This is a genomic window from Methanoculleus chikugoensis, assembly GCF_900095385.1.
GTDB classification, from domain to species: Archaea; Halobacteriota; Methanomicrobia; order Methanomicrobiales; family Methanoculleaceae; genus Methanoculleus; species Methanoculleus chikugoensis_A.
Genome location: NZ_FMID01000019.1, coordinates 1 through 54,178, shown reverse-complemented (window position 1 = coordinate 54,178; position 54,178 = coordinate 1). Strand labels below are relative to the sequence as shown.

The following is a 54,178-nucleotide window of genomic DNA, read 5'->3' as shown; positions in this document are numbered from 1 at the left end:
TTCAAACTTGCCCGCGAGAACGCCGTCCCCCTCTCCGGCGACCGCGACCTGCCGCTCCTCGAGACCCGGACCGGGGAGGAGCGGGTCGCCCGTGCGGGAGGGTCGGCCCGCGAGACCGGGATGCTGGACGCCTACATCGGAGCGGTGGCCGGGTTCGTCCGGGCGCCGAAACGCCTCACGATCGTCGTGGACGCCGGGAACGGGATGGTCGGGCCGGAAGTCCCCCGGCTCTTCGAGCGGATCCCGGCATGGCGGCTCGTCCCGATGTATACCGAGCCCGACGGCCGGTTCCCCCACCACCACGCAAACCCGCTCGACCCCGCAACCACCCGGGAACTGCAGGAGCGGGTGGTGGCCGAGGGCGCGGATATGGGGGTGGCGTTCGACGGCGACGGCGACCGGTGCGGGCTCATCGACGAACGGGGCGAGCGCGTCCGGGAAGATCTGGTGACCGGGCTTATCGCGGAGTACCTGCTCGAAGAGAACCCGGGGGCGACGATCCTCTACGACCTGCGGTCGAGCCGGGCGGTCCGCGAGGCGATCGAGCGGGCCGGGGGCCGGGGCGTGCGCTCAAGGGTCGGCCACGCCTTCATCAAGGCTGCAATGCGCGAGGAGGACGCCCTCTTTGCCGGGGAACTCTCCGGGCACTACTACTACCGGGATATGGGGTTCACCGACAACGGCCTTCTCACGCTGGTCATGGTTGCAAACATCCTCGCCGCGAGCGGCCGGATGCTCTCCGACCTCGTCAAACCCCTTGACCGTTACCCCTCGACGGGGGAGATCAACCTCGTGGTGCGCGACCCCGCGGCGGTGTTCGCGGTGCTTGCGGCACGCTACCGCGACGCGGAGCTTGACAGGCTCGACGGGCTGACGGCGACCTATCCCGACTGGTGGTTCAACATCCGCCGCTCCCACACCGAGCCGGTGGTGCGGCTGAACATCGAGGCAGATACGAGGAGCCTCCTTGATGAGAAGGAGCGGGAGGTGCTCGCGGCCATCCGGGAGGCCGAGGGTGCGTAAGGGCCGGATCTGCACGGATTCGGGGGGCGGTGCGAACTGCCTGCTCACGCGAAGGCGCGAAATCTGAATGGATATCAACAGTCTCTTTCGCACCTCCGGTGTTCGAGATCCTGCCCGAAATCCCCGGATTTCTTGAGCCCGGGCCTTCGTGCTTCGCGTTCTTCGCGGCTCGCACCTTCGCCGCCATGCAGCATGCCCCACGCGGAAGAGCCATTCAATTCTTCGCCGCCCGAGAAGGCGCCGTTAATCCATTGCTTCCGCGGGAAGAAGACGATGGCCGGCAGCCGCAACTTATAAGTATCCGATACCCCACTGTTGGCCGGCAGGCTGCAGCTTGCAACCGAAACGGGGCCGGGTTGAGCTCCCGGAAAGAAGCCGGGATGCAACGGGCACCCGAGCCTCGAGCCGGGAAGAGAGAACTGATAATTGATGTGGTGATGAGAATGGCGGCACAGCAGATGGAGTCCCTGTCCTGGCAGGAGACGATGGTCCGGAAGTCGAACAACCAGGAGGAGCAGTTCAACCCCGACAAGATCAGGAGGTCGGTGCAGAACGCCGGAGCAAGCCAGCAACTGGCGGACGAGATCACCCAGCAGATCCAGGGGAGCACGCACAGCGGGATGACAACCTCCGAGATCGACAGCAACATCCAGGAGACCCTCAGGCAGAAGGATATGAACGCCTACAACAACTGGATGCAGTGGAAGGAGCAGCACCAGAGTTCGCAGTAAGAACGTCTCAGAGCTTCCCGCAGGCGGTCTTTCACACCAGGCGCCGGACGTCCGCCGGCAGGTCTGCACGGCGGATTTCCGGGCGCTGCGCCTGCCGGGATGCGTGCGCCCGCAAGAGCGCGCACAATGTTTTTATGATTAAAGAACAATATTTATATGCAGTAGTATTCCGGGATCTCCCGGACGTCTGAGATATGTGCATCATCTCCGAATTCAGGCCGGCTGCATACCAATTCTCGGGCCCGTAGCTTAGTCCGGTCAGAGCGCCCGGCTCATAACCGGGCGGTCGTGGGTTCGAATCCCTCCGGGCCCATGTTTTCCAGGATACCGTCGCCTGTAGCGTTGCGTTTTGACTGCGTGCCGTTGTTCTCTCGGGGACGATATGATGCAACGATCGCTTATCCGGAGCATCGAGGTCATCGGGGGAGCAGCGAAAGATCTTTCCGGGAACAACTATTCGGCGCTACCCCGAGAAGAGGAAACCGGTGAAGGCGACCGTCGAACCCGGACGTAAGATCGCAGGGGGTACCAACGGGACGTTCTTTCGCAGTAACCGCCATCCACCGGGGGACTCGAATCCCTGCGCGCCCATAGATCAGCCGGAATACCGGATCGAGATCTATCTGGTTTATTACCCGGCACGCCAACCGCTCAAACGTCATTACCATGTCGCCCATTCGCCAGATCCTCATCCTCGCCGTCGTAACGGCAGCGATCCTCACCGCCGGGTGTATGCAATCCACAACGGAACCGCAACCGGCGCCCGCGGCTCCGCCGGTGAACGTGACCGTTCCGTTTGCGCCCATCCCGGTCTCCAGCCAGAACGGCGTCAACCTCGCCTACGAACTTGAACTCTCACCGACAGGAGACGAGACGTTCGTACCGGAAAATGTCGAAGTCATCGATCCGGCCACGGGAGACGTACTCTGGTCGGTTGACGGGGAGTTGCTGGCCGTGCTCTACCACCCGGCCACAAGCCCGCCGCCGACCGCAGAGGAACTCGAGGACGGCACCGGCAAGCTGCCCCTGCCGCGAATCTCCCTCTGGTTCAAGGTCGCTCCCGACGCCGTACCGGACCGGCTCGTCCACCGGCTCACCCTGAACCCGGCCGGAAGCGGGCTCCCGCCGGTTACGCTCACCGGCGGCAACGTCACGGTGCGTAAGGATCTTGCGCCGGTGGTCATCGGTTCGCCGGTGCGCGGCCCGGGCTGGACGGCGGCGGAGACCACGGATCCCATGACCCATCACTTCCTCGGCCAGATCACGATGAACGGGGTGACCCGCGTTCCCCAGCGCTACGCACAGGACTGGATATACCTGGACCCGGCCACCGGGCAGGCGGCCGCCGGGAACGTGACCCTGGCGAAGAACTTCTTCGGATACGGCAGGGAGATCTACTCGGTCGCCAACGGGACGGTGGTGGACGCCATGGACGGCCTTCCGGACCATGAGTGCATCTATTCCGCCCCACCGGCGACTGTTGCAACCGCAGCCGGCAACTACGTCATCGTCGATATCGGGAACCAGAAGTTCGCCTGCTACGCCCATATGATCCCCGGCTCGCTCCGGGTCGGGATCGGCGACAGCGTCACCGAGGGGCAGGTTCTCGGCCTGATGGGCAACAGCGGGAACTCCGATCTTCCGCATCTCCACTTCCAGGTCGTGACGGATACCCCCTCCTTCCTCGGGGCCGAGGGCTATCCCCACGTGTACCGGTCGTTCGACGTGATCGGCGGGGTCAATCAGACCCTTGTGGAAGAGAGATCATCCGGGTCCGATTACCCGATAACCCGGATATATTCGGAGTTCGGGGATTACGTCACGTTCTCAGCGCAACCGGTGCCTCAGCAGAACAACCTCACGGAGAACTGGGCTGTTGTCCGGTTCCCCTGACCATATTCTATCTTCGCTGCACCCGGGACGACGACTTCGTGCCGAACGAACAACAGTCGCCCGCAGGCCGGGTGAACCTCTCATGCTCCGGCTCCAGCGGACCGTCGCGCGTTGCGGCAGTCGTTTTCCGCGTGGCGATAGGCGGTGCGTGCCCCGAAGGACGCAAGCGGCCGGAGCATGAGCACCGTCAGGAACGACCTTCCTATGGAACGGAGTCCGAGCACTATGGGGTTCCAGAAATGAGCATCTATCCAATACATTGCAGGAAAACCCGTTAGAAAGGCCTATCTACCGGGGCGTGAGAGAATTCTGGGAGACTATGATCGAATGGGCCGTCATCCTTTTACTGTTTCTTGCGCTCTTAGCACTCTTTTACAAATACTCCAGGATTCAGGGTCGGGTCGAGCAGAAAGCACGTGAGCTATTTGAATCCTGGCGCCGGGGAGAGCAGGAGGATATTGAGGCCTGGAAAGAGCGGGAACTCAGGCGCCTCTCGGATGAGAAGGCAAAGATCCTCTTTGAGAAGTGGAGACTTGACGAAGAAGGGAATATCCGCACCGATGCGGTCAGGCGCAGCCAGTCGGTGACTCGGGGGAAGGTCACGGAGTGCCTCATCCCGTACTTCCCGGACTTCCCCTACAATCCGAAGGATGCACGATTTTTAGGGACCCCGGTCGATCTCATCGTCTTCGACGGGTTGTCCGACGCCGACGAGGTGCAGAAGGTGGTGTTCGTCGAGATAAAGACGGGTAAAGCCGCCAACCTGAGCAAACGGGAGCGTGCCGTCAGGGAGTGCATCAAAGCCGGGCGGGTGCAGTACTCCACCATCCACCAGTCGTTTGACGAAGAGACCAACCGGTTGCGCGATATGGGGATGAACTAGCCGTACGGCCGTATCGGGTTTTGAACCGTCTTCGGGTCAACGCCCTTCGCAAAAAAAAGTTCGGAACGGATACCCTCAGATCCGGTCACCCGGACGCCGGATCGAAGGAGGGATCCTCGTCCTCCGGGCACCCCTCCTCCCGCTCGCGGCCGCACCCGACGATCCGGATCGTCTTCCCGTGCACCAGGGCATCGGCGACCTTCGCCCGCGCCTCGTGGAGGTCGCGCCAGAGGGTCTTTCGGGAGACGCCGAGAGCGGCGGCCGCCTCTTCCTGCTCAAGCCCCTGGAGATCGACGAGCCGCAGCGCCTCCACCTCCTCGGGCAGGACGACGACGAACTCGTCGGGCGCCCCGCAGAGCGGGCCGAAACAGCGGAACGCCCCCTGGTTCCCGATCCTCCGGCGGACCCGGGGGCGCCCCCGCCCGCGGCGGCCGCGTCCCTCGCCGGGCTCTCTCTCGTTCATACTACCGATCTCCTGGAGTAGAGATCGGACCCCGGTACAGATAGTGCCTTCGCTCCGGGCCGGCGGTTATGACCGGCAGCAAAACGGCGAGGGGATGACACCCACCTGCCGCGGCCGGATGAAACAGGAAGAATATCAGTCCCGCTTCCGCACACAGATGAGATGGGCTGCCCATGGTCTAGTGGTATAACTCCGCCTTGTCAGGGCGACGTCATAACCAGCTAGACCACGAGCCCCGGGACGTTCGCCCGCCCTCCATCAACTATCCGGAGATCCCGGATACTCGGCCGTCAGGGCAACCTATATCCCGCGGTTCGTTCCCTCCTTATGTATGCCCGCGGGTGAGACGAACTGGAGGAAGAGCCTCCCCGCCGACCTCGCCGCCGGGACGACCACCGCCCTCGTCGGCATCCCGCAGGCGATGGGGTTCGCCCTCGTCGCCGGGATCAACCCGATCTACGGCCTCTACACCGCCGCGTTCTCGACGGCGATCGGGGCGTTCCTCACCGGCTCCACCTACCTCAAGGTGATGCTCTCAAACGTCCTCGCGGTCTCGATCTTCTCTGTCCTCGCCCCGGTCCCGGAGGCCGACGTCCCGGCAACCCTCTTTGTGCTGACCATCCTCGTCGGGGCCTTCCAGCTTGGGTTCGGGCTTCTCCGGGCAGGCAGCCTGACCCGGTTCATCTCCAACGCCGTCCTCACCGGGTTCGTCACGGGAGCAGCGCTCCTCATCGTCCTCGGCCAGCTCGGGAACCTCACCGGCCACCAGCTCCCGCGGGACGCAATCCAGATCCTCGCCATCCCCGACCTCCTCCTCCACGCAGGCGATATCCAGCCCGAGGCGCTCGCCGTCGGGCTCGTGACCATCGTCCTCGTCCTCGCCTTCCGGCGGGTGCCGCACCTCCGTTCCGTCGCCCTCCTCCTCCCGATCGTCGTCGCAACCCTCCTCGTTCCGGCCGTATTCCCGGACGTCGCGCTCGTCGGCGACATCAGCACCATCCCTGCCGGGCTCCCGGCCCCGGTCATCCCCGATCTCGCCCTCATTCCCGGCCTCCTCGTCCCGGCGCTCGCCCTCGCCATCATCGGGCTCGTGATGGCCGTCGGGGTCACCGAGGCGATCCCCGAGCCCGACGGCACCATCGCCGACGTGAACCGGGACTTCACCGGGCAGGGGGTGACGAACATCCTCGCGAGCTTCCTCCAGTGCGCACCGGCAAGCGGGTCGCTCTCGGCGACGGCGCTCAACGTCGCCGCAGGGGCAGAGACGCGGGCGGCAAACCTCATCTCGGGCGCCCTCGTCGGGGTGGTCGTCGTCCTCGCGGGACCGCTCGCGGAACAGATCCCGCTCCCGGCCCTCGCCGGCATCCTGATCCTCATCGGGGCCGAACTCATCTACCAGCCTCACGAGATCGCCTGCATCTGGAAGTACTCCCGCCCGGGACGCTGGGCGATGCTCGCCACTTTCATCTCCACCCAGGTCCTCCCGCTCCAGTACAGCATCTACGTCGGGGTCCTCCTCTCGCTTGCGATCTACCTCGTCACCTCCACCCGGGAGGCCTCCGTCGTCCGCCTCGTCCCGGTCGGAGGAGGCATGTTCCGGGAAGAACCGGCGCCCGGACGGCTTGTGGACGACACCCTCACCGTGCTCTCGATCTCCGGGAGCGTCTACTTCGCAACCCTCAGGGCGATCGAGCGGTCGCTCCCATCCCCCGAGGGATCAGAGGGCGCCGTCGTGATCCTCGCTCTCCGGGGAAGGGTCGAGGCCGGAACCGGGCTTTTCCGGATGCTGGAGCGCTACGCCCGGCGGGTCGCGGTCGGGGGGAACCGGCTCATCCTCGCCGAGGTCGATCCCCAGTTCCTTGCAGGGCTTGTAGAGACCGGAGCGGCGGCGGAGATCGGCCGCGACAATATATTCTTCGCAACACCGGTCGTCTGGGAGTCGCTCATGGAGGCGATCCGGGCGGCGGAGGCCGGAACGTGAGAGCCCTGCCGGAAAACTCTTCTCTGTGAAGCACCCATACCGTTCCTGTGAACATCGCCGGGAACCTCCCTCCCCCTGCCCGCATCGCGATCGTCGGGGCCGCGGTCGTCATCGTGCTCGCGGGGGTGAGAGCAGCAACGCCGATCCTCGCCCCGCTCCTCGTTGCCGTCTTCTTCGCGATGATCACCGCGCCCGTCATGGTGTGGCTAACCCGGCGTAGGGTGCCGCGGATCCTCGCCGCCATACTGGTGGTAGCGGGGCTCATCGGGCTCTTCGCCGGCGCAATCGCCTTCCTCGGAGTGGCCCTCACCGGGTTTATCCGTTCCCTGCCGGGCTACCAGGCGAGCCTTGAAGAGGAGATCGCCGTCCTTGCCGATTACGGCATCGACCCCGGCACCTTCACGATATGGGACTACATCGACCAGGGGTTCGTCCTCCAGCAGGTTGCCGGGATAGCCCGCGAGGTCGGGAGCATCGCCGTCGATGCCTTCCTGGTCCTCGTCGGGATCGGGTTCCTGCTCCTGGAGGCACCCCGCCTTACGACCGTTCTCGCGCGCTACCTGGGAGCAGAGAGCGCTCCCTACCGGCACCTCGCGCAGTCGGGCCGGCTCCTCATCGAGTACGTCATCGTCAGGACGAAGGTGAACCTGATCACCGGCGTCGGGACCGGGCTCTTTCTCACCCTCCTCGGGGTCGACTTCGCGGTGCTCTGGGGGTTCATCGCCTTCGTCCTGAGTTACGTCCCCTACATCGGCCTCGTCGTGGCCGCAATCCCGCCCACCCTCCTCGCGCTCATCGAGTTCGGGCCGGCCGGAGCCGTGGCCGTCATCGCCGCCGTCGCCCTCATCGACGCCGCCGCAGAGAACCTCGTCCTCCCCCGGATGGCCGGACGGGATCTCAACCTCTCGCCGTTCGTCGTCCTCTTCTCCGTCGTCTTCTGGGGATTCATCCTCGGTGCGGTCGGGATCTTCCTCGCCATACCGCTGACGATCGCGGTGAAACTCTTCCTCGAGAGCTGGAAAGAGACCCGGTGGATCGGGGAGATTATGGGCAGCGGAGAGCGGGAGAGGTAGGCCACGGCGCAAGATGTTTACAGGACGCCGCCCAACCCATGATCCATGAAGAGACCAGCCGGCCTCTACCTCGCCTACCTCTTTCAGTTCCTCATCGCCGCAAACATCCTCATCGCGCTCTCGCTCGGCGAATACTCGCAGGTCTTCACCGGCGTCATCGGGCTTTTCCTGACCCTGGTTCCCGCCATCGCCACCCGCAGGTGGAGCATCACGCTCCCCTGGCAGGTCAATCTTCTCATCGCCTTCTTGCTCTACCTCCATGTCGCCGGCGAGATCCAGGGATACTACCTGCTCTACTACCCCTACTACGACAAGATCGCCCACCTCATCGCCGGGATAACCGTCTCGATACTCGCCTTCGCCATCGTCCTGCTGCTCGACCGGTTCAGCAGGCTCAACCTCTCAAGGGGGATGATCGTCGGGTTCATCATCATCACCGCGATGGCGATGGAGGGGTTCTGGGAGATCTACGAGTGGATCTTCGACACCTTCCTCGGAACAAACCTCCAGCACGGGCTCGACGATACCATGCTCGATATGATCTTCGTTCTGGTCGGGTCGGTCATCGTCGCGCTTGCCGGGAACCGTTATCTCTCCCGGTTCTCGAAGGAGGAGATCACCGACACACTGGTGATCCCGAAAGAGCCCCCGGCCGAATGACGGCCGGAACCTTTTTTAAATCCGCCCCGGAGAGGGGGCGCCATGCTCGAGCGGATGGCAACCGGTGCGGGAAACGTCGTCGGATTCCGGTTCGACGGCGAGATGACGGCAAACGACTACGTTGGGACACTGATCCCGGCGCTTGAGGCGGCGGAGAGGAGCCACCCGGTTCTCCGGATACTCTTTCATATCGTGAACTTCCACGGCTGGAAACCGCACGGCTACTGGGAGAGGCTCAAGGACCGGCCGGGAATGGAGAAGGTCGACCGGATCGCGATCGTCGGCGGGGAGAAGTGGGAGGAGTGGATGAACTACCTGCCGGGGCTCTTCACCGGCTTTACGGGCATCGACGTGCGCTATTTCACCGAAGGCCACCTGGACGTCGCCATCGGCTGGTTGCGGGAGCCGATACCGGTTGTTCCGGAAGCGCGATAGGTGCCGATCACGCCTGTTTCCGGAGAACAGGCAACCTTTTTTCATCCCGGGCAACCTACCGGTGATCAGACAGACACCCCATGCTATACTATAAAGACATCGTTTTCCAGAAACCCCTGCCTGAAGAGATCCGGCGTCTCGGGCTGCTCCCGGCGGACCTTCACTTCCATACCCGGCACTCCGACTCCCCCACCCGCGTGCGCGATGCATTGAAACTCGCGGCACGGCGGGGGATCGGGCTTGCGATCACCGACCACAACCAGGCAAGCGGCGTGGCCGAGGCGGAGCGACAGGGGATCCGGGTCCCCCTCATCCCCGGGATCGAGGTCAGCGCCAACGACGGCCCGCACATCCTGCTCTACTTCTACTCGGCATCCGACCTCCTGGACTTCTACCGGCGTCACGTCGAGAAGAACCGGAGGGACGGTCCGTACACCGCGATACTCCTCGATACCCCCGAGATCCTCGACCGCCGGGAAGGCTACGCCTGCATCGCCGTCGAGGCGCACCCCTGCGGCTACGCCTTCCTGAACCGGGGTGTCCAGCGCTGCGTCGCCGGCAGGTGCATCGGCGAAGATATCTTCTCCCGCCTGGACGGGCTCGAGGTGATCTGCGGCGGGATGGCCCGGAGCCACAACCTGAAGGCGGCCGGGCTCGCCGTCGCCCACGGTCTCGGGCGGACCGGCGGAACCGACGGCCACCTCCTCTACGAGCTCGGGGGGGTCGTCACCTGCGCCGAGGCCGATACCGTCGAAGAGTTCCTGGACGCCATCCAGGCGAAAAAGACCGCCGTCATCGGGCGCGAGCGGCCGTTCTTCGAGAAGGCGGTGATGGGGACGGCGGTCCTCCCGCACCACCTCCCCTACACCGTCCCCATCCTCCAGGCCCGCTGGGAGCAGGACCTCCCCCGGATCAGGAAGTTTGTTGCGGGCCGGCTGAACCGGTGAAGGCTCTCACCCGAGCGGCGAGAAGAGGCGGGAGACCGACTCCTTCACCCGGATTCTCCGAGACCGCGTTCGGTAATCCTCCGGCGTGATCTCGGTCGAGACCGCGAGATCCTCCTCGAACGCCCGCACGAGTTCGGCACCGACGGCCGCGTCGTAGAAGAACGCGTTCGCCTCGAAGTTCAGCCGGAAACTCCGGACGTCCCAGTTCGCGCTCCCGACCGAACCCGCCTTACCGTCGACGACGATCGTCTTTGCGTGGAGGAACCCGTCGTCGTAGGTGTAGGCCCGCACCCCGGCATCCAGCAGGTCGCCGATGAACGAGAGCGTCGCCCAGTAGACGAACGGGTGGTCGGGCTTGCAGGGGATCATGATCCGGACGTCGACCCCGGAGAGCGCCGCGAGTCGCAGGGCGTCAGCGATGCTCTCGTCCGGTATGAAGTAGGGCGTCTGGATGGAGACCGACTCCCGGGCGGAGTTGATCAGTTTGAGGTACCCCTCCTTTATCGGGCTCCACCGGGTATCCGGGCCGCCGGAGACGATCTGGACGGGCGTTGTGCCGGGAGCGTCCTCCTCGGGGAAGTAGCAGGTCTCGAGGCCCGGGTACTCGCCGGTCACGTAATGCCAGTCGAGGAAGAACCGGAGCTGGAGCATCCGGACGGCTTCTCCCGTGATCCGAACGGCGGTATCGCGCCAGCGGCCGAGCGGCCCCTTCCCGAGATACTCGTTTCCAATGTTAAACCCGCCGATGAACCCGACCTCCCCGTCGATGACGGCGATTTTGCGGTGGTTACGGTAGTTTATCCGGTAGATCGAGGGGAAGAAGACGCCGATCTGCCCGCCCGCCTCCTCCAGTTCGGAGAACGCCTCCCGCGACCCGCCCCCTGCCCGGGAGCCCATCGCATCGAAGAGGAGACGGACCTCGACGCCCTCCCGGGCCTTCTCGGTAAGGGCGCGGACGACCGCCCGCCCGAGTTCATCGTTATTGATGACGAAGTACTCCAGGTGGATGTTATGGCGTGCCATGCGGATCACGGCAAAGAGCGCGTCGAAGATATCCTCGCCCCGGGTGTAGACGTCGACCCGGTTCCCCTCGGTCAGGTAGGCCCGGTTGTTCCGGAGGAGGAGGAAGATTGCGTCGCGGAACTCCTCCGCCGCCGGGGTGGCGAACCGATGATGGTTGCCGGCGAGCGCCCGATGCTGCTCCTCGAAAGTCTCCTGGAGAAAACAGCGGTCTTCGTGCTCCTTGACGACGAACATCCTCTGCCGGGTATAGTTCTGCCCGAAGAAGAGGTAGAGGGCGAACCCGACGGGGGGCAGAAGGAAGAGAACGACCAACCAGGCCGTCGTCGCCGTCGGGTTTCTCCGCTCGAAGAAGACGATCGTAACGGCAAACACGACGTTGAGCGCCAGGACGAACCCTATCAAGAGCAGCAGTTCCAATCGAGAGACCCCCTGCCGGAGCAGGGCGTTCCCGTCTATCTCCCCGCAGGGGTATATACGTACCCGCCGGGAGATCACCACCGGTCAGCCATACCTTTTTTTCTTCAGAGCGCTATAGGGGCACCCATGCTTGACCGGATGAAGGAAAGTTCAGGAAGTATTCTCGGGTTCAGGTTCGACGGAAAGCTGAGCGAGAGCGATTACGCCACCATCCTGATCCCTGAGCTCGAACGAGCAATGGGAGAGAACCGGAACGTCAGGCTTCTTTTGAAGATCGAGGGATTCCGCAGCTGGAGGCCGGGGGAGGGGTGGGAAGCCTTCAAACAGTGGCCCGGGTTGGAGGAGGTCGACCGGATCGCCGTCGTCGGCGGAGAGCGGTGGCGGGAATGGATGAACCGCCTGCCGGGGCTCTTTGTCGGATTTAACGGGGTCGACGTGCGCTACTTCCCGGAGAGCCGTCTCCGGGACGCATGGGGCTGGCTCCGAGAAGGGCTCGTGATAACGACGCCGCGGGCGGCGTGAAACGCCTATATACCGTGGGCTCCAACGCATCGGTATGCATTGTCCGGTCTGCGGGCACGACTGCGTCACGGACGCCCGCACGATCTTCGCGGAACTTCCCGGGCGGTTCGCCCCGTGCCCCGACTGCATGGGGCTCGTCTACGACAAGAGGAGCGCTCCCCCCGATATCGATACGGCCGAGCCCTGCCCCTCCTGCGGGAAGCGGTTCATCGACGAGGTCTTCGCCCACATCTACCGGGTGATGGCCGCCGAAGGGGATCTCGCCGGGACCGAACCCCTCGCCGCGGCCGGAATGCCGCTTGTCCATCCCGGGTTTGCCATGCGCTCGGCTCCTTACCTCCCGCCCGGATCCCTCGTCCTCCTCTCCCGGTCGGCCGGGAAGCGTGCCGCCGCCCGCCTGGTTGCCGAGGTTCCCGAGGTCCGGGGAGTCGTCAGGACGGGTGCCGGAGCACCGGGGATCAGCGATACCGATGCCGAGCCCGCCGGGCATACCCTCCTTGCCGGATGCGACGTCCGGGCCGACGTCTTCCCGACCCGGGTGGGACCGATCGTCGTCTACAAACAGCAGTCAGCCCTGCACGTCGAGTTCCCGCGTGACCGCGACGAGAAGATCCTCTCGCTCGAGCGCGAGATCGACCGGCACCGCCCCCGGACGTTCGTCGACGCCTGCTCGGGTGCCGGGACCCTCGGCATCGCCGCCGCCCGGGCGGGAGTTCCCCGCGTGATCGCGAACGACGCCTGGTACGCCGCGGCCTTCTGGACCGCCTGCAACATCGCGGTGAACCGGGAGTTCCTCGGTGTCGGGGAGGTGGCGATGCACGTATCCTACGACGGCCTCCGCCGCCGGCCGGTCGCGCGCGATCCCGTCAGGGTCGCCAGCGCCGCCGGGGCGCAGGAGATCGAGGTCTACCAGGGCGACCTGCGGCTGCTTTCGGCCGTCCTCCCGCCCGGTATCGATCTTGCCGCCCTCGACCTCTTCGAGAAGAATGACGGGCGCAAGGTCGAGGAGATCACCGGAGCCTGGCGTGCCCGGGTGGGCGGAGCTATTTTTATCCCATAGATTCCAGTATATACGGGGACTAGCCCGGGTGGCTCGGCGTCACTTGTTACCCGAAACCGCCGTCAGCGGGGGGCGAAGTCTGAGGAAGGCCGCAGCGGCCTGCAGGAACCTCTGCGTCCCGACGGAGAAACCTCGTCCCATGAGGTCGGCGGAGAGGGATCAAAGTCCCGGAGGGGGCGGCGACCTTTTGCCGCGGGTACCGGTTCAGGCCCGGAAGGGAGCAGACTTACCGTGGACGTTCGGCGCCCATGGGGTTGCGGGGTGGAGGAGGGATGCTGCGGTGAATGCTTGTGCGCACGGTCGACCAAGGACGTGTCCCCAACGGCGATCTTCATGGCAAAAGTAACGATTCTTGGAGCTACAGGGAACGTCGGCGTATTTGCGGCCCACACCGTATCCGAGATCCCCTACGTCAGCGACATGCTGCTCGTGGGAAGACCCGGACGCGAAGATTTCCTCGCGGGCTGCTGCCGTGACCTATCCGACTCGTTTGCCGCACGCGGCACCGACGTCCGCCTCTCCTACAGCACCAGTCTTCTCGATGCGAAAGACTCGGACATCATCATCTGCACCGCAGGGGTGCCCCGCCGTCCGGGACAGGACAGAAACGACCTCGCCTTCGAGAACGCAAAGATCGTTGCCGAAACCGCTGAGACGATCGGCCGGACATCGCCCGACGCCATTCTCTTTCTCGTCACAAATCCCGTCGACGTCATGACCGCCGTCGCCCTGAAATACTCGGGGCTCCAGCCGAGACAGATCTTCGGCCTCGGAACGCATCTCGACTCGATGCGCCTGAAGTCCCTGATTGCGCGATACTTCCGCGTCCACGTCAGCGAGGTGCACACCCGTATCATCGGCGAGCACGGCGACAGCATGGTTCCGCTCTGGTCGGCGACGACGATCGGCGGCATCCGAATCACGAACCTGCCCACCTTCTCGGGACTGCCCGCGCAGGAGATGATCGAGACCGTCAGAACGAGCGGCGAGGCGATCATCAGGGACAAGGGAGCCACCGTCTACGGGCCGGGAGAAGCGATTGCGACGCTTGTAAGGACGATCCTCAGGGACGAGAACCGTATCCTCACCGTCTCGAGTTACATCAAGAGCGAGATCCACGGGATCGGCGATGTCTGCATCGGGGTACCCGCCCGCATCAACCGCGACGGCGTCTTTCCGGTTCCGCTCAGCCTCGAAGAGGACGAAGTTACCGGGTTCCGCGAGTCGGTCAAGAAGATCCGCAACGTCACTGCCGACGTGATGGAACGGCTCGAAGAGGCCCGTTAACAAAAGTAGGTATCGAAGTCCCACTCATACAAGAGTGGATTCGATGATCTCGGCGCTTGCGACGCCTTCTATCTTCTGGAGCGCTGCTTCGACCTTATCGGGAGCCCCGGCACTGTCGGGGACGACGACGGCGGCTTTCAGCGCCACGAGGCCGAAGCCGATCGGCTCTTCCTGAATATCGTCGACCGGGACGGCCGCCCTGACCGCCGCTTTGAGCGCTTCACGGTCGACATCCGGCGACTCCGGCATGATCTTCACGATTATGGCTACGTTTCCCATGGTTATGGCCCCTGGAACCCGCACTTCGGGCACGTATATCCTATACTCTGCTCCCTGCACCGGTAGCACCGGTTGATCTCGTGCGCGCACACCGGGCATGGGAACCAGGTGGAGCCTTCCTCAGCCAGTGTGGCGTTGCAGGAGGTACATCGGTCTCTCGCTGTCATCGTTGCTTCCTCGAATGTTAACCTATCATATCGCTGCCGCAGCAATTAAAATCTCGGATCGACGAGAGTCCCGACGACCGGCTCGCCACGGAGGGCACTGCGGAGACGCTCGTCGTGCCTGCCGTTGACCACCCGGGCCCGGAGATCGTGATCGAAGACGAACCGGATGAACGCGGGATCGACCTCGTCGGAGACGAGATCGGGATCTTCGACCCGCGAGAGGAGCTTACGGTGGTGATGGATGCCGTCGACCGATTTCAGGAGGAGGAGGTCGGCCGAGAGTTCGCGAGCGACCCAGGCGGCGATGGTGTCGGAGGTGACGTCCCAGGAGTGGGGGAGGGGGTCGGCTTCACGCAGGCCGCAGTAGGGGAGGAGGACCGTCGCCTCCGCGGGAAGCGCGAGGGTGGAGGTTGCCGGGATGCCGTGCGAGGCGATGTACCACGCAAACTGCTCCATGCCGGCGATCGCCATCCAGTGGGCGGCGTCCTCGGAGACGTCGAGCCGCCGGACGAGGTCGGCGAACTTCCCGCCGCCGGGCACGATCAGCACCGGGCGTCCGACCTCCCTGAAGATCTCGATCAGGGGGACGACCCGATCGAAGAGGCTCCCTCCGACCTTGACGACCAGCGGGGGTGCGGGCGAATTCATATCGTTTCGCTATTAAACCGGAGATGACATAACTCTTTACGTATGCGCCGGATCGCCGCCGCCGTCCTGCTCCTCTGTCTCCTTGCCGGCACGACCGCCGGTATTCAGATCGTCGAGTTCTGCCCGGACCCCTACCAGCCCGGCGACCCCGACGAGTACCTGGTGCTCGAGGGGACGGGGATCCTCGACGGGTTCGTCCTCTCGGACGGCGAAGGCGGCTACCGGTTCCCGCCCGGAACGCGGATCGACGGGCGACTGGTGGTCGCGAGGAGCGGTCCGGCGTTCGAGCAGTCGCACGGCTACCTCCCCGACTTTGAGATCCAGGAGCGGACGCCGGCCGTGCCGGACGTGATCCCGAACGGAAACCTCCTGATGGCGAACCGGGCGGATGAACTCCTCCTCTACCACAAAACAACCCTCGTCCAGCAGATCGCCTGGCCCGGCGACGTCTGCGCCCGGGAAGGCCAGGTCCACTACCTCGATGACGGTGTCTGGGACCCGCGCCCGCTCTTTATCGGCCAGTCCCGTTTTGCGCCAGAAACCTTCGAAGAGGTGGCGGTAACAGCGTTCGCCGCCCCGGACTGCTCCTACGAGGTCTTCTCGGCGACCGTCGCGGCGGCGGAGCGCGAGATCCTCGTAAACGTCTACGAGTTCACCGACGAGAAGATGGCAGGCGACCTCATCGCCGCCCGCAAACGAGGGGTTGCCGTGACAATCCTCCTCGAGGGCGGGCCGGTGGGCGGGGTCTCGCCGGAGGGGCGCGCGGTCGCCGGCGCCCTCAACCGGAGCGGCATCCCGGTTCTCTCGATGACGACGACCGATGCCGCCCACGCGAAGTACCGCTACGACCACGCAAAATACATCGTCATCGACGGGAGCACCGTCCTCCTCGGGAGCGAGAACTTCAAGCCCGGCGGCTACCCGGCGGCGGGGCTGCAGGGCAACCGCGGGTGGGGCGTCCTCCTCGAGGATCCGGCACTCGCGGCCTACTTCCGGGAGGTCTTCTCATTCGATTCGGCGGGCGGCGACATCGTCCCGCTCGAAGGGACGACGGCCGAACTCTACACGCCCTGGGCGCCCGACTACACGGTCGAGTTCGCCCCCTGCCGCGCGGAGGGGGCGCGGGTGACCCCGGTCATATCCCCGGACACCAGCGTCCTCATCCTCGACCTGATCGAGGGCGCAGAGGAGAGCATCGCGATCGAGCAGGCCTACATCACGAACGAGACCCCGTACGACCTCAACCCCTACCTCGCGGCCGCGATCGAGGCCTCCCGGCGGGGCGTCGCGGTGCGGGTGCTCCTCGACTCTGCCTGGTTCAACACCGAGGGCGCCGCGGACAACGACGAGATGGTCGAGATTATCAACCGGATCGCCGCGGCCGAGGGGCTGCCGCTCGAAGCCCGGCTCGCCGACCTCGAAGCGAACGATCTCGCAAAGATCCACAACAAAGGCGTCATCGTCGACGGAAAAACGGTGCTCGTCAGCAGCATCAACTGGAACGCCAACTCACCGGCGCTCAACCGGGAAACGGGCGTGATCGTCGAGCACACCGATATCGCCGCGTACTATACCGCTGTCTTTGAAGACGACTGGGACGCTTCGGACGGGAGTGGAGCGAACGGCGTTCGGGAACCGGATCGGATCAAAATAGCGGCGGCGGCATGCATCCTCGTCGCGCTGACGGGGCTCTACCTCTACCGCCGGAGGCGCGCCTGATACGTCACCGGTTGCCGGCAAACTCGGCGGAGCGGCAGACGTCGCAGATGGTGATCGTCCCCTCGCCCGAGGCGACGGCGGAGACCCACCGCTCGATGACCGATTCAAGGTTGTCGGGGAGAACTTCCCGGTTGAATCCGCGTTTCCGGCTCATGTACTGGGATATCGCGGCCCTGCTGATCCCGAGACGCTTCGAGGCCTCGCTCTGCGTGATCCCCCGCTCATTCACCAGACGATAGACCATCTCGGCACGCATCTGCGGAAGCAGCCTCCGGACGAGGGTATCGCACCGCATGATGTCGCAGGGGGAAGGCTCGGTCATTGCGCAGACACCATCTGGGAGTCTTTGTACTCGTAGAGGATCTGCCGTGCATCCCTGAAGTTGAACTTCTCCACGATCATATCGTTGTCTTTGAGTCGTTTTAAAGCATACCGGACGGTGCGGGGGGCAAGGCTGCTGAGGCGGACGAGCTCCTTGTGGGTCAGGGCGCCCCCATCTTCGAGCAGGAGGAGGATCTTTCTCGAGGAAGGGGGGAGGTTCACATCATCCATAGAGGATAGTTAACGCTGTTAACATATCAACGTGACGGAAGTTATTAGCCCGGGAGTCGATAGGGATTACTATGCTGGAACGGCAGGAGAAAGCAGCACTCGTCACCCTCGTATGCGTCGTCGGGATCGTGCTTGCGGCGCACCTCCTCTTCGACGCCGTCGGCCGGCCGCTGGTGGCGGAGCCGTACTCACCGGAGGTCCCGGACGGGGCGCTGGTTCTCCTCGAAGGGAGCATCGAAGGGATCGCGAAGACCTCGACCGGCAATCACCTGATCCTCACCGTCAACGGCACCGCGGTCTTCCTGCCGGAGAACGTGGCCGCCGGGCTCGAACTGCACGAAAACGAGAACATAACGCTGTACGGGGTCGTTCAGACCTATCGCGGAAAACGGGAGGTGGTGGTATCCTCATCCGGGGACATCCGGGTTCTGAGATGAACTACTTCTTCTTCGTGTAGAAGATATCGGCGTCGTCGGCGTCCCCGAAGAGGGGCTCTCCCCGCCGGGACTTCCCGCGGCTCTCCTCCTTCTTCGCAGTCTCCCGTTCGGGCTCCCGGCGGCCGGGGGCCGGGGCCTCGTCGGGCTTCTTCTTCCGTCCTCCCTCCACGCCGGTTCCGGTGGGGAGGTCTCCGTCGTTGATCCGCACCCTCGGCATACAGGATACTCACCCTGTCCGATATATGACTCCTCTGGATCGGCCGGCGGCCATGTGTGGTTTTTTCGGTATAACGCGCCTCATCTCCGCCTCCGGCCGGGTGAGGATACCGGGAGGGAGGAGAAAGACTGCATAAGATCGGTTTTCACCGCATGGCGCGCCGCCGCGCGGAGTTTAGACCATAGAATTGTCCGCAAAGAATCTTCTCTCCGCAGAGAGACATTCAACCATCGAGAACGGCAGCAATTCGAACCGAGGAGGGCGGCGCGGATATCGGGGTTGCGCTCCCGCCCCGGTCATCCTCTCCGGGAGCGCGATACTCGCGCTCTACGCCGTCGCCTCCCGGTTCACATAAACCGCTCGAACCGGTCGCGGGAGACCCGGCAGATGGGGCAGGTCTCGGGCGGCTCGTTCCGGGCGCAGAGGTAACCGCAGACCCGGCACCGCCAGACCGGGTAGTTCAGGGTTCCCGGTGCGCGGCCCACCAAGGCGCGTTCCTCCTTCTGCCGGGTGCGCTCCGCCGGGGGCGGCCGCCGTTCCGGGACGGGGGCGGCGGCACGCTTCCCGCTCTCCACATCGGCGGTGACGTAGAGCGCGCAGTAGCAGGCCCCGAAGTCGGCGAGATCGGGGTCCCGGTAGTCGCAGGGGCAGATGATGTCGAGGTCGTCGTCCCGGTTTCCCGAGGCAAGCCTGCAGGGGCAGGAGATGTAGCCGTACCGCTCCCGGTTCGCGAGCAGGCCCCTGACGAGATCGCAGGTGAACTCCCGGTCGGGGTTGAGGTGGTACCCGCCGGCCTCTGCCTCGGCTTCGAGGTCGCGCATGAGCCGGTTCACCTCTCCGTCACTCACCGCATCAGGCACCGACCGCCTCCCGGATCTCTTCCTCCCGGAACCCCACGATCACCGTTGCGTCGTCGATGACGACCGTCGGAAACGAGAGCCGAGGGTTCCAGCGTTCGACCTCCCGGACCACGCGGTCGCGCTCCTCCCCCGCGAGCAGGTCCACGTAGACGTACGAGAACCCGACGCCGAGGTCGGTGAGAAGTTCCTTCGTCCGGGCGCACCAGCCGCAGGTGCTCAGGGCGTAGAGCATCACCCTGCCGCGGTCCTCGCCGGGGACGTGCTGCATCTCTACCAGAAAACTCCCTCCATCTCTCCCTGCTACGGGGGCCGAAGGTAAGTATCTTGCCCCGGAGGAAGCGGGCTTGAGGATCAGAAACAGGCCGGCACCGTTCCCAAGAGCCCGAACCGGGGCTGCACCGCAGGGGAGAGAGAAAAAAAGACGGGGTTTTCCTCGTAAAGAGGAATGGCCGGCCGGACGGCCGGGCCCGGGTAACTTCTTATCCTGCCGTGCAGGAAGGAGAGGTGAGAGAAGGCATGAACGTCAGGAGATTTGCCGGCATCGCGGCCGCGCTCGTGATTGCGGCATGTATCTGCGGCACTGCCGCCGCACAGCAGACGGGTATCGACGATATCGGTACGGTCGCCGCCGGAGAGACGGTCGCCATCGGCGGGACGACGAACCTCGCCCCCGGCAACCGCCTGCTCATCAAGGTGACGCCGGTCGGGTTCGGGCCGGGGAACGCCTCGGTGCAGGGAGGGACGTCGGGAACGGCCGTTGTAGAGGAGGGGAACAACACCGCGAACACCTGGTCGTTCGACGTGGACACGACCGGGTTCGAGCCCGGGGAGTACAGCGTGACCGTGGAGTGGGTCGAGGGCGACGCCACCGCAAGCACCACCTTCACCGTCGTCGAGGCGGCGCCGGCGACCCCGACGCCGACGGCAACCCCGGCCGCCACCACACCGCCGACGACGATGGCAAGCCCCACGCCGACCGCGGCAGGATCCGTTCTCCCGGCGGCTGCCCTCGCGGCAGGGCTGGCCGGCTACCTGGTGCGACGGCGGTAGGGGGCGGCTCGGGAGCACCATAGGGGTGAATTCACGTCGCCTGGACCCATCTGTCGAACTTCACGTTTTCGCACCCGACGGTGCTCGAACTCCAGTCCAAAGGGCCGTCGTCTTTCACACCTGACGGTGCTCATGCTCCGTTCCTACCGGAACGTCGCACTTCGCGGCTTCGCGCTCTTCGCGTGAGGCCGTATTACTATCCTCACAAGCCGCTCACGCGAAGCCGCGAAACCCGGTGTCCCAACACGAACCCTTGCACTTCCCGCACTCCTCACCGCCGGTCGACGATCCGCTTCGGCCGGCCGGGCGCCCGGTGGAGTTCGAGCCCGCCCGGCGGCGCGACGCTGCAGAGGATCTGGAGCGACCCGTCCTCGTATGCCCCCGAAAGGGCCGGAACCGACCGCAGGAGGGCGGCAAGGAACGTCTCCCCGACCTCGTCCGCATCGACGCGGGCGGGATCGAAGCACTCCACGCTCACCCGGAGGATGGTCTCCCCCGCCTCGTCGCCGCCGTAGACGAACGCCTCGTACTCCCCGTTCAGGCGGGCCATGTTCTCGGGCGCAAAGACCGCCGCCTCCACGTCCACCCGGTTGAGCGCGATATCCCCGATCCGGATCGTCTCCGCCTCGCGTCGGGGTGAGGCGATCCGCATGTGCGTCCGCCCGCACCCGCACTGCTCCCGGGAGACGACCGAGCAGGTATCCTCCGTATCGTAGTTGATGAGGAGCGTCCCCGCCCTCTTGCCCGGCGCAAGGAGCGTCGTATAGACCAGCCTCCCCGTCTCGCCGTCATGGACGAACCGGTTCATCCCGGGGTCGTAGAGGTCGAAGTGAACCAGATCCTCGGGGACGTGGAGTCCTGCCTGACGGGTGCATTCGCCGCACATCGTCCCCTCGGTGCTCCCGTAGGAGTTGTAGACCGGGCATCCCCAGACCTCCTCCAGGTAGCGCCTCGATTCCGGGGCGAAACTCTCGCCCCCGACGACGAGGCGTTTCACGCCCGAGTCCTGTGGCGGGTGCCCTTCCGCCTCCATCCTGCGGGCGAGCCGGAGGAGCTTGAAGACGCTCCCGATCAACGCCGTCGGGCGGTACTGCTCCATCACCCTGACCGGAAAGGTGCACTTCCCCTCCGGGACGATCGCCATCCCGAGGTCCCGGGCGGCGAGGGTCATGGTGTTCGCACCGACGTTCATCCCGTAGGAAGCGCAGACCACCACCCGGTCGCCGGCCTCGAAGCCCTGCGAGACAAAAAGCCGGGCGTACTTCTCCGCATACCGCTCCCAGTCCTCCCAGGTGAGGAAGAAACTCTTCGGGATACCGCTCGTCCCGGAGGTCTCGTTGACGGTGAAGACCGCCTCCCAGGGGACGCTCTTGAAACAGAACTCCTGCTCGTGCGGGGGCTGGTATCGCCGGATCGTCGCCCCGGAGATGATGGGCAGATCGCGGAGATCCTCGTGCTCCCGGATAGCCTCCGGGCGGATGTTGTGCCGCTCGAACCACCGGCGGTAGAAGGGCGAGTGCTCCCTCGCGTACCGGACGGTCAGACGGATCCGCTCGTCGATCAGCGTATCGAGATCCGGGCGGGCAAGCGTCTCCACCGCCGGGTCATGGTACCGGTTGCCTGTCATCCGACCGGGATAGACGTAGGGGATAAAATAGGTGCCGGGGGATCAGAGCGCCCAGGCGGGAATGTCCAGGGGGACCCCAAGTGCCCAGAGGACGAGGGTGAAGAGGAAGAACGTCCAGAGAATCACACCGATGAGGTCAAGCGCCCAGCCGGACCGGAGCAGATCTCTTGCGGTGACGTACCCGCTCCCGTAGGCGACGGCGTTCGGCGGGGTGGCGACCGGGAGCATGAACGCCATCGAGGCGCAGACCGCGGCGGTCATCATCAGAATGACCGGGTTGACCTCCACACTGATGGCCGTGACCGCCATGATCGGCATCAGGACGGCGGCCATGGCGGTGTTGGAAGAGACCTCCGTCGCAAGCGAGACGCCCAGGGCCACGACGAAGACCAGAATGACAATCGGGAGTCCGTGGATAAGCGTGAGCGACTCGACGATCGCCACAGCAAGCCCGCTCTGAATGAACCCGTTTGAGAGGGCGATGCCGCCGCCGAAGAGGAGGAGGATGCCCCAGGGGATCTTCACCGCCCACTCCCAGTCCATGGTGAAGATGCCCTCCTTCCGGTCGACCGGGAGGACGAAGAGGAGGAGCGCCCCGAAGATCGCGATGGTGGAGTCCTTGATCCCGGGGAAGATCATGTCGAGGCCGGGGATGACGAACCCGCCGATATCCTTTGTCTGGGCAAATATCCAGGCGAGGGCCGTCAGGGCGAAGACGATGAGCGTCCACCGCTCTCCCGTCGATATCTGGCCGAGTTTTGCAAGTTCTTCACGAATGAGCCCCTTTGCACTCGGGAGGGTTGCCACCATCCGGCGGTAGGGAACCTGCGTGAGCCAGAGCCATGCGATGATGATGAATATGGCAGCGAACGGAACGCCGAACTTCATCCAGGTGAAGAAGTCGATAGTGGGCGCGTCGGGAAAGATCGTCGCGAGCTGGGAGATGAAGATCCCGTTCGGGGGCGTGCCGATGATCGTCGCAATCCCCCCGATGCTCGCGGCGTAGGGGATGGATATGACCAGGCACCGGGCAAGGGCCTGCTCTTTGCCGTCGAGATTCTCAAGGGTTTTGTCGGTCCCGGGAATGATCGTCAGGATGATCGCGACCGCGATCGGGATCATCATCATCGCCGTCGCGGTGTTCGAGATCCACATCGAGAGGAACGCGGTGGCGACCATGAACCCGAGCACCAGGCGTCTCGGGCTCGTACCGACGATCCGGATGATATGCAGGGCTATCCGCCGGTGCAGGTTCCACCGCTGCATCGACATCGCGATGATGAACCCCCCGAGGAAGAGGAAGATCACCTCGTTGCCGTACGATTCCGCCACCTTCACCGGGGAAAGGACACCGAGTGCCGGGAAGAGGACCAGCGGGAGGAGGGCGGTCGCCTCAAGGGGGATGACGCCCGTACCCCAGAGGAGGATCATAAGGACGGTGACTGCCGCGACGGACCTGGCCTCGGGCGCAAGGACGGTGGGATCCACAGGGATCGCCAGGATCGCAAAGAAAACAAGTAACGACGCAACGATTATGGCGACCTTTTTCATCGTCAGGAATTGGCGAAGAGAATATTTAAGGGTAAGGAATCTGCTTGCACGTGATTCTGGCGGTTTGCGGCTAACTCCGACCCCCCCTGTCGGCTTCACGCCTACGACCGGGAGAACGCATTGCGGCCGGAACGGGGTCGGATGCAGGGGGATCGCCGCGCCGTCACACCAACCTATATCAGTAAAATCAGCACAGGGAATGTCATGAGACCAGATTGGATCCGCAGGCGAGGCCCTGTCATCCTCCTCGCCGTCTGTCTCCTTGCCCTCTCTGCAGGGCAGGCCGGAGCCCGCGGGCCGGCGATAAACGATATCCAGCCCTACGACACCATCTTCGTCTACGAAGAGGGGCTCGACCTCACGCAACTCCGCGACCCGGCCACGAACAACCGCGTCACGGAACTGCGGAAGTACCAGAACGACGATCCCAACCGGGGGGCCACGAGGAGCATCCCGGTCCCCGACGACACGAACTTCGAGGTGCAGGAATTCCAGGTGCGCGAAGACTACGGGACGTACTACGCCTTCAACCCCACGGACGGGGCGACGGCGCAGGTCATGATCCGCGAACCGAGGCTCTTCCTCGATGTGGTGCTCGCGGACCCCTACCACAACGAGCCCCTGGAGGGGCTGACCGTCTCCCCGAACACCCGGATAGCCTTCAGGGTATCCGCCCCCGACGTCGGGGCGTTCTACGAGGCGGGCGGGGTCTACCCGGCGACGATCGATATCGTGCTCACCACACCGGGCGGCGCCGAGACGACGAGGATCGGGGGGGTCAACCTGGCCGGGCTGAACGTCAGTTCGACCCGGTTCTACACCGACGACCCCGCGAGACCGGGCGCAGTCCGGATCGGCGACATCGGTAGGCCGGGGACGTACTCCGTCCGGGCCGTATGGAGGACGCCTTCGGGATTCGACGCCTATGCTCCCGACTCCGAGCCGGTGACGTTCACGGTAGCAAACCGTATCGGGGTGGACACGACCGCGACGCCGACACCTGCCGCAACCGTGACGGCGACGCCGACGGCAACTCCGACGCCGACGACCGCACCCCCGACGACGGTTCCCACGACCGAACCGACAGAGACCCCAACGCCCACCGCGACGACGGAACCGGCAACCCCGACACCGACCGCGGCACCGCTCCCGGCCGCCCAGGCCGTAGCAGCGGTCGGGTTCGCCCTGGCGCTCGCCGGCAGGCGGCGGTGAAAAATTAGCAGAACCGGCAGCCGCAACCGCCGGCCGCGTCCCTGATGCCGCGGAGGGCGGCCGCCGCCCATTTCGCGACGCCCGGATCGGCGTCCTCAAGCGCCTGCATGAGCGCCGGAACCGCTCCGACATCCCCTATCATCCCGAGGGTGTAGGCCGCCCACATCCGGAGGCGGGGATCGGGATCGTCGAGCGCAGAAAGAAGCGGCGAAAGGGCAACCGGGCCGAGTGCGGCGAGCTCCGCCGCCGCTGCCATCCGGTCGGCACTGCTGCCGGCGCGGAGGATACCGATCAGCGCATTCGTTCTGTCTGTCACGGCGACGTTCTCTCCTCTTCCTTCTTTTTGCCGCCCGCTCTTCCGCCGTCAACCGATGCGACCGCCGTATCATCCCGCTCGCTGACCGTTACATCCATGGTTGCTTTTCGGCGTAAGAGAAGAAAAATCGCCCGTTTCTCACCGGGCGCACATATCACTCACGTGAAACTTCGCTTTTCCAAAAAGGGGGTTAGTGGGTCTGCCGGTAGTAGTCCCACGCGTCGATAACGGTCCCGTTTGCAAAGATGCAGACGCCGTACTCGCTGCCGTCGGGATTCTTCCGGATCTCGTAGGCGTGGCCCTGCTCGATGCACCAGACCGCTGCCGGGTTCGCGATGCCGGCGTTCCCGCCGCACGCGGCACAGGCCGACGGGACGGCGAGGATCTCGACCGGGGTTCCCCACTGCTGGATGGTCATGGTGTCGCGGGAGACTTCACCGGCAAAGGTGAGCCGCATCCCGTCGACGCGATAGCGCTCTTCGAGGTCGAGCGGGAGGTAGCGTTCCCCGTTGTCGGCGGCGATCCCGTAGAACCCGCCCTCGAGGTCGATGTACGTGACTGTTCCGGTCGTTGCGACGTAGGTCGCGTTCCCTGCCGTATCGATGGCGATGACCTCTACGGGGGTGCCCCACTGCTGGATGGTCATGGTGTTCTCCTTGATCCGGGCGACGAACGTCACGTTCGTGCCGTCGACCTGCCAGGTCTCGTTCAGGTTGAGCGGGAGGTAGTTGCCGTCATCGGCGACGAGGCCGTAGAACCCGCCTTCAAGATCGATGTAAGTGACCGTGGCGTTCCCGGAGACGAGCAGGACGCCTTCAATCACCTCGATCGACCTGATCTCCACAGGGGTTCCCCACATCTGGATTCCCGCTGCATCGTCCTGCACGTCGGCGCTGAACTGCACTGAAAGACCGTCCTGCCGGTACTCCGCCGGAAGGTTAGCGGGCAGGTAGTTTCTGCCGTCATCGGTGACGAGGCTGTAGAACCCGCCCTCGAGGTCGATGTAGGTGACCGTGGCGTTCGCTGCGACTGTCCGCCGGGTGTCGTCCGCCGCGATCTCGACAACCTCGACCGGCGTTCCCCACTGCTGGATGGTCGCCGTCTCGTCTACGAGATCGACGACAAACCTGACCCGGAGGCCGTCGGCGCGGAACTCCTGCGGGAGGTCGGCGGGGAGGTAGCGTTCGCCGTCATCGGCGACGATGCCGTAGAACCCGCCCTCGAGATCGACGAAAGCGATCGTGCCGTTCCCGGAGACGCGGTCGGCCGCCGTCTCCTCTCCCCCGGCGGCAATGCACCCACAGGCGATGACGGCCCCGAGGAGAACGGAGAAGATAACCAGATAGTTCGGATAGGATCCCGTCATAGGCATCAACAGAGATACATTGCGCCGTCCGAAGTAAGTAGGTTTCCTTAACTACGAACAAATTCGGACTTATTCGGCCGACGAGGCCATATGCGCCGGGGAGGGTGCGGCTGCCGGAACGATGAGAGGTCGAGGAAACTCACGCGAAGCCGCGAAGGGGACTATTCCCACAATTGCGCTCGCACTTCGCGGCTTCGCGTGAGACTTTACTGGTATCCTCGGCAAGTAGCTCACACAAAGGGAAAGAAGGGATTGATGCTGTCGGATCAGGAGGGCGGGCGGGAAAAAGGTGTTACCGTCCCCCGACGCCGCCGCCCCCAAAGCCGCCGCCACCGCCGAACGACCCGCCGCCACCGAACCCGCCGCTGCCGCCGCCGCTCGACGGCGGGGAGTAGAGGACGATCGGGGCAAAGATCACCGGCATGTTCGAGTAGAGCGGCACCCCGACATCCGGCAGGTCGATATGCAGGTTCTTCATCGCCTGCTCCACCGCCTCACCGAGACCGAGCGCCGTCCCGTAGACCAGCCACTCTCCCCACATCGAGAGGTCGGCGGGAGAATACTGCCGGATCAGCGCGAGATCCGAGAGGAAGTAGGAGAACGCGTCCCACTCGAGTTTCTCCTTGTAGCGGTCGCCCTTCCAGAACCCAAACAGCGTCGAGGGGAAGAGGGCCGCGATCCCGACCTGGACCGCGGCGATGAAGGAGAGGACGCTTGCCGGGATCAGGAGATAGGCCGCTCCCGGCGCGAGGATGAACGCGAGGATGGATAGCCCGCACGGGATGGCGCCGAGGAAGACGAGCGGGAGGATCATCGTCCGGCCGTCCTTGATATACCGGTGGGCGAGCGAGGTGTCCACGTCCCGGGTCAGGCCGGCAAGCGACTGCTGGTACTGCACGATCCGGTGCTGGTAGCCGGGGCTCCGCCGGGCGGTTTTGGCGAACTCCTCGAGTTCGGCGGTGTCCACGACGTGATCGTCAGCGATATTGGCGAGGAAGGTGAGCACCCGCTGCTCGTAGGGATCGGTCGACTCCCCCGAGACGATCCGGACCGTGACGCCGTTGCCGTCCGGTTTCTCGGCCACCACGATCTTCTTCTGCCGGTGAAGGTCGAGGATCGTCGCGTAGAACCCGTTCTCGTCGAACTCAAGCGCGTCGCCCTTAAAGAGAAGGTTCACCTGCCAGGGCTTGAGCGCGGTGTTCGGCGTGAAACTCAGGTACTCCGGCACGGTAAACGGCTTCTCCCTGCCGTAGCGGAGGTAGACGCCGAGAAGGATGAACGGCATCGCGAGGACGAGGACGGTCGCAAGGCCGTAGAGAACGTTCGCCGCCGCATAGAGGATCGGGGGCCAGCGGTGAGCGTCGAGCGTCTGCTGTCGCACGTCCGGGACGTACGCAGGGAACCCCTCGATCTCGTCCACGAACGCGGGGTCGAGGATCATCTCGATGTTCAGCGCGTCGTCCTGCGGGGCGGCCCCCGTGATGATGACAGACTCTGTCGTCCGCTCGACCTCAAGGGTCGGAGGATGCGTGTAAACCTCCTCGATCTGCCCGGCGAACGGCAGCGTGACCCGGAGGCTGCGGAAGGGGACGTGTTCGTCCACGAGCTTCAGGTTCAGGTGCGCCCATTCCTCGTCGTACTCGATCGGCGGCCGGACCCGGTAGCGGTACTCCACCGTATAGGTGCCCGGAGTGAAGTAGCCGGGGTTGTAGAGGCCCACCTCGTTATCGTACGCAAGGCTCCGGATCGTCGAGATATCCGAGGAGGTCGAGATACCGGCGGCAATCCGCACCTCGCCCCGATCATCCTTGACGTAGCCGATGGTTCCGGGCGGAGCAATCATCCCGACGAACTCGATATGCGGCCGATCGGTTGCGGAGAAGGCGAGCGGCGCGTCCCAGTAGCGGAAGAGCATCCGGTACTCGCCTGCGGCGCGGACGTCGTAGGTGTAGCGCTCGATCAGGGCCCCGTTCTCGTAAAAGACCGCGTCATAGTGCTCGACGTCCAGGCTCCCCCGGAAGAGGGCGGGGAGCGCATTCGCTCCGACGACCGCCAGCACCCCGACGACCAGGGTGATGGTGATGAGGGTGAGTATCTGCTGCCGCTCAGTTATCCGCATGGTTTATCAGAACGCTATCGTCGGGACCCGCTCTATCTCTTCGCCGAACTCCAGGTATTCGAGCTTCTGAAAGCCCATGACGCCGGCGATCAGGTTCGAGGGGATCGTGTCGGTCATGGTGTTGTACTGCTGGGCGATGTTGTTGTAGGTGTAGCGGTGCCGGGCGATCTCGTCTTCGACACCCTGGACAGCGCCCATCAGGTTCTGCACCGTCTGGGAGGTCTTGAGATCGGGGTAGTTCTCCGCGACGGCGAGCAGCCGCCCGAGAACCGACCGCGATTCGCGCTCGAGTTCGTTCAGGTCGCCCGGGCCGGCGCTGCCGATGCGCGCCCGCATCTCGGTCACCCCGGTCAGGGTCTCCTTCTCGAAGGTCGCGTAACTCTTCACCGCGCCGAGGAGCTGCTCGATCATGTCCAGCCGCTTCTTCATAGCGACCTTCACCTGCCCGACCGTCGCTTCAGCGGAGTTTTTGAGGGAGAAGAACCGGTTGTAGATACCGATTGCTGCCGCCGCGACGCCGATGACGACCAGCACCACGACGACGATAAGGACAATGGAGATGATGTCCAACGTTGTCACCAGTACTCTATGTGCCCCGCGGCGTATTTAAGAGATGACTCTTGAAACCGCGCGGGGAGCGGGAAAAACACCGGTACGGAAGAGATTGGTGGTCCCGCACGATGAGCGCGTTTCCACGGGAAAAACGGCTACTCCGCGATCTCCTCGCCGGAACTCACCATCGCCACGACGTTGCCGTCCGCGTCCCGCAGAAGGGCGTTGTGCCAGAGGATCGGCCGCTCCCGCCCGTCCCGCGTGACGACCGGACTCTCCTCGAACGGCGGAGGCTCGGCACCGCCGGCCACGAGACGGCTGAAGTTCTGCGCGAGCCGGTTGCGCAGCCGTTCGGGGACGACCGTTGCAAACCAGTTCTTTCCTGCGAGATCTCCCTCGGAGTATCCCAGGACCTCGCTCGCCTTCCGGTTGACGAGATCAATGGTGCCGTCCGCCCGGATCACCGCGATCACCACGCCCGCCGCTTCCAGGTATCCCTGCGCCCGGTCGCGCTCGGCGATCAGGTGAATCTCCGCGGCGGCGCGATCGGTGACGTCCTCGGCGATCCCGAGCATATACTTCAGCATGCCTTTTGAACTGAAGATCGGGATCTTCTTCGCGGAGAGCGTCCGCCCGCCCGGGATCCGGATCTCCTTCTCCAGGGCGGCCGCCCGTTCCACGAGTTCCCGGTCCCCGTCGGCGAAGAAGGCCGCCATCTCCGGGGGGAAGATCTCCGCGGCCCGTTTTCCCACCATCTCCTCCTGCGTCATCCCGAGGAACGTCTCGGCGGCCTTGTTCGAGAAGACGAACGTGTTCCCCTCCACTTCCCGGACAAAGACCATGCTCGGGATGTTGTTGACCACCGAGTAGAGGAACGACTTCCACTGGGCCACCCGTTTTGCGGCACGCGCCCGTTCGGTGACGTCGCGGCAGACCATCCGGTAGCCGGTGAAGTCGCCGATAACGTCGTAGACCGGTGTTGCGCTCACCTCGAGGACGACAGGGCTCCCGTCCCGATGGAGCATCGTCCATTCGAAGAGGACTCGCGGTCTCGGATCGGCGAGGAGTGCGGCAAACTGCTTCCTGACCGGCTCCGCCTTCTCCGGGGGCATGAAGTCGCACGCGGTCTTTCGAAGCATCTCCTCGGGTGCGTAGCCGAGGAACTCCCGGCTTTTCGGGCTGACGTAGGTGAACGTGCAGGCTTCGTCGACGTTCAGGATCAGGTCGCTGATGTTCTCGACGAGACTTCTGAAGAGGAGCTCGCTCTCGCGCAGGGCCTCCTCCGCCCGCCGGCTCTCGGTGATCTCATCGAGGATGATGGTGACGCCCGGCGTTCCGTCGTTGAAGACGGTGGGGAGGAATTTGATCCGGAAGAAGAGTTCCTCGTCGTGCCGCAGGAACCGGAGTTCTTCGGTGACCTCGCGGCCGCCCAGGGCGTCGGTGATCCGGCTCCGTATCAGCGGGTGGTCGAACGCGGCGAGCGGCGAAGTCTCGATGGAGTTCCCGATGATATCGTCTCGCTCCCTCCCTGCAAACGAACAGACGGCGTCGTTAGCCTGGACGATCCGGCGGTCCCGGTCGAGCACCAGCACGAGATCCGACGAGAAGTTGAGCATGGCGGCGATGGGGACCCTCTGCGAGAGGTAGAAGACCTTGGCCTTCCCGTAGGTCTCCATCTCCACCTGACCCGATACCAGGAGGATGTCGAGGTACCGGGAGACGGTGTTTCGGTTGATCCCGACGGCGGCGGCAAGATCGGAGACCGACATGCCACGCGGATGCTCTTTCAGGGCTCGAAGCAGGAGAGGGAGTGCGTCGGTAGTGGGATCCATGTGCAAACAGTGTTTCGCGCCGGGAGATATAGGGTTTTGCAGTGCTGCATGTCATGTCGCTACACATAACGCCACATCTCAATGCAAGGCAATAGCAGAAAACCATAAATACTCGACTGGTCAACATATGATCCCCAGAGTCGAGAGACGGGGAATCTCTCCGACAACCCGGACCGCACAGGCACGGCGGGCCCGGGCCGGCACAAGAACGGCTGGGATCGGTGAACGGAACATTCGCCACACTGACTGCATCAACGTCACGATGCACCGGAAGAGACCCGGTGCAGACAGGCACACCTCTCTAAACACTCATACCGGCACGGCGGCATGCGGCACCGGGGCGGATGGCACAACCGCCCCGGGACTCCCCGCAGGCACCGCATGGTTATCACACACCATAAAATACCTCTTTTTTGCTCTCTGCAAGACGTCCGAAAAAAGAGAGCGGCATCTATCCCTTTATCAGAACGAAAAATTCGTTAAATGAGCGGGTATGCTGAGATCACCAAGAAAGACAGCATAACTTACGCCAGGATGGGAAGAACGTCCTTTCGATGAGAAAGACGCGGCCGGCGTCAGGATGACGCCGTAAGAAACGACCCGAGCGCCCGGGGGAGATCTTCTTTCTTCGTGACCACGGTCGCGGACTCTTCGAGCATCAGGTTGACCCGCTCGTGGCGGCCGGCGGTCCGGAAGTCGGTGCGGAGCGCGACGACCTTCTTTCCGAGGGCATACGCGTACCCCATCTCCCACGAGGTTCCCGAATCGGCGTCCGCGCCGTCGATGACGGCGACGACGGTGTCGACGTCGCGGAGCGCCGCAGTGTGCTGCGAAAAGATGGCCCGGTGCTCCTCCCGGCACCGGGTGTGGCTCGTGTCCCCCACCTCCTGGGGGAGGTAGACGTCGAAGAGGTGCGCTTCAAGGAGTTCCTGGAGCGCGAGGTTGTAGGTCCTCTCAGCCTCCGAGAAGAGGGGGGCGGCGAGGTAAACACGGTAGCGGGCGAACTCCTTCACGTCGATCGCCGGGATCTCCGGGAACCGGGCGAGAAACGCTCCGCGCCCGGGCTGTTTCTCCGGCGAGTAGTAGGTGGCGTTCACCCCGCAGGTCGGGGAGGAGTCCACCCCGACGATCGCGAGCGGCGGCTCTCCGCGCTCCCGTATCGCAGCACGGACCTCCGCCTCGAGCCGGTCGAGAAGCGCGTTAAACTCATCGGTCGCGAACCGCTCGACGAACGAGCCCGGGGAGCGGTCGGCGCCGAGGTAGATCGTCTCCGGGCAGGGGAGCGGAACCATCTCGACCGAGAAGCGCCGGCAGCGCTCGACCGCCCGACGAAAGCAGCGGATGTCCTCATCGGTCGTTATTCCGCGGGCGCGGTACGCGGGATTCTGTATGCAGGGCGCGATGAGCACGTACATTGATAGTATCTCGACGGCGTACCATAACAAGACAGATGATATCGCTCTACGCCTACCGGGACGACACCTGCGACCCCCGGAAATGCACGGTGAAGAAACTCGCCCGGCGCGGGCTTGTCCGGATCGTCACGAGCATCGCAAAGATCCCCCGCTCGACCCTCCTCCTCGACCCGACGGCGGAGCAAGCGGTCTCCCCCGCCGACCGGGACCTCCCCTCGATAACCGCGCTCGACTGCTCCTGGGAAGTGCTCGATACCGGCACCGTCGCCTCCTGGCGCAACCGCCGGGCCCTTCCTTTCCTTGTCGCCGCAAACCCGGTGAACTTCGGCCGCCCGTTCCGGCTCACCTCGGTGGAGGCGATGGCCGCAACCCTCTACATCCTCGGCGAGAAGGAACAGGCGCATGACGTTCTCGCGGCGTTCGGGTGGGGGCTCCGGTTCCTCGAGGTGAACGCCGACCCCCTCGAGGACTACGCGCGGGCAAAAGACAGCGCCGAGGTCATCGCTCTCCAGGCGCTGTATATATGATGCACTCCGGGTTGACCGGGGGATACATTGCAATGGAGTCTCGCGCGAAGGCGCGAAGGCGCGAAGTCCGTGTGGTTGTTGACGAACCCCTTCGCGTTCTTCGCGGCTTCGCGTGAATTGATGAAAGCCAGGTGTCTATCGTTGCAGCCTGAAAGCCCCGGAATGTAACCGAAACCTCCGCCCCCTCCCCGGGGCGGCACGTTTTTATGCCGGGAGCCTCCATCCCGCGTCCGAGGAACAGGAGGTTACCGGATCATGGATACCGAACGAGAGAGGGCGCTCCTTGCCGCGGCCCATGCCGTGACGTTCAAGCCCGACTACATGACCGTCGACAAGCTGGAGGCGGCGACCCGGGGACACGGGGCGCTCGTCATCCCCGCGTTTGCCGCGGCGAACTCACTCGCGGAAGACATCTTCTGCACCATCGGCGCACCCGAGATGCATCTCATGAACATGACGGTAGTCGACGCCTCGGCCCCTCACCTGCCGCTTGACTCGGTCATCGGGAGGGCGGCGGGTGAAGCGAAACGCGGCGGGGCGGAACCGGCGAACGCGGCCCTGATCGTCGCGACGCTCGCCTGCTTCTCCGGGAGCTGCGCCCGTGCCGGAGTCCCGCTCGGGAACCGAAAACTCGGCGCCATCGCCCGAATGCACGCCGGCGGCGACCGGACGAGCGCCTCTTTGCCGAGGGGGCGGTGGACGTCTTCGTCACCCCGGCGCTCGGGAAGAAGAACCGGCCGGTCAACGTCGTATCGGTGATGGCCGCGGCAGGAGAGGAAGACCGCCTGATCCGGGTTCTCATGGAAGAGACCGGGACGCTCGGGGTGCGGGTGCACGAGTTCCGGAAGGTGGTGGCCGTCCGGGAGAAGGAGACGGTGCCGGTCAGTCTCGGCGGCAGGGTGTACCCTATCCGGGTGAAGACCTCGACGGTGAACGGCCGCCTTATCGCAGAGAAACCCGAATACGACGACCTCTCCGCGATAGCGCGGGAAGAGGGCATTCCCCTCCGATTCGTGGACGAGGAGGTCAGGCTACGCATATCGGAATGGAAAAGAGAACGCGCAACCATTAGAGGGGGTGCAGGGGGTGGATGCCCACCCGACCGCCCAAATGCAGCAAACGCCGCACGCGACGAGTGAGTGCAAACGTCTCCCACCGGGAGACGCTCCACTCGCGTCTACAGTTCTCTCATGTCACCGGGGTAATAGTTCCCCAAGATATTAGATGATCCATGCGATATTTATACAATTCTATTTCGTATCGTCAATTGACCCCTGTTTCCACCCCATTTCGTCGAAAACCTTTTGAACCGTCCGACATTCCGGAAAAAGTCTCCGCATTGGGGCACAGGATGATGAAAAAGGTGAAATACCGACATTAGTCGAGGAAGAGAGGCATTTTCTGTCGTCAACCGGAAGGCAGCCGGTCGAAGAGGCGCACCATTACTCTCGCATCCTCGAGCATCGCATGATCGTTGTTGAAGAAGACGTACGCTCGCTCAGGACCGGCGGCGACGATCCGAGCCCGGATAGCGGCGAGTTCGTCCTCTGTGTAGTCATGCCGGTACCAGCCATCCCGGCCGTGCATCCGGAAGTAGACGATATCGCCGGGAAATACCCGCTCCAAGAAATCGGGAGAGTCGACCGAGACCAGGACGGCCGATTCCTGCAGCCTCCGGCACGCCTCGTCGTCGCCGAGCACCACAGGATTCCTGACCTCCACGGCACACCGCGCCCCGAGATCGATCGCTTCCACAAACGCAACGAGGCGACCGACGTCCGCGAACGCCGGCGGAGCCTGGAAGAGGTAGAAGTCGACGAGATCGTCGAGCGCAAGAAACCTCTCGTAAAACCGTTCCCAGACAGGGACGGCCTTCTCGTTGAACCGGTGCCGGTGGGTGATCGACCGGTTCACCTTGACGCTCCACCGTAGCATCGACCCTGTAGCGGCCCACGAGCGGACGGACTTCTCCGACGGGAACCCATAGAAACTCGCGTTCAGCTCGACGGCATCGAGACCCGAGTGCTCCGCGAACCACGCAAGGCTCCTTCCTCGGTTCCACGCATACGCCCATCCGCTCGTCCCGACGTGAACCTCCATGCCGGGGGACTTCGGCGATCGGGCATTACAATCTTTCCGGCCGCAGCCGAAGACGCTCCCGGGATCGGCAGGGGCACCGTTGAATCCCCTTTCACAAACAGTCCCACGAAAACTTAGCATATTTAATAATATTCCAGCATATCTTCGATTATGCGCATAACTGCAGGTATTGCCGCCCTTCTCATCGCCGTCGCGGCGCTCGGGGCGGGCTGCATGGAAGAGAGCCGGCCGCCTCCGGGGGAGGCGGTTCTCCAGGAGGCCGTCGCCGGGATAAACGGCGAACTCGCGTCGGTAAGAACCTCGGCAGGCGAGAGTGCCCGGGTGCTCGGCGAGGCCGGGCTCACGAGCGCCGCAGGGAATGAGGCGGTGCGGCAGGCGATGCTGAACCACCCCTATACGGAGTCGACCCTGGTGGTGACGAAAGACGGCATCGTGGCCATGGCCGTGCCCGACAGCTACGCCGGCACGGTGGGGAGCGACATCTCGTCCCACCTGGAGACCGCGCGGGCGGTTCGGGAGCGGGTGCCGCTCGTAAGCGAGGTCTTCCCTCTTGCAGAGGGATACGCCGGGGTTGCGCAGAGTTATCCGGTCTTTGGAAAGGGCGGGGAATACCTCGGGTTCGTGAGCATCGCCTACCGTCCCGACGCCCTCATCGGCCGGGCGGTCGCGCCCCCGACGAACGGCTCCCCCTATGATATCTGGGTGACGCAGACCGACGGGCTCGTGATCTACGACACGACGCCCGAAGAGATCGGGAAGAACCTCTTCTCGGACCCCGCATACCGGTCCCCGGCACTCCAGGACGCGTTCTCCCGTATCGCCGCCGAGCCTTCCGGGTCGCTCGTGTACTCGTTCTGGGACACGGGTTGGGCGCAGACCGTGACGAAAGAGGCGGTATGGGGGACCGCCGGCATCGACGGAACCGAATGGCGCGTCGTCGTCACGCAAAACCCGGATGCGGAAGAGACGGCGGCATGAGCCGGCCTGGAACTGGCGGCGGCAGCACCCGCCACCCCTGTCCGGTTCCGGCGAGACGACGTGCCGGAGGGCTCAACTCCGGCTATCTCCCGGGCGGAGAGCTGTTCGCCGATACGTAACCGGAGCCTTCCTATTCTAAGCCGCTCAATAAAACCCCGGCACCAGAACGTAGAACGCCCAGCCCATATGCTCGCGACCGTAGCCGAAGTACTCGTCCTGGATGCGGTGGAAATAATCGATCATGAAGTCGCGGTCGGGGTGATCGGGGTGCTCGGCGAGCCAGGAGATGACCGACTGCCAGATCCCCGACTCGTAGCGATCCCAGTCGTCCGCGCCCGACCGCACGACGGCGGCGACGTCGAGCCCCGCATCCCGCACGGTGCCGAGGATCTCGTACTCGGTCGGGATATCGGGCCATTCCCGGGCGAACTCCGGCGGGACGCGATCGGATCGCCAGTAACGGTCGCCGACGACGATGGTCCCCTCATCGTGGACGAGGTCGAGCAGCGCGTCGAGCGTCGCCGAAAAGCCACCCTGAATGTGGGAGGCCCCGATCGAGGCGGCGCAGTCGAACGGACCGTCGGGGACGTACTCCCGGGCATCCATGCACCGGACACGGAGTTGGTCGCGAAGCCCCCCCGCCCGGAACGCCTCTTCGGCCCGCCGGCAGGCATCCTCCCGGGCCTCGATGCCGAGGCCCGATATCCCGTATTCGCGCCCCCAGAGGCCGAGGATCGTCCCGTTCCCGCATCCGACCTCCACGACGCGGGAGCCTTCCCTGAGCCCGGCCGCCTTTCCTGCGGCAAGCACCTTCTCGGGCGTCGTGGGGTTCATGATCGCGAGCGTTCCCTGGGTTATGCTGACAAGTTCGTTCTGCTCCATGATCGGCGGTCCTCCGGGCCCGTCATACAGGTTACGCCTTTCCCGCATAAATCCCTGCACATAACCGGCCCTCTCGCGGTCTGCACGCCCATCGACGACCACCCGTGCTCCGGAAGTGCGGTCCGCCCCTGGAGAGGGGACCCGATCTGCCGGGGATGCAGGTCCATCACAAGGGAAAAACGTATATAGCATCCCGGGAGGTAAAGCACCGAGGATACGGTATGCAGCCGGAACGGGATATCCCCGGAAGCGTCCTCAGGACCCTCAAGTTCCGGCCGAAGGGCATGACGATCACCGAGATCGCGAAGGCCCTCGGGGCAAACCGGAACTCGGTCTCGAAGCACCTTGAGGTGCTGCAGGCGGAAGGCCATGTCGAGGCCCGGATCGTCGGCAACGCCAAGGTCTATTCCATCGCGCAACGCATACCCCTCTCGGCGTTTCTCTGCTTCACGAAGAACCTGATCCTGGTTCTGGATGCCGACCTCACGATAGCTCAGGCCAACGATCGGTGCCTGAGAAGGTTTGGGCGCGCAAAAGAGGAACTTGTGGGCCAGAACCTCCGGGAAGCGGCCCTTCCGGTCGTCTCCTCCCCCGAAGCCCTCGCCGTCGTCGAGGAACTCAAGCGGGAGCAGGTGATCACCGACATCTGCCACCGGCATAACACCGGCAGGGAGTCCTTCTATCGTATGCAGGCGATCCCGACGACGTTCGAGGGCGGAGAAAAGGGGTGCACGCTCGTCCTCGAGGATATCACCGAGCAGAAACGATATCTCCAGAACATGGCGTTCCTCGCCCGGACCGCGATCGACCTCGTCGACCTCCAGCCGGTGGAGGATATCTACGGCTACATCCTCGACCGGCTGCGGGAACTCGTGCCGGGTGGATACGCCTATATCCTCTCCTACAGCGAGGCCGACCACCAGTTCGCCATCCGGGCGGTCGCGGGTGAAGAATTCCGGGAGGGGCTCACGGAACTCCTGGGAAGGGACCCCGTCAACCTGGCCTTCCCGGCCACCCGCGCCTTCGACGCCCCTTATCACCAGACTCCCCTATCGCTGCGCGGCCTCCGGGATTTCGTCCTCCGCCCCGAACCATCCTCGTGGTCGTTCTACGACCTCTGCTTTCGGGCGATCCCGGAAGAGATCTGCAAGGCGATCCTCGAACGGTTCGATATCGAGAAGATCTGCCTCACGGGGCTGGTCTGGCAGGATCGCCTCTACGGTATTGCGGGCGTCTTCCTTCCTCCCGGAAGAGAGGTCGAGAGCCGGGAGACGGTTGAGTCGTTCGTCCGGCAGGCGTCCATCGCGCTTGCCCGGCGCGAGACCGCCGAGCAACTCCAGCGGAGCGAGGCCCGGTTCCGGAACATGGTCGACTCGTCCCCCTTCGGGGTCGCGCTCATCGACCGCGAGAAGCGATTCAGCTACGTCAACCAGAGATTCGTGGAGATATTCGGCTACGGCCCGGACGAGGTGCCCACGGTCACAGAGTGGACCCGGCTGATCTTTCCGGATGAAGAGGCACGGCAGGAGGCCCTCGGTGCCTGGCGATCGGATCTCGAACGTTCGGTTCCGGGCCAGGTCAGGCCCCGGACGTTTACTGTCCGGTGCCGGGACGGGTCGAGGAAGACGGTTCTTTCCCGCACCGTCACCCTCTGCGACGGGACAGAGTACTCGACCTGCGAGGACATCACCGAGGAGGTCCGTGCCTATCGTCTCCTCGTCGCGGATATCGCCGACCTGCGGCGGCGTGAGCAGGAACTCCTCATCAAGGACCGGGCGATAGCCTCCACCCGACGGGCGGTCGCCCTCCTCGATCCGGACGGGGTGGTGACCTACGCGAACGCCGCATACCTCGATCTCTGGGGCTACCCGGCCCCGGAAGATGTTCAGGGCTCAGATTTCTCCTGGTTCTGGGAACGTCCTGACGAGATGCGGGGGATCGTCCGGATGGTCCTCGGCGGCGGATCCTGGCACGGCGAACAGACCGGCCTCCGGAACGGCGGCGAGAAGTTCCAGGCGGATCTCCTCGGGACGCCGATTGTGGCCGAAGGCGGCAGGGTGATCGGGATGATGGCGGCAGTTACTGGCCGAAGGGCAGTAACTTGAGCGCCACAGGGTGACCCCCGCCAACCCCAGAGGGTATAAAAGCCTATGCCCGACAGTACCGATCTACAGTACTGCCCGGCAATTCTGGTTCGTAAAGGCTTATTGTTCCCCGGAGACACTCCGCATCTGCCCAAGGGGGTGAAGAGATGCAGAAGACTATTGAGAGGAGAGAGGCACAGGAGGAGGGCAACGCGGAGACCCGGGAGCTGATGTACGCCATGCTCAACGGCGACACCTACACCAGCCTGCAGGCCATCAGTGCCCTCGGGGCCATGGGGGCTCCGGCGGTCGAGCCGCTGGTGCGGGCGCTGCTTGCCGTCGACAGCAATGCACGCTGGACCGTGGCGATGGCGCTCGCCCGCGCCGGAACAGAAGCCGTGGAACCGCTCATCGGGGTTGTGCTCGTCGCGGACGACGCGATCAAGAACCCGGCGATCTGGGCGCTTGCCGAGATCGGCGACCAGAGAGCGGTCGACCCACTGGTCGGCACCCTCCGGACCAGCCGGTCCGAGTGCTGCCGCGCCCTGACCGCCGCGGCCCTGCTGAAACTCGGCGACCCCGCGGGGATCGCCGAAGTGGAGAAGGAGTTCGAGCGGTCGGGCGCGGGGTTCCGGGGCCTTGCCATGGAGGCCTTCGAGGGGACGTGAGGCCCCCCTCGGGGTACTTTTTTTGGTCGTCGTTTGGAGCGGCATTGATGGATAACTTCTAATAGAGCCCGCAAACAAGAGATCAGTATGCAGGGGCGCCAAATCCTCGTCCTGATCCTCCTTGCAGCAGCCGTCATAGCCGGAGGCTGCACGGCCGAAGAGGATACCGCAGATGCGCAACCGGTCTCCCAGACACCCGCGCCGACGGAGGTGCAGGCGGTGGGAGGGAGCCAGCCGGCCCCAACGCCGCACGTGCCGCCCCGCGGGAAGGATCAGCCGCAGAGCGTGGGATTCGTCGACCCCGCGACCTACCACCTCTCGATGACCCCGACGCCCACGACGACGATGATGAAACCGCCTAACGACATCCGCGTCTCCGAAAAGATGGTGGAGTATGCGGTGATCTCCTGCGATGACGGTCTTTACGGGCGCCGCGTTCTCACCACCGAGGTCTACCATATCCCGTTCCCCTACTGGGCGGCCACCGTGAGCGCAAAGGCGGGAACCGACTACCCCTGGCTCGTGGTGGAGATCCGCGATCCCGACGACCCGAACCGGCTCGTCGAGGAGATCCGATACTTCCGGGGCGATATCCTCCATGTCGAGAGCAACGCTACACGAAACAACCCCGTAGAAAAGGGGAAGACGTTCCTCATCCGGGAAGGGTACGACGACTACTACTTCGTCACCCGCTCGGAATCGCTGGAATCCTTCAAGATCACCATCTCCGTCCCGGAGAAGTACCTCGTCTAGGCGGGAGGAACTTCCGCCCCCTCTTCTGCGGCGCGGAGCTCCCGATCGTAATCGGTGATCGCGGCGGCGTACGCCCGCCACGCACTGTCTGCTTCGCCGATGTTCCGGTTTGCTGCGAAGTAATCATGCATCTCGTAGGCGCCCGCGGCCGACGACCAGAGCGTGAACGCGCGGTTCAGGTTGTCGAGCGCCCGGACGTAGGCCGACTGCGCTCCGGCGTAGGCTTCCGGGACGGCGTCGGCCGCGACGATCTGGCGGTGGTAAGCCGTAACGTCTCTGCCGTACCTCGCGATTGCCGCAAGTTCCCGGGCATGGGCGTCACATTCGGCAACCGAGAGGTCGTTTGTGGGGGTGCGGATATGCGCGGAGATCTTATCGTAAACCAGGAAGATATCGGCCTCCGACGCCGCGACGTGGCTTTCGAACGCCGCAACCTGCTGACCTTCGGTGTAACTCATAGCGAGCACCCCCCCGACCAGAAGAACCGCTATCGCGGCAACCGCCACCCCGGCGGCGGTAAGAGCCTTCCTTCGGTCGACGGCCAGTTTCGGGATCTTCAGGTCCGGGAGTTTAGGGATCTTCAGGCCGCCGGATGGTTCGGGGCTATCGGGATCCATGCCCATCACGCTCCCCCCGCTGGCAGACGCGCCGGACGGATGCGGTATTCTCCCGGCACGGGGATGTAGCGGAGCGGGACGATCTCTGGGGTCTCGGACTGCACGCTCGGGAGACCCGTCCCGATGGCGTCCCCGATGGCCAGCGGTCTTCCCCGGATCGCCGTGGAGCCGACCGAGACGTTACTCCACTCAAAATCCGTCCCCTCGACGTAGTAGTAGTGTCGCCCCCCATACGTGAAGTACCTCGGCGTGTACTTCGCGTAGTAGGGGTTGAACTCGTTCATCCGGATGCCGAGGGCCATATGATCCGAGTATCGGAGCAGCACCGTGTCGTAGCCGAGGGCGTCGAGGAGCCCCGCCATCAGGATGGCCGCATCCTCACAGTCTCCCCTCCCGTCGACGAGCATCTCGACGGGGTATTTCGGATACTCGACACCGCCCTTCACGTACATGGCGTGGCGGGGGAGGACGCCCTCGATGTAGGAGGTCGTGTTGTCGTCCCTATCGTAGGGGATCTGCTGGACGAAGAAGACGAGGTTCATCAGCCGGAAGTAGCCTTCGTCCGGGTTGGCGCTCGGGGGCGCGATCCGGCGGGCGAGATCCTCGAGGACCGGCCGGTCGGCGTCCGCGAGCGCATACCTCCCCCAGGAGGTATAGTCGCTGAACCGCGGGGTTCCCCGGTGCGCAAGGAAGAGCGCCTCCGGAACCGTGACCTCTGTCGTCTGAACGCCGCCGTCGATCGCCGTCCACCGGAAATTCCGGGCGGAGACCTCACCGTCCTCCGGGAAAGGCGTCGGCGTCGGTACCGGCGCGGGCGGGATGTATACGGGAGGACTGCCGATCGGCTCCCCGAGGAGAGCGGGTTTCACTACGAGGGCGACGACCAGGATCACGACCGCACCCGCGATGACCGGGATAACGTCCTTCCACTCCATAGCAGAATCCCGAACAACGGCCTCCGGTAGAGATGTTTGCTATCTACCGCTAAAAAACGTTAACTGTTCTGCTCGGGGTGAGGTTCGTTCCGAAATGAGTTAATAGAGGATACAAGAGAGGGGAGGGCAAACAGCCTCCGGGTGCCGTCCTGCCGGAACCGGCCGGCGGAGGAGGCGCCGGTTCCGCATCATCTCATTCTGGGTGCGGGCTCCGGAGGGCAGACCCCCTCAAGCCCGGCCAGCTGCTCTCCCGGCCCGGCCGCATACCTGCAGACCGAAGGGTAGTACCGGGTGACGTACTCCTTGAGCATCCGGAGAGAGCAGTACTGCGGGGCGACGCTCTTTATCGACTCCCGCATCATCCGGACCCACTTGTGCGGGACGTCGTTTATCGTCCGCGAGTAGTAAAGCGGCGCAACCTCGTTCTCGATGAGGTCGTAGATCGTCTCCGCATCGGCCCGGTTACCCCCCGGGGCGGTCGCGTGGCCCTCGAAACCCCATCCGTTCCTGCCGTTGTAGCCCTCGACCCACCAGCCGTCCAGAACCGAGAGGTTCAGCACCCCGTTCATCCCCGCCTTCATCCCGCTCGTGCCGCTCGCCTCCATCAGCGGGACGGGGGTGTTCATCCAGACATCGACGCCGTGAACCATGTAGCGCGCAAGCTGCTCGTTGTAGTCTTCTACAAACGCTATCCGGCCGCCGAACCGTGGATCCTGCGAGTACTGGTAGATCGTTTGCAGGATCCGCTTGCCCCGCTCGTCGGCCGGGTGGGCCTTCCCGGCGAAGACGAACTGTACCGGCCTCCAGCGGTTGTTCACAATTCGATCGAGCCGGTCCAGGTCCTCGAAGATGAGATCCGCCCGCTTATACTCGGCAAACCGGCGGGCGAACCCGATCGTCAGCGCCGGGGTGTCGAGCATGAGCCCCTCGGCTGCGAGGTTTGCAGGCTCATTCCGGTGCCTCGCCCATTTACGGCGTTTCCGATCCCGGATCCGGGCAAAGAGTTTCATCTTCAGCCACTGGTGCTCGCGCCAGAGTTCTTCGTCCGGGATCTCGTCGACAACCTCCCAGATGATCGGGTTGTCGTAATCCTCCCGCCAGTTCGGGTAGACCGGATCCATGTACCGGTCGATGAGCGCCTCGATCCGATGGTTCAGCCACGTCGGCACGTGAACGCCGTTCGTGATGGCGTCGATCGGCACCTTCTCGGGAGGGAGGTCGGGCCAGAGGGGCTGCCACATCTCCCGGGCGACCTCGCCGTGTTTTTTGGAGACACCGTTGTGGAACCGGGTCATCCGGAGCGCAAAGGCGGTCATGTTGAACCCGGCGCCCGGATTATGCGGGTCGTCGCCGAGCGCCATGAACCCGTCCCAGGAGAGATCGAGCGACGAGCAGTAACTCCGGAAGTAATTCGCCATCAGGTCCTCGGGGAAGACGTCGTGGGCGGCCGCCACAGGGGTGTGGGTGGTGAAGACCGAGGTGCCCCGGACCTGTTCGCGCGCTTCATCGGGGGGCATCCCGGCCACGAGCCGCTCGCGGAGCCGCTCGAGGAGGGCAAACGCCGAATGCCCTTCGTTCAGGTGCATCGCCGAATACTCCACGCCGAGGGTATGGAGAACCTTCCTCCCGCCGATGCCGAGCACCAGCTCCTGCCGGAGCCGGCACTCGAGCTCTTTTAAGTAAAGGCGATGAGAGATGTTCCGGTTCTCGGGATGGTTCTCATCGATATGGGTGTCGAGGAGGTAGAGGGGGACCCTTCCTACCTGCACCTTCCAGACCGCGACGTAGATCGGCGGGTCGATCAGGGGCACCTGCACCACGAGCTGCTTTCCGTCGTCGCCGAGCACCCGGAGAACCGGGGCTGCGTCGCGGTCCAGGATCTCCGCGACGTTCTTCTGCCACCCGTTCGCCTCGATGTGCTGGTGGAGATAGCCTTCGGCGTACATGAACCCGACGGCGACCGTCGGCACGCCGAGATCGCTCGACGCCTTGACGTGGTCGCCCGCGAGAATCCCGAGCCCTCCAGCGTAGAACGGGAGCGAGTGGTGCAGCCCGAACTCGCTTGAGAGGTAGGCTATCGTCAGCGGGGTCCGCCCGGGATAGTGCTGTGCAAACCAGCTCGTCCCCGGCGTCATGTACTCGTGAAACCGGTGCATGATGATGTCGTAGCGGCGGAGGTACTCCGGGTTTGCCGCCGCCCGCTCGAAGAATCGCGGCGGGGTGTCGAGAAGCATCCTGACCGGGTTGTGGCGGCTCATCTTCCATTCCGCCCGGTTCAGCATCTTGAAGAGCACGCTCGCCGAGGAGTGCCAGCTCCACCAGAGGTTGTACGCGAGGTCGACCAGCCCGAAGATCCGTTCCGGAACGTGGGCGAACCGGTCATAAGGTATCTCCGTCTTCATTCGACCGGCATTACCTGTAGCACCTGATAAGTGCTTCTGTCACGGGTGATGGTCGGGCAGGAACCGGCTCACCGCCGCTCTTCGCGCTCCATGAACTCCCGGATCTCCTCGACACGCCTCCCCGCACGCGCATACCGTTCCTGTTCGTCCATGGATTCCGGTAACGGACCGGGATACGTATATCTATCCTTACCCCGGCGCGGCAGAGGGAGCGGGAGGTAGACCGCCTCTCGCGGTCTTTGGGGTGATAGCGGAAGGACGGCGCGGATGGGATACTTATTTTTGCGGATACGGCCTCACGATGGAAAACGAACATTGAAAGGTATTATATGCGCCGTTTACCGATCTTCCTTCAAGAAGACCCGAAAGGAGCGTAACCTGCATGCGACAGATGATCGAGGCAACCGAACTCACGAAGAACTACGGCAACGTCACCGCCGTGAACAGGGTATCGTTCTCTGTCACGGAGGGGGAGCTCTTCGGCCTGCTCGGGCCGAACGGTTCGGGGAAGACGACGATGATCCGGATGCTGACCGGGCAGATTCCGCCGACGGCAGGATCGGCCCGGGTGATGGGACTCGATCCGGCGAACGATCCCATCGGCGTCCGGGGGCTCGTCGGGATCATCCCCGAGCAGGAGACGCCGCCGAGTTTCCTCACCGCGGAGGAGTACCTCCACTTCGTGGCCGGCATCCGAAACCTCGACTCCGTCGACGAACGGTGCGACCGCTGGTTCGACCTCCTGGAGTTTCGCGACAAGCGGGACGTCCTCTGCAAAGATCTCTCGCGGGGCACCCGGCAGAAACTGATGTTTGCGCAGGCGTTCCTCCACGAGCCCCGTCTCGCCCTCATCGACGAGCCGCTGATCAACCTGGACCCCATCATGCAGCGGACGGTCAAAGACTTCCTCACGGGGTACGTCCAGGGCGGCGGGACCGTCTTCATCTCCACCCACATCCTCGAGATCGCCGAGGAGATCTGCGACCGTATCGGGATCATCCACAACGGCAGGCTCCTCCACTCCGGCCCGGTCGAAGACCTCGTCGCGACGGGCAGGCACCTCGAATCCTTCTTCCTCGACCTGGTGCGGGGCGATGCCGGTGCCTGATCTCTTTCGCGCGATGATGAAGGAAGAGTGGCGGATGCACTCGACGATCTTCGGGAGCCTCGGCTTCGCGCTCTTCCCGGCGGTCATCGCAGTCTTCGCGTTCTTCGGGGCGCTCACCCTCCCGATCTTTGCAGACGTCTTTCCGTACGACGTGGTCGCGCTCCTCATCCACACTCTCTTCATGCTCATGGGCGTGATGGTGGGATCGTTCGGCCTCATGGGCCGGGAGTTCATGAACCGGCGGTTCGGGCAGGCAAGCCTCATCGCCTACGCTTCCCGGAGCCTCCCGGTCTCGGAACGGCGGATCTTCGCTGCGTTTCTCGTAAAGGATACCGTCTACTACATCCTGCTCTACGTCCTTCCCTTTGCCGCCGGGTTCACCGCGGCGACGCCGTTCACCGGCCTCGACCCGGCTCTGGGGCTCCTCGCGTTCGTCTCTCTCGCGCTTGCCTTCCTTCTCGGGCTCTCCGCCGTCTGCTTCCTCTCGACCCTCTACGCACGCTCCGTCGCGCTCCTCGCCGGAACGGCGGCGGTGCTTGCGGTTGCGGCCATCGCTGCATTCCGCCTCGGGGCGATCACCGTCTCCGCCGTCCTCCCCCCCTACGCCTTCTTCCTCGACCCCGCCGCGGAACCGCTCGCGCTCTCGCTCCTCCTCATCCTGGTGCCGGCAGCCGTCTCGGTCCTCTTCGTCACCGTCGATTACCCCGACCGGACGAAGCGGTTTACCAACCGCCTCGATCCTCTCGCGGGGAGACTCCGCGGACTCGGGAGCGCGCACTTCATCGCGAAGGACGCCCTCGACCTCCTCCGCAGCGAAGGCGGTGCCGGGAAGGTTATCTTCTCGTTCCTCCTCCCCCTGGGCCTCGTCTGGGTCTGCCTTCAGGTCCTGATCCGGTTCATCCCGGGGGTCGATCCCCTCGTGGTCTTTGCGGTTCTGCTCGGGGTGATATCGGCCACCATCTACAACTGGCTGACCGAGTTCGACTCCTTCACCTCCTACACCTTCCTGCCGGTGGAGATCTCGGAGGTGATCGACGCAAAACTGAAGAGCTACGCGCTTGCAAACCTCCTCCCGCTCGGGGTGCTCGTGCTCGCGGCGGCGACATCCGGCGGTGCGGGGACGTTCCTCCCGGCACTTGCCGCGTTCGCCTCGGTCTCGGCCTACACCCTCGCGGTGACGGTCTACCTCACGGGGCTCCACCCGAACGTGATGCTCTATCACGCCTGGGTCTTCCTCCGCTACCTCCTCGCGATAAGCCCGGCGCTCCTGCTCCTGATCTTCGCCTCGATCGTCGACCCCGCGTACGCGGCCCTGAGCCTCCTCCTCGTCGCGCCCGCGGCGTTCCTCCTCGCCCGCGCCCGGACGAGGTGGCAGGCGTGGGAGATGCCGACGTACTGACGCAACCGGATTTTTGGGGAGTAAGAAGAGATACTCGCGCGAAGACGCGAAGAACGCGAAGTCCAGCGGGGTGTTGATGACTCCCTCTTCGCGCCTTCGCGTGAACGGTGGAGGAATAGCAGCGAGATCCCTCCTCACGCGAATTTCGCCATGTCGCATGAGCGACAGGGTATGGCAGGAATAATACCCGGCAACCTGGCTCCCGGTTCATGAAGAGTATCTCACTTTCACCCCCCGCACGGCGCGGTTTTTAAACCCCTGCGGGCGACCCCGGGAGTATGCTAGAGAGAGCAGGCTACCTCCAGAACAGCAGGTGCGCCGCCGTCGACGAATGGGGAAGACCCTGCCGTATCGTCGAGATCGCCCTCGACGGCCGGCGGTTCGGCGCCAGGGTCGGCGAGCTCCAGCAGATGCTCGGCGGCCGGTGCCCCGCCCGGATCGGGCTCCTTCGCGACGACTGGGGCCCGGTTCTCGGGGATACGGTCGGCCGCGCGGAGCGGTCGCGGACGGGGAAGGCGGTCGTCTTCAAACTCGTCACCGGCGAGCGCTACACGGTGCCGGCCGCGGCGCTCCGGGCCGTCCTTGCCCGAACTGCCGCCTTCGCTCCCGTCTCGGCAATCCTCCCCGCGGGCATCCCGACCGTCCGACAGCAGGTTCTCGTCACGGGGTAACCCCCGCCTCGCGGATCGCCGCCTCCCCGGCATCGCGGAACGCCCGCCCGACGTTGCCCGGGCCGAGGAGGACGCCCCCGAAGATCCGCGAGACCACCAGCGCGTGGCTCCCGAGGCTGTGCCTGCGCAGCACGTCGAGGAGGATCCTTCCCGGCCGGCCGACCTCGCCGTAGTTCTTGAACTCCTCAAGGGCACCGCACCGGAGGGCGGCGCAGTGGTGAGCGGCCTTCCGGTAGGCCTTCCGGTGGCCGGCGAGAACCGCCGCGACGTCCTGTGGCCTCTCGATCTGGTAGAGGTGCGCGTAGAACCGCGACCGCCGGACCTCGGTCGCGGCGGTGCCGAGAGGCTCCGCGGTCACGCCGCCACCCGCCTCCTCGCGTACTCCTCCCAGTGCGCCATAAGAAAACCCCGGATCCCCCGGCCGGGTTTGTAGGGCGGGTATATCGTACGGTAGGCCTCTTCGGCGTCGACGAACCTCTCCGTCGGCAGGACGTCGGTGTAGGCCGCGAGGTAGAGGAGCCCGATCGCCGCCGACCGGGAGACGCCGAACCCGCAGTGGACCAGCACCGGTCGGCCCGCCCCGAGGCACCGGTGGATGAAGGCGAGGGCCGCATCGATCGCCTCCTTCGGGATGTCGTCGGGGTCCCGCGTATCGACCAGGTTGAGCATCAGCCGGTTCCCCCGCCGGGCGACCAGGTGCTCGGGGTGATCCGGCGGCACCGTCTCAAGGGGTGAGTAGGTGACCGCAAGGCAGTGGTAGGGGCTCCGGCAGGCATGCACCACGCACCAGGTCTCGTGCGCCTCCACCGCGACCTCGTAGTCCTCCTGCGTCCCAACGTAGAGGTTCGGATAGATCTCGATCATCGTCCCGCCCCCGTCGCCTCCAGCGCGTACGCCGCCGCCCCGAGAAGCGGCGCCCGCCCTGCAAGTTCGGAGACGACGAGCCGGGGAAGGGCGAGGTAGCGGTCGATGAACGGTTCCATATGCCGGATCACGATATCTCCATAGTAGCGGGCGAGCGGCCCGTCGAAGACGATCACTTCGGGGTTGTAGGCGACGATCGCCGCCGAGACCCCGCGGGCGTTCACTTCCCCGAGCGCCTCCATGAAGGCAAGGGCGACCGGGTCCTCCGCCCGGGCCGCCTCGAAGATCGCCCGGGTGGAGGAGGGGTCGAAGGCTACCTGCCGGACGCCGGCTGCCTCCCGCCACGCCGCAAAGAACCCGGGGATGTTCTTTGCTGAGGCGTAGGCCTCCCAGTGGCCGGCAAACCCGCACCCGCAGACGAGGTTGTAACAGGTATCGACGGGGATATGCCCGATATCCCCCGCGTTCCCGTTCATCCCTAAGAGCAGGCGGCCGTTCACCACCGCGCCGCCGCCGATGCCGGTCGAGAGGGTGATGTAAACGGCGTTATCGGAGCCGCGGGCGGCGCCCGCCCACCGTTCGCCGAGGACGCCGGCCCGGGCGTCGTTGATGAGCGTGACCGGCAGCCCGAACCGCTCCCGGAGCGGCTCGACGATCTCCACGACCGGGAACGCGATGTTCGGTGAGTCGACGACCCACCCGCGGCCGGGGTCCAGCGGCCCGGCCGATGCGACGCCGATGGCCGCGGCCCCACTCCCCTCCGGCGACGCGAGGAGTGCCTCCACCCGGGCGGCGATCGCGGCGGTGATCACCTCCCCTGACGGCCCGGTAGTCGGCGTCGGGACGGCGCCGTAGGCGAGTATGGTCGCGTCGGAGCCAACCAGGGCGGCGCGGAGGTTGGTCCCGCCGAGGTCAACGGTAATCACGGTCGTCATAGGGGTCACTCCTCAGGGCAGCAGATGCTCTCCTTCTCGGATTACGCGAACTACCGGGATAAACCTTGCTTTCTCCGGGACGGCGGATCCGAGAGTGGGCCCACGGCCGCGAACGACGCACCCGGCACCCGCTCTCTCACCCCCGCAAGCCCGGACGACCGGCGGTGCCTCGCGGCGTTCGAGGAGTTCCAGGGACGCGAACGGTGAGGGGGGTTTGCGTCAGATCTCCTCCCCCACCATCATGCAGGGATACTTCTCCCGCGGGTACCTGCCCTCGATGGACTCGCGAACGAACCGCTCCCTCGACGGGGCCGCGAGGAGGGCGTCGTAGACCTCTTTTGGAACGCCGGCGTAGCGATAGGCATCGGCGCTCTCGCAGATGACGAGGAGCGCCTTCGTCGTCGGGTCGTAACCGACCGACCGTACTGCGCCGGAACGTCCGGCTGACTGTCGGGACATACGGGCGGGTTGTGGCGGGCGAAGATGATAGCGGTTGCGGCGGGTCTCACCGGACCTTCTCGTAGGGGTAGCGCAGCCGGATGAAGTCGCCGAAATACCGGCCCTTCGACCGCGCCGCGAGCATTCCTTCGTAGACGTCGGGCGGCACCCCGACGTAATGGTAGACCCCGCCGCTGTGGAACTCGACCTCCAGAACCTCGTCTTCCGGGTCGTAGCCGACCGATTTTATGTTGGTGGACTCGACGGTCTGGCGCTGCATGGGCGGAGGTAACGGGCGGTGTGGGGATAAGAGTTGCGGGGCACCCGCCGCGCGGTGATGGGGTGAGACCTGCGCCGCCGTGATGAAGGCTGCGAACGCCGCGAGCGCGAGAAGGGTGAGCAACGCGAGCACCCCGGCCGTCCAGGCGACCATGAAGAGAACAACCGGGGCGAAACATGGTTCTCCGCAGGTATCGTGCTCGCCGGGGCGAGAAGGAGGCTTCGACCCGTCCGTCTCACGCCACCGTCAGGCTCATAACCTCGAAGACCCACTTCCCCGAGACCCACATGGCACGAAGAGACGTAACCGCGGACGAAGCCAGGGCGATGGGCGCGCACCTCGGCATCACCTGGGAGGAGTTCGACGTCGAACAGTTCCGGCGGGGCATGGTCGTGGAACTCGAACACGGCCTCCGCGACCCGGCGACGAACGTCACCGACGACGACCTCTTCCTGACGGCAAAGATAGCGCTTGCGCACTTAAACGAGTTTCCGGACTACTACGACCGGCTCGAGGAGATGGAGGAGGAAGCGGAGGCTTACTGGGCGGAACAGAAGGCGCAGGCGCCTTAGAATCCGGTTATCGCTCCCGGCGGAGTGGTGCGCAACAACTATCGCCCGTCCGCTGCAACGATAAACCATGGATCGGAGGTCAGGGGCCGATTGGATCGGGATACGGCAGCGACGGGTCATCGACGGAAGAGAGTACTACGCCGACCGGCTCTACGAGACCCAGCAGACCGCAAAGACCTACGCCCAGCAACTGGAGCGCCGGGAGAAGGACGTCCACGTCCTCAGAACCGCCACCGAAGGCGGGCGCCGGGGCTACGCCGTCTTTTTCGAGAGATAGGATCCCGGGGATCTTCAAACAGGCGGGCAGTCTTCGGCGGGGGCGATAACAGAGTGGGGGGCGAACCTCGCCCACATTCCCCTGCTATCTTCGTCTGCAGGCGGACTGATAAATTTCCCGTACGACGGAAGCTCGAAGGTTGAACCCGCGGGTTCAATGCTCCCGGCACTCCCCGATCGCCGGGGCCGTGCACCGCTCCCGCCAATCGCCGCTGAGAATTCCCCAGACCTCGACGTCCTCAAAGACCCCCCATTTCCTCGCGTGCTCCCGGAGATGCGCCTCGTGCGCCATCCCGCACTTCGCCATCACCCGGCCCGAGGCCGGGTTGCGGGAGAAGTGCGTGGCGTAGACCCGGTGCAGCCCGAGGACCGAAAACCCGTACTCGATCACCGCACGGGCGGCCTCGGTGGCATACCCTTTGCCCCAGCAGGACCTCGCAACCCAGAACCCGAGCTCCGCCCGCCCGTGACTGTGGTCGATCCCTACGAACCCGACCGCGCCCACGAGACCCGGATCGCCGCGGCGGGTGACGGCGTAGACAATCTGGACCCCCTGCCCGAATCCGGGCGCGAGGGTGGCGATCCAGGTCTCCGCCACTCCGTCGAGGTAAGGGTAGGGTATATCGAGGGTGCGGGACGCGATATCGTAGTCGCCGGCAATCCGCTGCACCTCCGGGGCATCCGCGAGGGTGAACGGCCGCAGGAGCAGGCGGTCGGTCGCAAGGACGGGCTGTCCGGTCATACGGGCACCCCCGACAGCACCGGAGAAGTATACGTTCCGGTAAGACCGACCTGCGCGCTGAGAATCCCCCAGATATCGACGTCCTCGTATATGCCCCATTTTTGTATGTGCCCGCGGAGCCGGCCTTCGTGCACCATCCCGCACTTCGCCATCACCCGGCCCGATGCGGGGTTGCGGGAGAAGTGCATGGCATGGATCCGGTGCAGCCCGAGGGCCGAGAACCCGTACTCGATCACCGCACGGACGGCCTCGGTGGCGTAGCCCCGGCCCCAGCAGTATTTCGCAATCCAGAACCCGAGCTCGCCGCGGGCGTGATCGGTCTCGATCCGGAGACGGGTACCGCCGATGAGTGTCCCGTCCCGTGCGAGGGTGACGGCGAACGCCGCGGCCTCGCCGCGTTCGGCGCCTTCACTGAGCGATGCGATCCAGATCTCGGCGAGGCCGTCCGGGTAGGGGTGGGGGAGAAGGGTCGCCGCGGAGACGGCGTAGTCTCCGCAAAGCCGCTGCACCGCACGGGCATCTGCCATGGTATACGGCCGCAGGAGCAGGCGGTCGGTTGCAAGGACGGGCTGCTGAACCATGAACATACCTCCATCGCCTCGATCGGATATAAGTCCTGCCGCACCGCGCCCCTGCCCGGGGGGAGGGGGGCGGAGAAGAGAGCCGGCAGGAACCGTCCTGGCGTTCCCGGGCCCGCGCGAACCCTGCCGTGGTTATACCTTGAGGTTCCGTTCGCTCCTTTTGCGGGGAGTTCAGGGTATTGCCGGTATCCAGAAGAGCCCGTTTCCGATAAGAGTTTCTAATAATCTTTCTATTTGCGAACCAGCAACCTTTATTAATTTTTGTTCTGTATTCCATCTTGCATGATCAAAGTCGCAATCAACGGGTTCGGCACCATCGGCAAACGGGTCGCCGATGCGGTCGCCGAACAGCCCGATATGGAAGTTATCGGGGTCTCTAAGACGAGCGTCTCCGCCGAGGCGTACATCGCAAAAGAGCGCGGGTACCCCCTCTACATCGCGGACCTTTCAAAGAGAGAGACGTTCGAGAAGGCCGGGATCGAGGTCGCCGGCGACGTCGAGGCGATGCTCAAGGCCGCCGATATCGTCGTGGACGCCACCCCCGGCGGCGTCGGCGAGAAGAACCGACCGATCTACGAGCGCCTCGGCAAAAAGGCAATCTTTCAGGGCGGCGAGGATCACGAGGTCGCCGGGTTCTCGTTCAACGCTCATGCGAACTACCGCGAGGCCGAAAACCACCAGTTCGCCCGGGTCGTCTCGTGCAACTCCACCGGGCTCGTCCGGATCATCCACGCTCTGGACCAGGCCTTCGGCGTCGCGCGGGTCCGGGCGGTGATGGTCCGGCGGGCGGCGGACCCCGACGATGTAAAGAGAGGCCCGGTGGACGCGATCGTCCTCAACCCGGCGACCATCCCGAGCCACCACGGTCCCGACGTCAACACCGTCCTCCCGCACATCAACATCGTCACCCTCGCGATGATCGTCCCGACGACCTTCATGCACATGCACAGCATCCAGATGGACTTGAAGAAGGAGACCACCCGCGAAGAGGTGCTGAAGGTCTTTGAGGACCACAGCCGGATCGGGCTCATCCGCAAGGCCACCGGGATCAAGAGCAACGCCCAGCTCCGGGAGTACACCCAGGATCTCGGCCGGCCGCGGACGGACCTCTGGGAGAACGGGGTCTTCGAGGAGTCGGTCTCGGTGCTCGACGGCAAGGAGTTCTACTGCTTCCAGGCGATCCACCAGGAGGCCGATGTCGTCCCCGAGAACATCGACTGCATCCGCGCCCTGATGGGAACAGTAAAAGATCCACAAGAGTCCATCCGGATGACCAACGAAGCGCTCGGTCTCGTCGCTATCGGGTGAACGGAGAGCGGAAGGCACTCCCCTTCGCAAAAACAATTTTTCTGGGGGCGACAACCCTCAAGCAACGGAAGGTTCGAGACACCCCCACCGCCCGCGCTTCGCGCTCCGCCCGCCCCCTCAAGGGGGCGGGCAGTGCGTGGCGATACCCCCTGACAGGGACGAAGCAGGAATCTCCTTCATGGACGGCGCACATACTCAGAGGTATTTGGTCGCGCACTTCTTCCCTGCCGTTTCACCTTGAGGTGTTCCTTCTCACAGGGATACCACGGTGCTCAGCATAGCCATACACTATTAAAGCCGCTTTTAATAAAAGCCAAAAAAGTGAATGAAGTTTGTATGATGGAGTTGGTGCCAGCGGTACTAGTGCATCGTGCCCCCTAATTTTAGGAATTTTGATGCATAGGAGCCCATCAGTCACCTCCGATGGTCGCACTCCGAGGGCACGGCTTTCCATCGGCTATCGCCACGCACTGCCCCCGCCCCATCGGGGCGGGGGAGGAGCGCGAAGCGCGGGCGGGGTGGGGGCTACAGGAGCAACTACGAGGGGGAGACAGGGGGGCATGCCTGGGGTAATTCCTCATCCTGAATCTGTTCTTCATCGAGCATGCCCCCCCACATTCATATCCTATTCAGGGGAACGAAATTTGGCATCTTCGCGTCAGGCAACTCAGGGTGCAGACTTGGAGTATGGTTCCACAGATAGTCGTGCTATGGAATTCATAGTATTAAATGACAATGAGC

Annotated in this window: 60 protein-coding genes, 1 tRNA gene and 1 other RNA gene (1 of these 62 cut by a window edge); 32 read left to right on the top strand and 30 right to left on the bottom strand. The window is 64.5% G+C overall.

The genetic code is table 11. From position 1 onward, the window contains the following. The 5 genes from L21_RS03855 to L21_RS03835 form a co-directional block, all read left to right on the top strand. On the top strand, positions 1–1,023 hold the 3' portion of the coding sequence (locus L21_RS03855; protein WP_074369180.1) for a phosphomannomutase/phosphoglucomutase. 312 nt of this gene lie to the left of the window's left edge; the window shows 1,023 of its 1,335 coding nt (coding positions 313–1,335); its start codon lies off the left edge, out of view; it ends in the stop codon at positions 1,021–1,023. A 443-nt stretch (positions 1,024–1,466) separates the two neighbouring features. Continuing rightward, positions 1,467–1,754, top strand: a complete 288-nt coding sequence (locus L21_RS14065; RefSeq protein ID WP_178377679.1) for an ATP cone domain-containing protein — start codon at positions 1,467–1,469, stop codon at positions 1,752–1,754. A gap of 238 nt (positions 1,755–1,992) precedes the next feature. Next, positions 1,993–2,067, top strand: a tRNA-Ile gene (locus L21_RS03845). A 353-nt stretch (positions 2,068–2,420) separates the two neighbouring features. Next, a complete protein-coding gene (locus L21_RS03840) occupies positions 2,421–3,647 on the top strand; it encodes a M23 family metallopeptidase (RefSeq protein WP_074369178.1) in 1,227 nt (408 codons plus the stop codon). A gap of 319 nt (positions 3,648–3,966) precedes the next feature. Continuing rightward, a complete protein-coding gene (locus tag L21_RS03835; protein WP_074369177.1) occupies positions 3,967–4,530 on the top strand; it encodes a Holliday junction resolvase-like protein in 564 nt (187 codons plus the stop codon). Positions 4,531–4,615: 85 nt separating this feature from the next. Here L21_RS03835 and L21_RS03830 read toward each other — a convergent pair whose 3' ends face one another. Further along, complete coding sequence (locus L21_RS03830) at positions 4,616–4,993, bottom strand: DUF134 domain-containing protein (protein ID WP_074369176.1); 378 nt, start codon at positions 4,991–4,993, stop codon at positions 4,616–4,618. A 331-nt stretch (positions 4,994–5,324) separates the two neighbouring features. Here L21_RS03830 and L21_RS03820 point away from each other — a divergent pair, with 331 nt between their 5' ends. The 5 genes from L21_RS03820 (at position 5,325) to L21_RS03800 (ending at position 10,089) form a co-directional block, all read left to right on the top strand. Then, positions 5,325–6,974 carry a SulP family inorganic anion transporter gene (locus L21_RS03820; RefSeq protein WP_074369175.1) on the top strand — a complete coding sequence of 550 codons (1,650 nt, stop codon included), beginning with the start codon at positions 5,325–5,327 and terminating at the stop codon, positions 6,972–6,974. A gap of 47 nt (positions 6,975–7,021) precedes the next feature. After that, the gene (locus L21_RS03815) at positions 7,022–8,047 is read left to right on the top strand and encodes an AI-2E family transporter (protein ID WP_074369174.1); all 1,026 of its coding nucleotides are present in this window, start codon (positions 7,022–7,024) and stop codon (positions 8,045–8,047) included. Positions 8,048–8,092: 45 nt separating this feature from the next. Continuing rightward, a complete protein-coding gene (locus L21_RS03810; RefSeq protein ID WP_074369173.1) occupies positions 8,093–8,707 on the top strand; it encodes a DUF2238 domain-containing protein in 615 nt (204 codons plus the stop codon). 42 nt (positions 8,708–8,749) lie between these two features. Next, on the top strand, positions 8,750–9,142 hold the full coding sequence (locus L21_RS03805; RefSeq protein WP_074369172.1) for a SpoIIAA family protein: 393 nt from the start codon (positions 8,750–8,752) through the stop codon (positions 9,140–9,142). A gap of 80 nt (positions 9,143–9,222) precedes the next feature. Continuing rightward, complete coding sequence (locus L21_RS03800) at positions 9,223–10,089, top strand: PHP-associated domain-containing protein (protein WP_074369171.1); 867 nt, start codon at positions 9,223–9,225, stop codon at positions 10,087–10,089. A gap of 6 nt (positions 10,090–10,095) precedes the next feature. Here L21_RS03800 and cls read toward each other — a convergent pair whose 3' ends face one another. Further along, entirely contained in the window at positions 10,096–11,610 is a 1,515-nt protein-coding gene (gene cls / locus L21_RS03795; protein ID WP_256712224.1) for a cardiolipin synthase, read from the bottom strand. A gap of 45 nt (positions 11,611–11,655) precedes the next feature. Between cls and L21_RS03790 the strand changes: the two genes are divergently transcribed. The 4 genes from L21_RS03790 to L21_RS03775 all read left to right on the top strand — a co-directional run bounded on the left by L21_RS03790 (position 11,656) and on the right by L21_RS03775 (position 14,398). Continuing rightward, on the top strand, positions 11,656–12,051 hold the full coding sequence (locus L21_RS03790) for a SpoIIAA family protein (protein ID WP_074369170.1): 396 nt from the start codon (positions 11,656–11,658) through the stop codon (positions 12,049–12,051). A gap of 34 nt (positions 12,052–12,085) precedes the next feature. Then, positions 12,086–13,111: a hypothetical protein gene (locus L21_RS03785; RefSeq protein WP_074369169.1), complete on the top strand. Its 1,026-nt coding sequence runs from the start codon at positions 12,086–12,088 to the stop codon at positions 13,109–13,111. Positions 13,112–13,123: 12 nt separating this feature from the next. Beyond that, positions 13,124–13,433: signal recognition particle sRNA (ffs, locus tag L21_RS03780), an RNA gene on the top strand. Positions 13,434–13,444: 11 nt separating this feature from the next. Continuing rightward, positions 13,445–14,398: a malate dehydrogenase gene (locus L21_RS03775; protein WP_074369192.1), complete on the top strand. Its 954-nt coding sequence runs from the start codon at positions 13,445–13,447 to the stop codon at positions 14,396–14,398. A 24-nt stretch (positions 14,399–14,422) separates the two neighbouring features. On the opposite strand, the gene L21_RS03770 is transcribed toward L21_RS03775, so the two are convergent. Genes L21_RS03770 through L21_RS03760 form a run of 3 tightly spaced genes read right to left on the bottom strand, consistent with a single transcriptional unit; the run spans position 14,423 to position 15,492 of the window. Further along, on the bottom strand, positions 14,423–14,677 hold the full coding sequence (locus tag L21_RS03770; protein ID WP_074369168.1) for an elongation factor 1-beta: 255 nt from the start codon (positions 14,675–14,677) through the stop codon (positions 14,423–14,425). A 2-nt stretch (positions 14,678–14,679) separates the two neighbouring features. After that, positions 14,680–14,844, bottom strand: a complete 165-nt coding sequence (locus L21_RS03765) for a zinc finger domain-containing protein (protein WP_074369191.1) — start codon at positions 14,842–14,844, stop codon at positions 14,680–14,682. A 45-nt stretch (positions 14,845–14,889) separates the two neighbouring features. Next, positions 14,890–15,492, bottom strand: coding sequence for an amino acid kinase family protein (locus L21_RS03760; protein WP_074369167.1), 603 nt, complete (start codon positions 15,490–15,492; stop codon positions 14,890–14,892). Positions 15,493–15,534: 42 nt separating this feature from the next. Between L21_RS03760 and L21_RS03755 the strand changes: the two genes are divergently transcribed. Continuing rightward, positions 15,535–17,211 (top strand): phospholipase D-like domain-containing protein, encoded by a 1,677-nt coding sequence (locus L21_RS03755; protein ID WP_074369166.1) that lies wholly within the window; start codon positions 15,535–15,537, stop codon positions 17,209–17,211. A 4-nt stretch (positions 17,212–17,215) separates the two neighbouring features. On the opposite strand, the gene L21_RS03750 is transcribed toward L21_RS03755, so the two are convergent. Together L21_RS03750 and L21_RS03745 are read right to left on the bottom strand one after the other, a co-directional pair. Beyond that, on the bottom strand, positions 17,216–17,533 hold the full coding sequence (locus L21_RS03750; protein WP_074369165.1) for a transcriptional regulator: 318 nt from the start codon (positions 17,531–17,533) through the stop codon (positions 17,216–17,218). Continuing rightward, complete coding sequence (locus L21_RS03745; protein ID WP_048112957.1) at positions 17,530–17,763, bottom strand: winged helix-turn-helix domain-containing protein; 234 nt, start codon at positions 17,761–17,763, stop codon at positions 17,530–17,532. The genes L21_RS03750 and L21_RS03745 overlap by 4 nt, the downstream gene beginning before the upstream one ends. 71 nt (positions 17,764–17,834) lie before the next feature. Here L21_RS03745 and L21_RS03740 point away from each other — a divergent pair, with 71 nt between their 5' ends. After that, entirely contained in the window at positions 17,835–18,200 is a 366-nt protein-coding gene (locus L21_RS03740; RefSeq protein WP_074369164.1) for a hypothetical protein, read from the top strand. A gap of 1 nt (position 18,201) precedes the next feature. Here the strand turns inward: L21_RS03740 and L21_RS03735 are convergent, their stop codons facing one another. The 3 genes from L21_RS03735 to L21_RS03725 form a co-directional block, all read right to left on the bottom strand. Then, the gene (locus L21_RS03735) at positions 18,202–18,417 is read right to left on the bottom strand and encodes a hypothetical protein (RefSeq protein ID WP_074369163.1); all 216 of its coding nucleotides are present in this window, start codon (positions 18,415–18,417) and stop codon (positions 18,202–18,204) included. A gap of 347 nt (positions 18,418–18,764) precedes the next feature. Next, positions 18,765–19,277, bottom strand: a complete 513-nt coding sequence (locus L21_RS03730) for a ferredoxin-thioredoxin reductase catalytic domain-containing protein (protein WP_342764769.1) — start codon at positions 19,275–19,277, stop codon at positions 18,765–18,767. Further along, complete coding sequence (locus tag L21_RS03725) at positions 19,270–19,545, bottom strand: glutaredoxin family protein (RefSeq protein ID WP_074369162.1); 276 nt, start codon at positions 19,543–19,545, stop codon at positions 19,270–19,272. The genes L21_RS03730 and L21_RS03725 overlap by 8 nt, the downstream gene beginning before the upstream one ends. Positions 19,546–19,793: 248 nt before the next feature. Here L21_RS03725 and L21_RS03720 point away from each other — a divergent pair, with 248 nt between their 5' ends. Continuing rightward, positions 19,794–20,327: a hypothetical protein gene (locus L21_RS03720; protein WP_143727205.1), complete on the top strand. Its 534-nt coding sequence runs from the start codon at positions 19,794–19,796 to the stop codon at positions 20,325–20,327. A gap of 271 nt (positions 20,328–20,598) precedes the next feature. On the opposite strand, the gene ftsA is transcribed toward L21_RS03720, so the two are convergent. Continuing rightward, on the bottom strand, positions 20,599–21,954 hold the full coding sequence (ftsA, locus tag L21_RS03715; protein WP_074369160.1) for a coenzyme F390 synthetase: 1,356 nt from the start codon (positions 21,952–21,954) through the stop codon (positions 20,599–20,601). A gap of 42 nt (positions 21,955–21,996) precedes the next feature. Further along, on the bottom strand, positions 21,997–23,505 hold the full coding sequence (locus L21_RS03710; protein ID WP_074369159.1) for an SLC13 family permease: 1,509 nt from the start codon (positions 23,503–23,505) through the stop codon (positions 21,997–21,999). Positions 23,506–23,709: 204 nt separating this feature from the next. On the opposite strand from L21_RS03710, the gene L21_RS03705 reads away from it, so the two are divergent. Continuing rightward, entirely contained in the window at positions 23,710–24,717 is a 1,008-nt protein-coding gene (locus tag L21_RS03705; protein ID WP_074369158.1) for a DUF3821 domain-containing protein, read from the top strand. Between the two features lie 4 nt (positions 24,718–24,721). On the opposite strand, the gene L21_RS03700 is transcribed toward L21_RS03705, so the two are convergent. From L21_RS03700 to L21_RS03675, 6 genes are all read right to left on the bottom strand, one after another. After that, positions 24,722–25,033: a HEAT repeat domain-containing protein gene (locus tag L21_RS03700; RefSeq protein WP_074369157.1), complete on the bottom strand. Its 312-nt coding sequence runs from the start codon at positions 25,031–25,033 to the stop codon at positions 24,722–24,724. Positions 25,034–25,223: 190 nt separating this feature from the next. Further along, a complete protein-coding gene (locus L21_RS13525; RefSeq protein ID WP_083608763.1) occupies positions 25,224–26,399 on the bottom strand; it encodes a putative hemolysin in 1,176 nt (391 codons plus the stop codon). Between the two features lie 292 nt (positions 26,400–26,691). After that, positions 26,692–28,518: a DUF2207 domain-containing protein gene (locus L21_RS03690; protein ID WP_074369156.1), complete on the bottom strand. Its 1,827-nt coding sequence runs from the start codon at positions 28,516–28,518 to the stop codon at positions 26,692–26,694. 6 nt (positions 28,519–28,524) lie between these two features. Next, complete coding sequence (locus tag L21_RS03685) at positions 28,525–29,100, bottom strand: LemA family protein (RefSeq protein ID WP_083608761.1); 576 nt, start codon at positions 29,098–29,100, stop codon at positions 28,525–28,527. A 125-nt stretch (positions 29,101–29,225) separates the two neighbouring features. Beyond that, positions 29,226–30,902 carry a PAS domain S-box protein gene (locus L21_RS03680; RefSeq protein ID WP_074369155.1) on the bottom strand — a complete coding sequence of 559 codons (1,677 nt, stop codon included), beginning with the start codon at positions 30,900–30,902 and terminating at the stop codon, positions 29,226–29,228. Positions 30,903–31,477: 575 nt separating this feature from the next. Continuing rightward, positions 31,478–32,317: a nucleoside 2-deoxyribosyltransferase gene (locus tag L21_RS03675; protein WP_074369154.1), complete on the bottom strand. Its 840-nt coding sequence runs from the start codon at positions 32,315–32,317 to the stop codon at positions 31,478–31,480. Between the two features lie 35 nt (positions 32,318–32,352). Between L21_RS03675 and L21_RS03670 the strand changes: the two genes are divergently transcribed. From L21_RS03670 to larC2, 3 genes are all read left to right on the top strand, one after another. Then, positions 32,353–32,844 (top strand): DUF367 family protein, encoded by a 492-nt coding sequence (locus L21_RS03670; RefSeq protein WP_074369153.1) that lies wholly within the window; start codon positions 32,353–32,355, stop codon positions 32,842–32,844. Between the two features lie 255 nt (positions 32,845–33,099). Next, positions 33,100–33,603 (top strand): hypothetical protein, encoded by a 504-nt coding sequence (locus tag L21_RS14060; RefSeq protein ID WP_074369152.1) that lies wholly within the window; start codon positions 33,100–33,102, stop codon positions 33,601–33,603. Continuing rightward, the gene (gene larC2 / locus L21_RS03660; protein WP_074369151.1) at positions 33,540–33,983 is read left to right on the top strand and encodes a nickel pincer cofactor biosynthesis protein LarC2; all 444 of its coding nucleotides are present in this window, start codon (positions 33,540–33,542) and stop codon (positions 33,981–33,983) included. Before L21_RS14060 ends, larC2 begins: the two co-directional genes overlap by 64 nt. Positions 33,984–34,251: 268 nt before the next feature. Here the strand turns inward: larC2 and L21_RS03655 are convergent, their stop codons facing one another. Further along, on the bottom strand, positions 34,252–34,944 hold the full coding sequence (locus L21_RS03655) for a DUF72 domain-containing protein (protein WP_074369150.1): 693 nt from the start codon (positions 34,942–34,944) through the stop codon (positions 34,252–34,254). A 150-nt stretch (positions 34,945–35,094) separates the two neighbouring features. Between L21_RS03655 and L21_RS03650 the strand changes: the two genes are divergently transcribed. Then, on the top strand, positions 35,095–35,922 hold the full coding sequence (locus L21_RS03650) for a cache domain-containing protein (protein WP_178377678.1): 828 nt from the start codon (positions 35,095–35,097) through the stop codon (positions 35,920–35,922). 144 nt (positions 35,923–36,066) lie between these two features. On the opposite strand, the gene L21_RS03645 is transcribed toward L21_RS03650, so the two are convergent. Beyond that, a complete protein-coding gene (locus tag L21_RS03645) occupies positions 36,067–36,804 on the bottom strand; it encodes an SAM-dependent methyltransferase (RefSeq protein WP_074369149.1) in 738 nt (245 codons plus the stop codon). Positions 36,805–37,025: 221 nt separating this feature from the next. Here L21_RS03645 and L21_RS03640 point away from each other — a divergent pair, with 221 nt between their 5' ends. From L21_RS03640 to L21_RS03630, 3 genes are all read left to right on the top strand, one after another. After that, positions 37,026–38,909, top strand: coding sequence for a PAS domain S-box protein (locus L21_RS03640; RefSeq protein WP_074369148.1), 1,884 nt, complete (start codon positions 37,026–37,028; stop codon positions 38,907–38,909). A 146-nt stretch (positions 38,910–39,055) separates the two neighbouring features. Beyond that, the gene (locus tag L21_RS03635) at positions 39,056–39,556 is read left to right on the top strand and encodes a HEAT repeat domain-containing protein (protein ID WP_074369147.1); all 501 of its coding nucleotides are present in this window, start codon (positions 39,056–39,058) and stop codon (positions 39,554–39,556) included. A gap of 87 nt (positions 39,557–39,643) precedes the next feature. Then, complete coding sequence (locus L21_RS03630; protein WP_074369146.1) at positions 39,644–40,309, top strand: hypothetical protein; 666 nt, start codon at positions 39,644–39,646, stop codon at positions 40,307–40,309. On the opposite strand, the gene L21_RS03625 is transcribed toward L21_RS03630, so the two are convergent. The 3 genes from L21_RS03625 to glgP all read right to left on the bottom strand — a co-directional run bounded on the left by L21_RS03625 (position 40,306) and on the right by glgP (position 44,263). After that, a complete protein-coding gene (locus L21_RS03625) occupies positions 40,306–40,926 on the bottom strand; it encodes a hypothetical protein (RefSeq protein WP_074369187.1) in 621 nt (206 codons plus the stop codon). The two genes, L21_RS03630 and L21_RS03625, sit on opposite strands and share 4 nt — an antisense overlap. 5 nt (positions 40,927–40,931) lie before the next feature. Further along, entirely contained in the window at positions 40,932–41,861 is a 930-nt protein-coding gene (locus L21_RS03620) for a hypothetical protein (protein ID WP_074369145.1), read from the bottom strand. A gap of 188 nt (positions 41,862–42,049) precedes the next feature. Continuing rightward, positions 42,050–44,263 (bottom strand): alpha-glucan family phosphorylase, encoded by a 2,214-nt coding sequence (glgP, locus tag L21_RS03615; RefSeq protein ID WP_074369144.1) that lies wholly within the window; start codon positions 44,261–44,263, stop codon positions 42,050–42,052. A 382-nt stretch (positions 44,264–44,645) separates the two neighbouring features. Between glgP and L21_RS03610 the strand changes: the two genes are divergently transcribed. The 3 genes from L21_RS03610 to L21_RS03600 all read left to right on the top strand — a co-directional run bounded on the left by L21_RS03610 (position 44,646) and on the right by L21_RS03600 (position 47,441). After that, positions 44,646–45,371 carry an ABC transporter ATP-binding protein gene (locus L21_RS03610; protein ID WP_074369143.1) on the top strand — a complete coding sequence of 242 codons (726 nt, stop codon included), beginning with the start codon at positions 44,646–44,648 and terminating at the stop codon, positions 45,369–45,371. Next, complete coding sequence (locus tag L21_RS03605; RefSeq protein ID WP_083608757.1) at positions 45,358–46,770, top strand: hypothetical protein; 1,413 nt, start codon at positions 45,358–45,360, stop codon at positions 46,768–46,770. The genes L21_RS03610 and L21_RS03605 overlap by 14 nt, the downstream gene beginning before the upstream one ends. A 278-nt stretch (positions 46,771–47,048) precedes the next feature. Then, the gene (locus tag L21_RS03600) at positions 47,049–47,441 is read left to right on the top strand and encodes a hypothetical protein (protein WP_074369142.1); all 393 of its coding nucleotides are present in this window, start codon (positions 47,049–47,051) and stop codon (positions 47,439–47,441) included. Here L21_RS03600 and L21_RS03595 read toward each other — a convergent pair. Genes L21_RS03595 through L21_RS03585 form a run of 3 tightly spaced genes read right to left on the bottom strand, consistent with a single transcriptional unit; the run spans position 47,431 to position 49,240 of the window. Next, positions 47,431–47,799, bottom strand: a complete 369-nt coding sequence (locus L21_RS03595; protein ID WP_074369141.1) for a YigZ family protein — start codon at positions 47,797–47,799, stop codon at positions 47,431–47,433. The two genes, L21_RS03600 and L21_RS03595, sit on opposite strands and share 11 nt — an antisense overlap. Beyond that, a complete protein-coding gene (locus tag L21_RS03590) occupies positions 47,796–48,305 on the bottom strand; it encodes a dual specificity protein phosphatase family protein (protein WP_074369140.1) in 510 nt (169 codons plus the stop codon). Before L21_RS03590 ends, L21_RS03595 begins: the two co-directional genes overlap by 4 nt. Continuing rightward, positions 48,302–49,240, bottom strand: a complete 939-nt coding sequence (locus tag L21_RS03585) for an ROK family protein (RefSeq protein ID WP_074369139.1) — start codon at positions 49,238–49,240, stop codon at positions 48,302–48,304. Before L21_RS03585 ends, L21_RS03590 begins: the two co-directional genes overlap by 4 nt. Before the next feature lie 24 nt (positions 49,241–49,264). Between L21_RS03585 and L21_RS03580 the strand changes: the two genes are divergently transcribed. Next, entirely contained in the window at positions 49,265–49,447 is a 183-nt protein-coding gene (locus L21_RS03580) for a hypothetical protein (protein ID WP_074369138.1), read from the top strand. Positions 49,448–49,459: 12 nt separating this feature from the next. Here the strand turns inward: L21_RS03580 and L21_RS03575 are convergent, their stop codons facing one another. Together L21_RS03575 and L21_RS14385 are read right to left on the bottom strand one after the other, a co-directional pair. Next, positions 49,460–49,699, bottom strand: coding sequence for a KTSC domain-containing protein (locus L21_RS03575; RefSeq protein WP_074369137.1), 240 nt, complete (start codon positions 49,697–49,699; stop codon positions 49,460–49,462). A gap of 46 nt (positions 49,700–49,745) precedes the next feature. After that, positions 49,746–50,111, bottom strand: a complete 366-nt coding sequence (locus L21_RS14385) for a KTSC domain-containing protein (protein ID WP_256712204.1) — start codon at positions 50,109–50,111, stop codon at positions 49,746–49,748. 23 nt (positions 50,112–50,134) lie between these two features. Here L21_RS14385 and L21_RS03565 point away from each other — a divergent pair, with 23 nt between their 5' ends. Then, on the top strand, positions 50,135–50,530 hold the full coding sequence (locus tag L21_RS03565) for a DUF5661 family protein (RefSeq protein ID WP_256712202.1): 396 nt from the start codon (positions 50,135–50,137) through the stop codon (positions 50,528–50,530). A 67-nt stretch (positions 50,531–50,597) separates the two neighbouring features. After that, positions 50,598–50,807 (top strand): hypothetical protein, encoded by a 210-nt coding sequence (locus tag L21_RS03560; protein WP_074369135.1) that lies wholly within the window; start codon positions 50,598–50,600, stop codon positions 50,805–50,807. Between the two features lie 153 nt (positions 50,808–50,960). Here L21_RS03560 and L21_RS03555 read toward each other — a convergent pair whose 3' ends face one another. Continuing rightward, on the bottom strand, positions 50,961–51,548 hold the full coding sequence (locus L21_RS03555) for a GNAT family N-acetyltransferase (protein WP_074369134.1): 588 nt from the start codon (positions 51,546–51,548) through the stop codon (positions 50,961–50,963). Continuing rightward, entirely contained in the window at positions 51,545–52,129 is a 585-nt protein-coding gene (locus tag L21_RS03550; RefSeq protein ID WP_083608767.1) for a GNAT family N-acetyltransferase, read from the bottom strand. The genes L21_RS03555 and L21_RS03550 overlap by 4 nt, the downstream gene beginning before the upstream one ends. 282 nt (positions 52,130–52,411) lie before the next feature. Between L21_RS03550 and L21_RS03545 the strand changes: the two genes are divergently transcribed. Then, positions 52,412–53,437, top strand: coding sequence for a type II glyceraldehyde-3-phosphate dehydrogenase (locus L21_RS03545; protein ID WP_074369132.1), 1,026 nt, complete (start codon positions 52,412–52,414; stop codon positions 53,435–53,437). The last annotated feature ends 741 nt before the right edge of the window (positions 53,438–54,178 follow it).

What these genes read in the sequence shown, in the direction of transcription:
- L21_RS03720 (WP_143727205.1), top strand. Translation starts at nt 19,794, where the DNA reads ATGAACGTCAGGAGATTTGCCGGCATCGCGGCCGCGCTCGTGATTGCG.
- L21_RS03680 (WP_074369155.1), bottom strand. Translation starts at nt 30,902, where the DNA reads ATGGATCCCACTACCGACGCACTCCCTCTCCTGCTTCGAGCCCTGAAA.
- L21_RS03835 (WP_074369177.1), top strand. Translation starts at nt 3,967, where the DNA reads ATGATCGAATGGGCCGTCATCCTTTTACTGTTTCTTGCGCTCTTAGCA.
- L21_RS03735 (WP_074369163.1), bottom strand. Translation starts at nt 18,417, where the DNA reads ATGCCGAGGGTGCGGATCAACGACGGAGACCTCCCCACCGGAACCGGC.
- L21_RS03575 (WP_074369137.1), bottom strand. Translation starts at nt 49,699, where the DNA reads ATGTCCCGACAGTCAGCCGGACGTTCCGGCGCAGTACGGTCGGTCGGT.
- L21_RS03755 (WP_074369166.1), top strand. Translation starts at nt 15,535, where the DNA reads ATGCGCCGGATCGCCGCCGCCGTCCTGCTCCTCTGTCTCCTTGCCGGC.
- L21_RS03830 (WP_074369176.1), bottom strand. Translation starts at nt 4,993, where the DNA reads ATGAACGAGAGAGAGCCCGGCGAGGGACGCGGCCGCCGCGGGCGGGGG.
- L21_RS03550 (WP_083608767.1), bottom strand. Translation starts at nt 52,129, where the DNA reads ATGGTTCAGCAGCCCGTCCTTGCAACCGACCGCCTGCTCCTGCGGCCG.
- L21_RS03645 (WP_074369149.1), bottom strand. Translation starts at nt 36,804, where the DNA reads ATGGAGCAGAACGAACTTGTCAGCATAACCCAGGGAACGCTCGCGATC.
- L21_RS13525 (WP_083608763.1), bottom strand. Translation starts at nt 26,399, where the DNA reads ATGACGGGATCCTATCCGAACTATCTGGTTATCTTCTCCGTTCTCCTC.
- L21_RS03750 (WP_074369165.1), bottom strand. Translation starts at nt 17,533, where the DNA reads ATGACCGAGCCTTCCCCCTGCGACATCATGCGGTGCGATACCCTCGTC.
- L21_RS03625 (WP_074369187.1), bottom strand. Translation starts at nt 40,926, where the DNA reads ATGGATCCCGATAGCCCCGAACCATCCGGCGGCCTGAAGATCCCTAAA.
- L21_RS03640 (WP_074369148.1), top strand. Translation starts at nt 37,026, where the DNA reads ATGCAGCCGGAACGGGATATCCCCGGAAGCGTCCTCAGGACCCTCAAG.
- L21_RS03605 (WP_083608757.1), top strand. Translation starts at nt 45,358, where the DNA reads ATGCCGGTGCCTGATCTCTTTCGCGCGATGATGAAGGAAGAGTGGCGG.
- L21_RS14065 (WP_178377679.1), top strand. Translation starts at nt 1,467, where the DNA reads ATGGCGGCACAGCAGATGGAGTCCCTGTCCTGGCAGGAGACGATGGTC.
- L21_RS03770 (WP_074369168.1), bottom strand. Translation starts at nt 14,677, where the DNA reads ATGGGAAACGTAGCCATAATCGTGAAGATCATGCCGGAGTCGCCGGAT.
- L21_RS03620 (WP_074369145.1), bottom strand. Translation starts at nt 41,861, where the DNA reads ATGGAGTGGAAGGACGTTATCCCGGTCATCGCGGGTGCGGTCGTGATC.
- L21_RS03790 (WP_074369170.1), top strand. Translation starts at nt 11,656, where the DNA reads ATGCTTGACCGGATGAAGGAAAGTTCAGGAAGTATTCTCGGGTTCAGG.
- L21_RS03740 (WP_074369164.1), top strand. Translation starts at nt 17,835, where the DNA reads ATGCTGGAACGGCAGGAGAAAGCAGCACTCGTCACCCTCGTATGCGTC.
- L21_RS03670 (WP_074369153.1), top strand. Translation starts at nt 32,353, where the DNA reads ATGATATCGCTCTACGCCTACCGGGACGACACCTGCGACCCCCGGAAA.
- L21_RS03565 (WP_256712202.1), top strand. Translation starts at nt 50,135, where the DNA reads ATGGTTCTCCGCAGGTATCGTGCTCGCCGGGGCGAGAAGGAGGCTTCG.
- L21_RS03580 (WP_074369138.1), top strand. Translation starts at nt 49,265, where the DNA reads ATGCTCTCCTTCTCGGATTACGCGAACTACCGGGATAAACCTTGCTTT.
- L21_RS03560 (WP_074369135.1), top strand. Translation starts at nt 50,598, where the DNA reads ATGGATCGGAGGTCAGGGGCCGATTGGATCGGGATACGGCAGCGACGG.
- L21_RS03775 (WP_074369192.1), top strand. Translation starts at nt 13,445, where the DNA reads ATGGCAAAAGTAACGATTCTTGGAGCTACAGGGAACGTCGGCGTATTT.
- L21_RS14385 (WP_256712204.1), bottom strand. Translation starts at nt 50,111, where the DNA reads ATGGTCGCCTGGACGGCCGGGGTGCTCGCGTTGCTCACCCTTCTCGCG.
- L21_RS03650 (WP_178377678.1), top strand. Translation starts at nt 35,095, where the DNA reads ATGCGCATAACTGCAGGTATTGCCGCCCTTCTCATCGCCGTCGCGGCG.
- L21_RS03710 (WP_074369159.1), bottom strand. Translation starts at nt 23,505, where the DNA reads ATGAAAAAGGTCGCCATAATCGTTGCGTCGTTACTTGTTTTCTTTGCG.
- L21_RS03690 (WP_074369156.1), bottom strand. Translation starts at nt 28,518, where the DNA reads ATGCGGATAACTGAGCGGCAGCAGATACTCACCCTCATCACCATCACC.
- L21_RS03555 (WP_074369134.1), bottom strand. Translation starts at nt 51,548, where the DNA reads ATGACCGGACAGCCCGTCCTTGCGACCGACCGCCTGCTCCTGCGGCCG.
- L21_RS03760 (WP_074369167.1), bottom strand. Translation starts at nt 15,492, where the DNA reads ATGAATTCGCCCGCACCCCCGCTGGTCGTCAAGGTCGGAGGGAGCCTC.
- L21_RS03590 (WP_074369140.1), bottom strand. Translation starts at nt 48,305, where the DNA reads ATGATCGAGATCTATCCGAACCTCTACGTTGGGACGCAGGAGGACTAC.
- L21_RS03635 (WP_074369147.1), top strand. Translation starts at nt 39,056, where the DNA reads ATGCAGAAGACTATTGAGAGGAGAGAGGCACAGGAGGAGGGCAACGCG.
- L21_RS03785 (WP_074369169.1), top strand. Translation starts at nt 12,086, where the DNA reads ATGCATTGTCCGGTCTGCGGGCACGACTGCGTCACGGACGCCCGCACG.
- L21_RS03840 (WP_074369178.1), top strand. Translation starts at nt 2,421, where the DNA reads ATGTCGCCCATTCGCCAGATCCTCATCCTCGCCGTCGTAACGGCAGCG.
- L21_RS14060 (WP_074369152.1), top strand. Translation starts at nt 33,100, where the DNA reads ATGGATACCGAACGAGAGAGGGCGCTCCTTGCCGCGGCCCATGCCGTG.
- L21_RS03810 (WP_074369173.1), top strand. Translation starts at nt 8,093, where the DNA reads ATGAAGAGACCAGCCGGCCTCTACCTCGCCTACCTCTTTCAGTTCCTC.
- L21_RS03765 (WP_074369191.1), bottom strand. Translation starts at nt 14,844, where the DNA reads ATGACAGCGAGAGACCGATGTACCTCCTGCAACGCCACACTGGCTGAG.
- glgP (WP_074369144.1), bottom strand. Translation starts at nt 44,263, where the DNA reads ATGAAGACGGAGATACCTTATGACCGGTTCGCCCACGTTCCGGAACGG.
- L21_RS03600 (WP_074369142.1), top strand. Translation starts at nt 47,049, where the DNA reads ATGCTAGAGAGAGCAGGCTACCTCCAGAACAGCAGGTGCGCCGCCGTC.
- L21_RS03820 (WP_074369175.1), top strand. Translation starts at nt 5,325, where the DNA reads ATGCCCGCGGGTGAGACGAACTGGAGGAAGAGCCTCCCCGCCGACCTC.
- L21_RS03675 (WP_074369154.1), bottom strand. Translation starts at nt 32,317, where the DNA reads ATGTACGTGCTCATCGCGCCCTGCATACAGAATCCCGCGTACCGCGCC.
- L21_RS03585 (WP_074369139.1), bottom strand. Translation starts at nt 49,240, where the DNA reads ATGACGACCGTGATTACCGTTGACCTCGGCGGGACCAACCTCCGCGCC.
- ftsA (WP_074369160.1), bottom strand. Translation starts at nt 21,954, where the DNA reads ATGACAGGCAACCGGTACCATGACCCGGCGGTGGAGACGCTTGCCCGC.
- L21_RS03745 (WP_048112957.1), bottom strand. Translation starts at nt 17,763, where the DNA reads ATGGATGATGTGAACCTCCCCCCTTCCTCGAGAAAGATCCTCCTCCTG.
- L21_RS03630 (WP_074369146.1), top strand. Translation starts at nt 39,644, where the DNA reads ATGCAGGGGCGCCAAATCCTCGTCCTGATCCTCCTTGCAGCAGCCGTC.
- L21_RS03705 (WP_074369158.1), top strand. Translation starts at nt 23,710, where the DNA reads ATGAGACCAGATTGGATCCGCAGGCGAGGCCCTGTCATCCTCCTCGCC.
- L21_RS03545 (WP_074369132.1), top strand. Translation starts at nt 52,412, where the DNA reads ATGATCAAAGTCGCAATCAACGGGTTCGGCACCATCGGCAAACGGGTC.
- L21_RS03800 (WP_074369171.1), top strand. Translation starts at nt 9,223, where the DNA reads ATGCTATACTATAAAGACATCGTTTTCCAGAAACCCCTGCCTGAAGAG.
- L21_RS03610 (WP_074369143.1), top strand. Translation starts at nt 44,646, where the DNA reads ATGCGACAGATGATCGAGGCAACCGAACTCACGAAGAACTACGGCAAC.
- L21_RS03725 (WP_074369162.1), bottom strand. Translation starts at nt 19,545, where the DNA reads ATGCAGCACGTCCCCGGCGAGGACCGCGGCAGGGTGATGCTCTACGCC.
- L21_RS03805 (WP_074369172.1), top strand. Translation starts at nt 8,750, where the DNA reads ATGCTCGAGCGGATGGCAACCGGTGCGGGAAACGTCGTCGGATTCCGG.
- L21_RS03655 (WP_074369150.1), bottom strand. Translation starts at nt 34,944, where the DNA reads ATGGAGGTTCACGTCGGGACGAGCGGATGGGCGTATGCGTGGAACCGA.